The organism is Streptomyces sp. NPDC097129 (genome assembly GCF_055668065.1).
In genome coordinates this window covers 1-55,800 of record NZ_JBVOQE010000017.1, presented here as the reverse complement: position 1 = coordinate 55,800, position 55,800 = coordinate 1, and the positions used below count along the sequence as shown (strand labels likewise).

The 55,800-nt window shown below is 73.1% G+C and carries 53 protein-coding genes and 1 riboswitch; of the genes, 18 read left to right on the top strand and 35 right to left on the bottom strand.

Annotated features, from left to right (window positions below; genetic code table 11):
* Positions 1–137: 137 nt before the first annotated feature.
* Positions 138–530 (bottom strand): ankyrin repeat domain-containing protein, encoded by a 393-nt coding sequence (locus tag AC0B9F_RS34470; RefSeq protein WP_363265110.1) that lies wholly within the window; start codon positions 528–530, stop codon positions 138–140.
* Positions 531–872: 342 nt separating this feature from the next.
* Here AC0B9F_RS34470 and AC0B9F_RS34465 point away from each other — a divergent pair, with 342 nt between their 5' ends.
* Entirely contained in the window at positions 873–1,067 is a 195-nt protein-coding gene (locus AC0B9F_RS34465; RefSeq protein ID WP_123759446.1) for a hypothetical protein, read from the top strand.
* Positions 1,068–1,107: 40 nt separating this feature from the next.
* The gene (locus AC0B9F_RS34460; RefSeq protein ID WP_472009251.1) at positions 1,108–2,703 is read left to right on the top strand and encodes a P-loop NTPase family protein; all 1,596 of its coding nucleotides are present in this window, start codon (positions 1,108–1,110) and stop codon (positions 2,701–2,703) included.
* 145 nt (positions 2,704–2,848) lie between these two features.
* Here AC0B9F_RS34460 and AC0B9F_RS34455 read toward each other — a convergent pair whose 3' ends face one another.
* Complete coding sequence (locus AC0B9F_RS34455; RefSeq protein ID WP_472009249.1) at positions 2,849–4,354, bottom strand: SCO1417 family PLP biosynthesis transcription factor; 1,506 nt, start codon at positions 4,352–4,354, stop codon at positions 2,849–2,851.
* Positions 4,355–4,456: 102 nt separating this feature from the next.
* On the opposite strand from AC0B9F_RS34455, the gene yczE reads away from it, so the two are divergent.
* The 4 genes from yczE to AC0B9F_RS34435 all read left to right on the top strand — a co-directional run bounded on the left by yczE (position 4,457) and on the right by AC0B9F_RS34435 (position 7,935).
* Complete coding sequence (gene yczE / locus AC0B9F_RS34450; protein WP_472009248.1) at positions 4,457–5,113, top strand: membrane protein YczE; 657 nt, start codon at positions 4,457–4,459, stop codon at positions 5,111–5,113.
* Positions 5,110–5,877, top strand: a complete 768-nt coding sequence (locus AC0B9F_RS34445; protein ID WP_472009246.1) for a glycerophosphodiester phosphodiesterase — start codon at positions 5,110–5,112, stop codon at positions 5,875–5,877. The genes yczE and AC0B9F_RS34445 overlap by 4 nt, the downstream gene beginning before the upstream one ends.
* Before the next feature lie 58 nt (positions 5,878–5,935).
* A complete protein-coding gene (locus AC0B9F_RS34440; RefSeq protein WP_472009245.1) occupies positions 5,936–7,282 on the top strand; it encodes an MFS transporter in 1,347 nt (448 codons plus the stop codon).
* 278 nt (positions 7,283–7,560) lie between these two features.
* A complete protein-coding gene (locus AC0B9F_RS34435; protein ID WP_010357981.1) occupies positions 7,561–7,935 on the top strand; it encodes an RNA polymerase-binding protein RbpA in 375 nt (124 codons plus the stop codon).
* Between the two features lie 850 nt (positions 7,936–8,785).
* On the opposite strand, the gene fxsA is transcribed toward AC0B9F_RS34435, so the two are convergent.
* The 4 genes from fxsA to AC0B9F_RS34415 form a co-directional block, all read right to left on the bottom strand.
* Positions 8,786–9,352, bottom strand: coding sequence for an FxsA family membrane protein (fxsA, locus tag AC0B9F_RS34430; protein ID WP_472009244.1), 567 nt, complete (start codon positions 9,350–9,352; stop codon positions 8,786–8,788).
* A gap of 46 nt (positions 9,353–9,398) precedes the next feature.
* Complete coding sequence (locus AC0B9F_RS34425; RefSeq protein ID WP_472009243.1) at positions 9,399–10,322, bottom strand: polyprenol monophosphomannose synthase; 924 nt, start codon at positions 10,320–10,322, stop codon at positions 9,399–9,401.
* Between the two features lie 538 nt (positions 10,323–10,860).
* Positions 10,861–12,462 carry an amidohydrolase gene (locus AC0B9F_RS34420; RefSeq protein ID WP_472009242.1) on the bottom strand — a complete coding sequence of 534 codons (1,602 nt, stop codon included), beginning with the start codon at positions 12,460–12,462 and terminating at the stop codon, positions 10,861–10,863.
* A 48-nt stretch (positions 12,463–12,510) separates the two neighbouring features.
* Complete coding sequence (locus AC0B9F_RS34415) at positions 12,511–12,951, bottom strand: Lrp/AsnC family transcriptional regulator (protein ID WP_472009293.1); 441 nt, start codon at positions 12,949–12,951, stop codon at positions 12,511–12,513.
* A gap of 270 nt (positions 12,952–13,221) precedes the next feature.
* Between AC0B9F_RS34415 and AC0B9F_RS34410 the strand changes: the two genes are divergently transcribed.
* Both AC0B9F_RS34410 and AC0B9F_RS34405 read left to right on the top strand, forming a co-directional pair.
* Positions 13,222–13,662, top strand: coding sequence for a hypothetical protein (locus AC0B9F_RS34410; protein ID WP_472009240.1), 441 nt, complete (start codon positions 13,222–13,224; stop codon positions 13,660–13,662).
* A 237-nt stretch (positions 13,663–13,899) separates the two neighbouring features.
* A complete protein-coding gene (locus AC0B9F_RS34405; RefSeq protein WP_472009239.1) occupies positions 13,900–14,145 on the top strand; it encodes a hypothetical protein in 246 nt (81 codons plus the stop codon).
* A 326-nt stretch (positions 14,146–14,471) separates the two neighbouring features.
* Here the strand turns inward: AC0B9F_RS34405 and AC0B9F_RS34400 are convergent, their stop codons facing one another.
* From AC0B9F_RS34400 to AC0B9F_RS34385, 4 genes are all read right to left on the bottom strand, one after another.
* A complete protein-coding gene (locus AC0B9F_RS34400) occupies positions 14,472–15,644 on the bottom strand; it encodes an acyl-CoA dehydrogenase family protein (RefSeq protein WP_472009238.1) in 1,173 nt (390 codons plus the stop codon).
* A 244-nt stretch (positions 15,645–15,888) separates the two neighbouring features.
* The gene (locus tag AC0B9F_RS34395) at positions 15,889–16,551 is read right to left on the bottom strand and encodes a TetR/AcrR family transcriptional regulator (protein WP_472009237.1); all 663 of its coding nucleotides are present in this window, start codon (positions 16,549–16,551) and stop codon (positions 15,889–15,891) included.
* Positions 16,552–16,660: 109 nt separating this feature from the next.
* Complete coding sequence (locus AC0B9F_RS34390; protein WP_363265095.1) at positions 16,661–16,801, bottom strand: SCO1431 family membrane protein; 141 nt, start codon at positions 16,799–16,801, stop codon at positions 16,661–16,663.
* A gap of 151 nt (positions 16,802–16,952) precedes the next feature.
* A complete protein-coding gene (locus AC0B9F_RS34385) occupies positions 16,953–18,311 on the bottom strand; it encodes a peptidase C39 family protein (RefSeq protein ID WP_472009236.1) in 1,359 nt (452 codons plus the stop codon).
* Positions 18,312–18,521: 210 nt separating this feature from the next.
* Here AC0B9F_RS34385 and AC0B9F_RS34380 point away from each other — a divergent pair, with 210 nt between their 5' ends.
* Together AC0B9F_RS34380 and AC0B9F_RS34375 are read left to right on the top strand one after the other, a co-directional pair.
* A complete protein-coding gene (locus AC0B9F_RS34380) occupies positions 18,522–19,154 on the top strand; it encodes a uridine kinase family protein (RefSeq protein ID WP_472009234.1) in 633 nt (210 codons plus the stop codon).
* A 394-nt stretch (positions 19,155–19,548) separates the two neighbouring features.
* Entirely contained in the window at positions 19,549–21,411 is a 1,863-nt protein-coding gene (locus AC0B9F_RS34375) for an AAA family ATPase (protein ID WP_472009232.1), read from the top strand.
* Between the two features lie 434 nt (positions 21,412–21,845).
* Here the strand turns inward: AC0B9F_RS34375 and AC0B9F_RS34370 are convergent, their stop codons facing one another.
* From AC0B9F_RS34370 to AC0B9F_RS34330, 9 genes are all read right to left on the bottom strand, one after another.
* Positions 21,846–22,898 carry a hemolysin family protein gene (locus tag AC0B9F_RS34370; protein ID WP_472009230.1) on the bottom strand — a complete coding sequence of 351 codons (1,053 nt, stop codon included), beginning with the start codon at positions 22,896–22,898 and terminating at the stop codon, positions 21,846–21,848.
* Positions 22,895–24,229, bottom strand: coding sequence for a hemolysin family protein (locus tag AC0B9F_RS34365; RefSeq protein WP_472009228.1), 1,335 nt, complete (start codon positions 24,227–24,229; stop codon positions 22,895–22,897). Before AC0B9F_RS34365 ends, AC0B9F_RS34370 begins: the two co-directional genes overlap by 4 nt.
* Before the next feature lie 263 nt (positions 24,230–24,492).
* Complete coding sequence (locus AC0B9F_RS34360) at positions 24,493–24,954, bottom strand: PH domain-containing protein (RefSeq protein WP_472009226.1); 462 nt, start codon at positions 24,952–24,954, stop codon at positions 24,493–24,495.
* A gap of 38 nt (positions 24,955–24,992) precedes the next feature.
* Complete coding sequence (hisG, locus tag AC0B9F_RS34355; RefSeq protein WP_472009224.1) at positions 24,993–25,841, bottom strand: ATP phosphoribosyltransferase; 849 nt, start codon at positions 25,839–25,841, stop codon at positions 24,993–24,995.
* A gap of 74 nt (positions 25,842–25,915) precedes the next feature.
* Entirely contained in the window at positions 25,916–26,188 is a 273-nt protein-coding gene (locus AC0B9F_RS34350; RefSeq protein ID WP_361634963.1) for a phosphoribosyl-ATP diphosphatase, read from the bottom strand.
* A gap of 34 nt (positions 26,189–26,222) precedes the next feature.
* Entirely contained in the window at positions 26,223–26,708 is a 486-nt protein-coding gene (gene ribH / locus AC0B9F_RS34345) for a 6,7-dimethyl-8-ribityllumazine synthase (protein ID WP_472009223.1), read from the bottom strand.
* Between the two features lie 21 nt (positions 26,709–26,729).
* Positions 26,730–28,019 (bottom strand): bifunctional 3,4-dihydroxy-2-butanone-4-phosphate synthase/GTP cyclohydrolase II, encoded by a 1,290-nt coding sequence (locus AC0B9F_RS34340; protein WP_472009221.1) that lies wholly within the window; start codon positions 28,017–28,019, stop codon positions 26,730–26,732.
* Positions 28,016–28,657, bottom strand: a complete 642-nt coding sequence (locus AC0B9F_RS34335; RefSeq protein ID WP_472009219.1) for a nicotinamide mononucleotide transporter family protein — start codon at positions 28,655–28,657, stop codon at positions 28,016–28,018. Before AC0B9F_RS34335 ends, AC0B9F_RS34340 begins: the two co-directional genes overlap by 4 nt.
* Positions 28,654–29,262, bottom strand: coding sequence for a riboflavin synthase (locus AC0B9F_RS34330; protein WP_472009217.1), 609 nt, complete (start codon positions 29,260–29,262; stop codon positions 28,654–28,656). The genes AC0B9F_RS34335 and AC0B9F_RS34330 overlap by 4 nt, the downstream gene beginning before the upstream one ends.
* 146 nt (positions 29,263–29,408) lie before the next feature.
* Positions 29,409–29,539: riboswitch (FMN riboswitch) on the bottom strand.
* Between the two features lie 310 nt (positions 29,540–29,849).
* On the opposite strand from AC0B9F_RS34330, the gene AC0B9F_RS34325 reads away from it, so the two are divergent.
* Both AC0B9F_RS34325 and AC0B9F_RS34320 read left to right on the top strand, forming a co-directional pair.
* On the top strand, positions 29,850–30,770 hold the full coding sequence (locus AC0B9F_RS34325; protein WP_472009215.1) for an RNA polymerase sigma-70 factor: 921 nt from the start codon (positions 29,850–29,852) through the stop codon (positions 30,768–30,770).
* A 91-nt stretch (positions 30,771–30,861) separates the two neighbouring features.
* Positions 30,862–31,614, top strand: a complete 753-nt coding sequence (locus AC0B9F_RS34320) for an SDR family oxidoreductase (RefSeq protein ID WP_472009213.1) — start codon at positions 30,862–30,864, stop codon at positions 31,612–31,614.
* A 112-nt stretch (positions 31,615–31,726) separates the two neighbouring features.
* Here the strand turns inward: AC0B9F_RS34320 and AC0B9F_RS34315 are convergent, their stop codons facing one another.
* A complete protein-coding gene (locus tag AC0B9F_RS34315) occupies positions 31,727–32,929 on the bottom strand; it encodes an ROK family transcriptional regulator (RefSeq protein ID WP_472009210.1) in 1,203 nt (400 codons plus the stop codon).
* Positions 32,930–33,040: 111 nt separating this feature from the next.
* On the opposite strand from AC0B9F_RS34315, the gene AC0B9F_RS34310 reads away from it, so the two are divergent.
* Positions 33,041–34,255 carry an MFS transporter gene (locus tag AC0B9F_RS34310; RefSeq protein ID WP_472009208.1) on the top strand — a complete coding sequence of 405 codons (1,215 nt, stop codon included), beginning with the start codon at positions 33,041–33,043 and terminating at the stop codon, positions 34,253–34,255.
* On the opposite strand, the gene AC0B9F_RS34305 is transcribed toward AC0B9F_RS34310, so the two are convergent.
* Complete coding sequence (locus tag AC0B9F_RS34305; RefSeq protein ID WP_472009206.1) at positions 34,212–34,673, bottom strand: acyl-CoA thioesterase; 462 nt, start codon at positions 34,671–34,673, stop codon at positions 34,212–34,214. The genes AC0B9F_RS34310 and AC0B9F_RS34305 overlap by 44 nt on opposite strands.
* 117 nt (positions 34,674–34,790) lie before the next feature.
* Between AC0B9F_RS34305 and AC0B9F_RS34300 the strand changes: the two genes are divergently transcribed.
* The 3 genes from AC0B9F_RS34300 to AC0B9F_RS34290 all read left to right on the top strand — a co-directional run bounded on the left by AC0B9F_RS34300 (position 34,791) and on the right by AC0B9F_RS34290 (position 38,009).
* Entirely contained in the window at positions 34,791–36,194 is a 1,404-nt protein-coding gene (locus tag AC0B9F_RS34300; RefSeq protein ID WP_472009204.1) for a uracil-xanthine permease family protein, read from the top strand.
* A gap of 90 nt (positions 36,195–36,284) precedes the next feature.
* Positions 36,285–37,010: a DUF5995 family protein gene (locus AC0B9F_RS34295; RefSeq protein ID WP_472009202.1), complete on the top strand. Its 726-nt coding sequence runs from the start codon at positions 36,285–36,287 to the stop codon at positions 37,008–37,010.
* A gap of 69 nt (positions 37,011–37,079) precedes the next feature.
* Positions 37,080–38,009: an LLM class F420-dependent oxidoreductase gene (locus AC0B9F_RS34290; RefSeq protein ID WP_472009200.1), complete on the top strand. Its 930-nt coding sequence runs from the start codon at positions 37,080–37,082 to the stop codon at positions 38,007–38,009.
* A gap of 58 nt (positions 38,010–38,067) precedes the next feature.
* Here the strand turns inward: AC0B9F_RS34290 and AC0B9F_RS34285 are convergent, their stop codons facing one another.
* The 3 genes from AC0B9F_RS34285 to AC0B9F_RS34275 all read right to left on the bottom strand — a co-directional run bounded on the left by AC0B9F_RS34285 (position 38,068) and on the right by AC0B9F_RS34275 (position 42,305).
* The gene (locus AC0B9F_RS34285) at positions 38,068–39,765 is read right to left on the bottom strand and encodes a flavin monoamine oxidase family protein (protein WP_472009198.1); all 1,698 of its coding nucleotides are present in this window, start codon (positions 39,763–39,765) and stop codon (positions 38,068–38,070) included.
* Positions 39,766–39,813: 48 nt separating this feature from the next.
* Positions 39,814–40,602: a carbon-nitrogen hydrolase family protein gene (locus tag AC0B9F_RS34280; protein ID WP_472009196.1), complete on the bottom strand. Its 789-nt coding sequence runs from the start codon at positions 40,600–40,602 to the stop codon at positions 39,814–39,816.
* Between the two features lie 500 nt (positions 40,603–41,102).
* Positions 41,103–42,305: an MFS transporter gene (locus AC0B9F_RS34275; RefSeq protein ID WP_472009194.1), complete on the bottom strand. Its 1,203-nt coding sequence runs from the start codon at positions 42,303–42,305 to the stop codon at positions 41,103–41,105.
* Positions 42,306–42,571: 266 nt separating this feature from the next.
* On the opposite strand from AC0B9F_RS34275, the gene AC0B9F_RS34270 reads away from it, so the two are divergent.
* Positions 42,572–43,060, top strand: coding sequence for a hypothetical protein (locus AC0B9F_RS34270; protein ID WP_472009192.1), 489 nt, complete (start codon positions 42,572–42,574; stop codon positions 43,058–43,060).
* Between the two features lie 31 nt (positions 43,061–43,091).
* Here the strand turns inward: AC0B9F_RS34270 and AC0B9F_RS34265 are convergent, their stop codons facing one another.
* From AC0B9F_RS34265 to fmt, 10 genes are all read right to left on the bottom strand, one after another.
* Positions 43,092–43,544, bottom strand: a complete 453-nt coding sequence (locus AC0B9F_RS34265) for an Lrp/AsnC family transcriptional regulator (protein ID WP_472009190.1) — start codon at positions 43,542–43,544, stop codon at positions 43,092–43,094.
* 15 nt (positions 43,545–43,559) lie between these two features.
* Positions 43,560–45,026, bottom strand: a complete 1,467-nt coding sequence (locus tag AC0B9F_RS34260) for an amino acid permease (protein ID WP_472009188.1) — start codon at positions 45,024–45,026, stop codon at positions 43,560–43,562.
* A gap of 231 nt (positions 45,027–45,257) precedes the next feature.
* Positions 45,258–45,761, bottom strand: coding sequence for a GNAT family N-acetyltransferase (locus AC0B9F_RS34255; RefSeq protein WP_472009187.1), 504 nt, complete (start codon positions 45,759–45,761; stop codon positions 45,258–45,260).
* A gap of 75 nt (positions 45,762–45,836) precedes the next feature.
* The gene (locus AC0B9F_RS34250) at positions 45,837–47,279 is read right to left on the bottom strand and encodes a GuaB1 family IMP dehydrogenase-related protein (RefSeq protein ID WP_472009185.1); all 1,443 of its coding nucleotides are present in this window, start codon (positions 47,277–47,279) and stop codon (positions 45,837–45,839) included.
* Between the two features lie 139 nt (positions 47,280–47,418).
* Positions 47,419–47,703 (bottom strand): barstar family protein, encoded by a 285-nt coding sequence (locus AC0B9F_RS34245; RefSeq protein ID WP_472009183.1) that lies wholly within the window; start codon positions 47,701–47,703, stop codon positions 47,419–47,421.
* Positions 47,700–48,080, bottom strand: a complete 381-nt coding sequence (locus AC0B9F_RS34240; RefSeq protein ID WP_472009181.1) for a guanyl-specific ribonuclease — start codon at positions 48,078–48,080, stop codon at positions 47,700–47,702. Before AC0B9F_RS34240 ends, AC0B9F_RS34245 begins: the two co-directional genes overlap by 4 nt.
* A gap of 41 nt (positions 48,081–48,121) precedes the next feature.
* Positions 48,122–49,165: a sugar-binding transcriptional regulator gene (locus AC0B9F_RS34235; RefSeq protein ID WP_472009179.1), complete on the bottom strand. Its 1,044-nt coding sequence runs from the start codon at positions 49,163–49,165 to the stop codon at positions 48,122–48,124.
* Between the two features lie 78 nt (positions 49,166–49,243).
* On the bottom strand, positions 49,244–49,930 hold the full coding sequence (gene rpe, locus AC0B9F_RS34230) for a ribulose-phosphate 3-epimerase (protein ID WP_472009177.1): 687 nt from the start codon (positions 49,928–49,930) through the stop codon (positions 49,244–49,246).
* 60 nt (positions 49,931–49,990) lie between these two features.
* Complete coding sequence (locus tag AC0B9F_RS34225) at positions 49,991–51,418, bottom strand: RsmB/NOP family class I SAM-dependent RNA methyltransferase (RefSeq protein ID WP_472009175.1); 1,428 nt, start codon at positions 51,416–51,418, stop codon at positions 49,991–49,993.
* A gap of 63 nt (positions 51,419–51,481) precedes the next feature.
* The gene (fmt, locus tag AC0B9F_RS34220) at positions 51,482–52,414 is read right to left on the bottom strand and encodes a methionyl-tRNA formyltransferase (protein ID WP_472009173.1); all 933 of its coding nucleotides are present in this window, start codon (positions 52,412–52,414) and stop codon (positions 51,482–51,484) included.
* A 334-nt stretch (positions 52,415–52,748) separates the two neighbouring features.
* Here fmt and AC0B9F_RS34215 point away from each other — a divergent pair, with 334 nt between their 5' ends.
* A complete protein-coding gene (locus tag AC0B9F_RS34215) occupies positions 52,749–53,291 on the top strand; it encodes a hypothetical protein (protein WP_472009171.1) in 543 nt (180 codons plus the stop codon).
* 88 nt (positions 53,292–53,379) lie between these two features.
* On the opposite strand, the gene AC0B9F_RS34210 is transcribed toward AC0B9F_RS34215, so the two are convergent.
* The gene (locus AC0B9F_RS34210; RefSeq protein WP_472009169.1) at positions 53,380–55,536 is read right to left on the bottom strand and encodes a primosomal protein N'; all 2,157 of its coding nucleotides are present in this window, start codon (positions 55,534–55,536) and stop codon (positions 53,380–53,382) included.
* Between the last annotated feature and the right edge of the window lie 264 nt (positions 55,537–55,800).

Here is a 55,800-nt window from a genome sequence, read left to right as displayed (position 1 = left end):
CGTGAATCCCGACGTCATGATGACCCGGCGGTTCCGCCCACCGCGACCGAAATTTCCGGCGGCCTGCTACCGCCTCCCCCGTGGTCGGTGTCCTATCTGGTCAAAATCCTTGTTGCCGCTGGTCGGAGCGGGTGTGTTCAGGCCGCGCCGAACAGTTCGAGCAGTTCGGCCTTGCCGAACATGCGCGCCGTGTCGACGGCCGACGGGGTCCCCGCGGCCGGATCGGCGCCGCCCTCCAGGAGGGCCCTGATGACGGCTTCCTCGCCCTTGAAGACGGCCCCGGCGAGCGGGGTCTGACCCCGGTCGTTGGCGCGGTCGGCCTCGGCGCCGCGGGTCAGCAGCGCACGGACGGTGTCGGCGTGGCCGTGGTAGGCGGCGAGCATCACCAGGGTGTCGCCGCGGTCGTTGGTGAGGTTGGCCGGTACGCCCGCGTCGACATAGGCCACGAGCGGCTCCGTCTGCCCCTGCCGGGCCAGATCGAAGATCTTGGTCGCCAGCTCCACGACCTCGGGGTCGGGGGCTTCAGTCATCGGCCGGACCGCCTCTCACTGCGTTGTTGGGGACTGCTGGTGTTGCCGGGGCGCTGCCGCCGCGGACGCGCGGAGCAGCGTACGGCCGTGAGCGGTGCGGCCGTACGAGTGAATCGCCAGGGTACTGGCTCGTCGGTCGCCTGTCGGGCGCCGTGAGCGGCAAAGATCGCGGACAGGCTGGTTCAACGCCAATTCTCCTGCTCGGACAGCGCAGCCGACGCTCCACCAAGTGGGGGAAATCGTGGGGATTTCCTCCATTTGCACCTTTAATCGTATAGATACATCCTGTGAGCCTGGAAGTACTCATGGTGACTGTCCCCACCGAACACCAGGAGAGCTCAAATGATCCTGTCCATCTCAGGCGTCGTCCTGCTCGGCATCGTCGTGTTCATCTTCTTCCGCAAGGACGGCCTCAAGGCGTCACACGCGCTGATCTCGGCGCTGTTCGGCTTCTACCTGGCCAGCACGGCGATCGCGCCGAGCATCAAGGCCGGCGGCGAGAGCCTGGCGAGTCTTCTCGGCGGCATCAGGTTCTGAGGCCGCACCCCCCGACCGTACGCACCACAAGGAGGCAGCAGTGGCCCGGCGCCCCCTCCCCCGCATCCTGAGCACAGGCAGCGCGCAGATCGCCCGGAGCCGGGAGCTGGCCCGGACGGCGGCGGACAGCGCCACCGACGTCCTCCATCCGCTGATCACGATCACCCGCGGTCTGCGCCGGCTGGCCTCGGCCGGGCGGCGCAGGTGGGCCGAGACCCCGAAGGACAAGCGCGGCCAGCTGCTGTTCATGGTGGCCGCGGTGATCCTGGCCGTGGTCCTGGTGCCGTACGGCCTGCTGCTCGCCGTCATCACCCTGATGGCGGCGGCAGCCTGGCAGGGCCGTGACCGCACGCCCCCGGAGCCCGAGGGCCCGGACGAGTCGCAGTCGCAACGGCTGAAGGCGCTGTACGAGGCCCTGGTGCCGTACTTCTCCACCGCCGAGGACCCGGCGCCGCTGTACGCGCACGGCGGCGAGTGGGAGAAGGCCTTCCCCGCGCACGAGTTCGACGGCTCGGGCCGGATCGCGCACCTCCAGATCCGCTACCCGGCGTACTTCCCGGACGGCCGGGCCGAGGCACGCGCGCGTGTCGAGCAACTGCTCACCGCCAAGTCGGGCCGCGGCCGCGAGTACCACTTCGCATGGGACGAGGAGGGCAACGAGCTGACGGTGAGCGTGCTGGCCCCGCTGCCCACCGACATCGCCGCGCAGCGATTCGTCACCACCCCCGGCGAGACGGTCCTCGGCTTCACGGACTCCCTCCAGGTCCAGCGGACCCTGCCGCTCTCCTTCGGCGACGAGCAGCGCGACATGCCGCCCGTCGTCTGGCGCACCGGCATCCGCTCCACCGAGCCGCACCTGCTGGTCCTGGGCCAGCCCGGCAGCGGCACCTCCACCCTGCTGCGCTCGATCACACTCCAGGCCCTGCCCTACGGCGACGTCCTGATCGTCGACGGCGGCAGCACCGGCGAGTACGCCTGCCTGACCGGCCGGGACGGCGTCCTGGCCGTCGAGTGCGGGCTGAGCGGGGCGCTGGCCAGCCTGGAGTGGGCGGCCACCGAGACCGAACGCCGGCTGATCGCCGCCAACCGGGCCCGCCAGGAGGGCCACCCGCCGCCGGACGACACCCGGCGCCCGCTGTGGATCCTGCTCGACCGGCCGACCGCGTTCGCGCCGCTGGCCGCCGCCGACGGCCGCAAGGACCCGCAGGCCCTGCTCCAGGTACCGCTGCGGCACGGCCGCGCGGCGAACGTCACCGTCGTGATCGCCGAGCAGTTCGACAGCCTGGACGCGCTCACCGATCCGGTACGGCAGCACACACGCGCGCGTGTCGCCCTGGGCCCGGCGACGCCGGCCCAGCTGGAGGACGTCCTGGGCGCACCGCCCTGCACCACTCCCCTCGCCCACGTCCCGCCCGGCCGCGGCTACGCCCGCCTGGGCAGCGGCGCGGTGCACCGGCTGCAGGTGCCGGCGACCCCCGACCCGTACGACGACGCGACCACGGACGCGCACCGGCAGGCGGTCCTGGACCTGCTGCCGCCGCGCACGACCCCCGCGGACGGCGAGAAGGTTCCCATGGACAAGGACGACCCGGAGGAGCCGCTCACCACGGAGGCCGCGGTGGTGGAACAGGCCTAGGCCCGGTCCGTACGCCTGCCGGAGGCGCCGCACGCCACGCACGCGTGCGGCGCCTCCGGCGTGAGGGAGGAGACCCCGGACCCCTCCGCCACGGCAAGGGGACCGCAGGCCGCGTACGCCCCCCATCCGGGAAGAACCGGCCGGCTCACGCCACGAACGTGCGCGGCGCCTCCGCGCCCCCCGCCCCGCCGCTGGCCACCAGCCGCGCGGCGGCCGCCAGCCGTGCCGCCGCCTCCTCGGCGAGCGCGCCGCCGACGGTGAACGGCAGACGGACGAAGCCCTCGAAGGCCCCGTCGACGCCGAAACGCGGTCCTGACGGCACCCGGACGCCGACGCGCTCGCCCGCCTCGGCGAGCCGCGACCCGGACAGTCCCCCGGCGCGCACCCACAGCGTGAGCCCGCCGCGGGGCACCTCGAACTCCCAGTCGGGCAGCTCCCGCCGCACCGCGGCGACCAGGGCGTCCCGGTTCTCCCGGGCCTGGGCGCGCCGCAGCCTTACGGCCTCCTCCCAGCCGCCGGTGCTGAACAGCCAGTTCACCGCCAGCTGCTCCAGCACGGGGGTGCCCAGGTCGGCGTACGCGCGTGCGGCGACCAGGGAGCGGATCACGTCGGGGGCGGCGCGCACCCAGCCGATGCGCATCCCCGCCCAGAAGGCCTTGCTGGCCGAGCCGACGGTGATGACGGTCGAGCCGGCGGGATCGAAGCCGCACACCGGCCGCGGCATGGCGCCCTCCAGGCCGTCCTCCAGCCACAGCTCGGTCATCGTCTCGTCGGCCACCAGCACGGTCCCCGCCGAGCGGGCCGCCTCCACCAGCCGCCGCCGCTGCTCCTCGTCGGCGAGCGCCCCGGTGGGGTTGTGGAAGTCGGCGACGACGTAGGCCACGCGGGGCGCGGCGTCGCGCAGCACCTGCCGCCAGCGGTCCAGGTCCCAGCCGGACAGCCCCTCGGCCATCGCGACCGGCACCAGCCGGGCGCCCGCCTCCCGCATCAGCTGGAGGATGTTGGCGTACGACGGGGACTCCACGGCGATGCGCTCGCCGCGCCCGCCGAAAAGATGGCAGATCGCGTCGATGGCGCCCATCGCACCGGTCGTCACCATGATCTGCTCGGGCATGGTCGGGATGCCGCGCGCGGTGTACCGCTCGGCGATCATGGCGCGCAGCGCCGGCAGCCCGGCCGGGTAGTCGCCGTGTGTGTGCGCGTACGGCGCCAGCTCCTCCAGGGCGCCCTGCACGGCACGGGTCAGCCACGGTTCGGGCGCGGGCAGCGCGGCGCAGCCGAGGTCGATCATCGAGCCGAGCGCCTCGGGCGGCAGCGGCTCCAGACCACGGGCGGGAAGCGGGTTGCCGGCCGGGACGGCGGTCCAGGAGCCGGCGCCGCGCCGGGACTCCAGGAAGCCCTCGGTGCGCAGCGCCTCGTAGGCCGCCGCCACCGTCGTACGGCTGACGGACAGGGCGAGGGCCAGCTCGCGTTCGGCGGGCAGGCGGGCGGCCACCGGGACGCGCCCCTCCAGGACCAGCAGGCGGATGCCGTCGGCGAGCGCGCGGTAGGCGGGGGGCCGGCGGGTGCCGGGGCCCGCCGGGCGGTCCTGCTGCGACTTGAGCAGCCGGGCGAGCTGCGTCGCACCCACCGCAGAGGTCCACTGCGCCACCTCGATCAGTCCACCTTCCCCGAATTGGCCATGGAGAGCGTGTGCTTCCACGCCACAGGGTGTCATGCAGCAGGCCACTACCACCACCCTGGGGGACCCGACATGCCGACGCCACCGCGCCACCTGCCCCGGCGGCTGATCCAGCTCTACGTCGGACTGGTCCTCTACGGCGCCAGCTCCGCGCTGCTCGTGCGTGCGGGCCTGGGCCTGGAACCGTGGGGCGTGCTCCACCAGGGCCTCGCCGAGCTGACCGGGCTGAGCATGGGCATGGTCTCGATCGTCGTGGGCGCGGCGGTGCTGCTGCTGTGGATCCCGCTGCGCCAGCGCCCGGGCCTCGGCACCGTCTCCAACGTCTTCGTCATCGGCCTCGCCATGGACGGCACGCTCGCGGCCGTCCCCACGGCGCACGCCCTGGCCGTCCGCGTTCCGCTGCTGGCCGCCGCGATCGCGCTGAACGGCGTCGCGACCGGTCTGTACATCGCCGCCCGCTTCGGACCGGGCCCGCGCGACGGGCTGATGACCGGGCTGCACCGGCGCACGGGCCGCTCGATCCGCCTGACGCGCACGGTGGTGGAGGTGGCGGTCGTGGTCACCGGATTCGCGCTGGGCGGTACGGTCGGCGCCGGCACCCTGCTGTACGCGGTGTCCATCGGTCCGCTCGCCCAGTTCTTCCTGCGCGTCTTCGCCGTTCCGCGGGCACCGCAGGGCAGCACGGTCGTTGCCACGGGGTCACCCGTTCGGGCGATACTGCGTCCGTGACGACGTCCATACGCCACCCGTACCTCGACCATCCGGGCCCGCTGGCCTTCGCGCACCGCGGCGGCGCGGCCGACGGCCTGGAGAACACCCTGGCGCAGTTCCGGCGGGCCGTGGAGGCCGGCTACCGGTACATCGAGACCGATGTGCACGCCACCAAGGACGGCCGGCTCGTCGCCTTCCACGACGCCACGCTGGACCGGATGACGGACGGCGCCGGCCGGATCGCCGACCTGCCGTGGACACAGGTGCGGCAGGCACGCGTGCGGGGCAGCGAGCCGGTGCCGCTCTTCGAGGAGTTGCTGGAGGCCTTCCCCCGGGTGCGGTGGAACGTCGATGTGAAGTCCGAGGCGGCGCTGCACCCGTTCCTGAAGATGATCGGCCGGACCAACGCCTGGGACCGGATCTGCTTGGGATCGTTCTCCGAGGCACGCGTGGTGCGCGCCCAGCGCCTGGCGGGCCCGAAGCTCGCCACCTCCTACGGCACCCGGGGCGTGCTCAACCTGCGGCTGCGCTCCTGGGGTGTGCCGGCCGCACTGCGCCGCTCGGCGGTGGCCGCGCAGGTGCCGGAGGTGCAGTCGGGGATCCAGGTGGTGGACCGGCGCTTCGTCCGCTTCGCCCACGCGCACAGGCTGCAGGTGCACGTGTGGACGGTCAACGAACCCGAGCGCATGCACCGGCTCCTGGACCTGGGGGTCGATGGCATCATGACCGATCACATCGACACACTGCGCAAGGTCATGGAGGAACGCGGCGTCTGGGTCTGACCGACCGGCGCCCGCCCGGGCGGCGCGCGGCACCTTAGCGGGGAAGCGAGGGGCGCGGGTGGACATCGGCACCGTGCGCAGGGCGGGGGCGGACGACGCCGCGGACCGCAGGCGCGAACAGCGCGGCTGGTACTTCTACGACTGGGCCTGCTCCGTCTACTCGACGAGCGTGCTCACCGTGTTCCTCGGCCCCTACCTGACCTCGGTCGCGAAGTCGGCCGCCGACGCGGACGGATACGTCCATCCGCTGGGCGTCCCGGTCCGGGCCGGCTCCTTCTTCGCCTACGCGGTGTCCCTGTCGGTGATCGTGGCGGTCCTGGTGATGCCGCTGGTCGGAGCCGCCGCGGACCGCACCGGCCGCAAGAAGCCGCTGCTGGCCGCGGCCGCCTATGTGGGGGCCGCGGCGACGACGGGGATGTTCTTCCTCTCCGGCGACCGCTATCTGCTCGGCGGCGTGCTGCTGATCGTGGCGAACGCGGCCCAGTCGGTCGGGACGATGCTGTACAACTCCTACCTGCCGCAGATCGCCGGGCCCGAGGAACGCGACGCGGTCTCCTCCCGGGGATGGGCCTTCGGGTACGCGGCCGGCTCCCTGGTACTGATCGCCAACCTGGTCCTCTACTCCGCCCACGACAGCTTCGGCGTCTCCCGGACGATGGCCGTGCGGATCTGTCTGGCCTCGGCCGGCCTGTGGTGGGGCGCGTTCACGCTGATCCCGCTCGCGCGGCTGCGCGACCGCCGCTCGGCGCAGCGCGAGGCCGCCCTGCCGGGGATGCGGCAGCTCGCGGCGACGGTCCGCGACATGCGCCGCCACCCACTGACCGTGGCCTTCCTGCTCGCCTACCTCGTCTACAACGACGGCATCCAGACGGTGATCTCCCAGGCGTCGGTGTACGGCTCGGAGGAACTGGGCCTCGGCCAGTCCACGCTGATCACCGCCGTACTGCTGGTGCAGGTGCTGGCGGTCGCGGGCGCGCTGGCGATGGGCCGGCTGGCCCGCACCCACGGAGCGAAACGGACGATCCTCGGCTCGCTGATCGCCTGGACGGTCACCCTCGGCGCGGGGTACTTCCTGCCCGCGAAGGCGCCGGTGTTCTTCTTCGTGCTGGCGGCCGGGATCGGTCTGGTCCTCGGCGGCAGCCAGGCGCTGTCCCGCTCGCTGTTCTCCCACCTGGTGCCGCCGGGCAAGGAGGCCGAGTACTTCTCGGCGTACGAGCTGAGCGACCGCGGAATGAGCTGGCTGGGCCCCCTGCTGTTCGGCGTCACCTACCAGCTGACCGGCAGCTACCGGTCCGCGATCATCTCGCTCGTGGCGTTCTTCGCGATCGGTTTCGTGCTGCTCGCGCGGGTGCCGGTGCGGCGGGCGATCAGCGACGCGGGCAATCCCGTTCCCGAGAAGATTTAGCACTCGGGGTGAAAGGGCGGTAGTGTACGCGTTTGGCCTGCCAGGCGTACCGTTACTGCGCGTCAAAGGCGACGAGGCGCTAGGTGACATCTCCGATCAGGCGTGACAAACCGGGCGTCGGTGGGTACTGCACTGGTTGACAAGGCTGCGGCACGACGGCGACGCATGACCCGGAACGGGACATCGGGACGGGAATCTTTACCGCCGACCGGACGTTGACCGGATGACGACGACAGCGACACCTGTCCTGTGGGCGACAAGCCCGGGAGGCACGATTCATGAGTGAGCGAGCTCTTCGCGGCACGCGCCTCGTGGTGACCAGCTACGAGACGGACCGCGGCATCGACCTGGCCCCGCGCCAGGCCGTGGAGTACGCATGCGAGAAGGGGCATCGATTCGAGATGCCCTTCTCGGTCGAGGCGGAGATCCCGCCGGAGTGGGAGTGCAAGGTCTGTGGAGCCCAGGCACTCCTCGTGGATGGCGACGGCCCTGAGGAGAAGAAGGCCAAGCCCGCGCGTACGCATTGGGACATGCTGATGGAGCGGCGGACCCGAGAGGAACTCGAAGAGGTCCTCGAGGAGCGGCTCGCCGTTCTGCGTTCCGGTGCGATGAACCTCGCGGTTCATCCCCGGGACAGCCGCAAGTCCGCGTAGTCCCTGCGGGGCTCAGCCGGAACACAGCGCGCGTTACTGACCGCGGGCGCCGTACGTCTCGACGTACGGCGCCCGCGGTCTTTTTGTGTGCGGGGGCGCCGGCCTGCGTCTGCGTGTACTTGCGCGAGAGCGCGGGGCGTCTTGCGCGGACGCGCGGTGCGACTTGCGCGGGGGCGCGCGGCGGGTCCGCGCCAGGGTGCGGGGCGCGGGGCCCTCTTGCGCCAAGGCGCGGTCAGCTTTGTGGGACGGCACAACGTTAAGGGCGCGGTCCGCCAGGCACGGAAGCTGCGCCTGCCGGAGCGCAAGGCGCCCTGCCGCCAGGGGCGAAGGCCGGCCGTCGTACCCAAGGCGCGCCCGCCGGGCGTAAGGCAGTGACCGTCGTACGGCGCGGCGCGTGCGTCGCCAGGGGCGAAGGGCGGCCGTCGTACCCAAGGCGCGCCTGCCAGGCGCAAGGCACTGGCCGTCGTACGGCAAGACGCGCCTGTCGGGGCGTGACACTGGCCGTGACGCGAAAGGGCCGTCGAGCGGCAAAGGCGCCTGCCGGCGCGCAACGCGGCAAAGGACGCCTGCCGGGGCGCAACGCACCGGTCACCGTGCGAAAGGCCGGAGACCGACGTACGGCGCGGCGCGCCTGCCGGGGCGTGAAGCGCTGGCCGCGAGGAGCGGACCTCGGGGCTCTCGGGCGGCGCGGGCCAGCGGCTCCGGGGCCAGGGCTTTCCGGGACTCCGGGGCGCCGGGCTCTCCGGGACTCCAGGTCTCCGGGCTCCAGCGCTCCGGGACTCCGCGTCTCCGGGACTCTGGGACTCCAGGTCTCCGGGGCCCCGGGACTCCAGGTCTCCGGGGCTCCAGGTCAGCGGGTCAGTGGGGGGCGGTGGTTCTGGGGGGTGTCGTTCGGCTCGTCGTGGTGGATGACCTCGCCCTGGACGACCTTGCCGTCGGGGCGGCGGATGCGGGCCTGCTGGAAGACGTCGCCGAAGCCGCCCGTGCCGGCCGCCCGCAGCGTGCGGTCCACCGTGCGCTCGGCGTAGCGGCTGACGGCCTTCTGGATCGGCGGGACCAGCAGGAGCAGGCCCACCGCGTCCGAGAGCAGCCCCGGGATCATCAGCAGCAGGCCCGCCAGCATCAGGAAGCCGTTGCCGCCGCGGCGCGACGGGGAGCCACCCCGCTGCAGCGCCTCGTTGAGGTTCTGGAAGGCCCGCCGCCCCGCCCGCTTCACCACCGCCGCACCGGCCACGACGCCGGCGAGCAGCAGCAGGAAGACCACGAACCCGCTCGACGCGCCGGCGACGACGGTCAGCAGCCAGATCTCCAGCACCAGCCACGCGGCGACCCCCAGCGGCAGCACGGTGCGCAGCCGCGAGCGACGGGTCGGGCCGGAGGGGCGGGAGGAGGAAGGGGTCGGAGAGCCAGTCGTCATATGTCCAGTGTGCCTGGCTCCGGCTCAGCTCCGGATAAGCGCCTGATCAGGCGGTCCCGCCGGCCGACGGGCCGCCCGGCTCACCCGGTTCACCGGCCGAGGGCTTGGCCGGTTCACCCGCCGAGGGCTTGGCCGGCTCGCCCGCCGCCGGCCTGGCCGGCTCGGCCGCCGCCGGCCTGGCCGGCTTCGCCTTACCCGTCAGTTTCTCCACGCGCTCCCCCACGCCCCACGCGGTGACCCGCCACAGCGCCTCGACGAGGATGTCGCGGCTCATCTTGGAGTCGCCCAGCTCCCGCTCGACGAAGGTGATGGGCACCTCGACGACGTGATAGCCGGCCTTGATCGCGCGGCGCGCCAGGTCGACCTGGAAGCAGTAGCCCTGGGAGGCGACCTCGTCCAGGCCCAGGCCCTCCAGGGTCTCGCGGCGGAAGGCGCGGTACCCGCCGGTGATGTCCCGCAGCGGCAGGTCGAGCGCGAGCCGCGAGTACAGGCTGCCGCCGCGGGAGATGATCTCGCGGGACTTCGGCCAGTTGACCACGCGGCCGCCCGGCACCCAGCGCGAGCCGAGGACCAGGTCGGCGCCCTTGAGCGCGGTGAGCAGGCGGGGCAGTTCCTCGGGCTGGTGCGAGCCGTCGGCGTCCATCTCGACCAGCACGCCGTAGCCGTGCTCCAGCCCCCAGCGGAAGCCCGCCAGGTAGGCCGCGCCGAGGCCTTCCTTGCCCTTGCGGTGCAGCACGCGCACGTGGTCGTCCCCGGCGGCCAGCTCGTCCGCCAGCTTGCCGGTGCCGTCCGGGCTGTTGTCGTCGGCCACGAGAACGTGCGCCTCGGGAACCGCCTGCCGCACTCGGCCGACGATGCTCTTGATGTTCTCCGCCTCGTTGTAGGTCGGAATGATCACCAAGGCCGTGCCGAGCGGACCGAACTTCCTCCCCTGGGCCTTGGCCTCGAAAGTCCCGTCGCCGTCGTTCACTGCTGCCCCTTCATCTCCGTACGCAGAGGTCCACCATAGTGGCCGCGGCCTGCGATGACGTGACAGGACGTTCGTATGGTGGTGTCCAAAGAGGAAACTCGGGGTAGGGCTGACGGTTTTGGGGCCGTTCGCACGCGCGCGTGCGGCGGATGGGGGCCCGGCGCCCTTCGGGCCGGCCTCGGACCCGCCGGCTGCGGATCGACCGAGAGCCGTTGTCTACTGAGCGCCCGGGCCCCACCCGGGTCACACCTCCCCGGCGCGGCCAAAACGTTCCCTCGCCGGCGCCGCGCTGAGCCTGGCTCCCAGTGGCGCTGCTCCCGATTCCGGGTGCACCGTCCCTGACCCAGCGGCGCTGCGGCGACTGCGTGAACGTTTCCCGCACCGGGCGTCCGGTGGTGGACTCCGCCGAACCTACCGGCCCCGGGGCGCCGCCTGTCAACAGCCGTTCGACCTGCGGTGACGGCGTCAACGCGCAGGTCAGCCCACGGGAGAGCGGCGGCCGGGCGGCGGCCCCGGTCCGCCGCCCGGCCGCCGTAGATCACTCGCCCGGCCGTACGTACACGGTGCGGCCGCCGACCACCGTCCGCAGGCAGACGGGCAGGTCACGGCCCGGGGTGAGGTCGGGCAGGCCGGGGGTGCCCGAGCGCGGGTCGGTGGACCAGCGGGCGACACGGTCGTCGGGGGCCTGGACGACGAGGGCGTCGGTGCGCCACACGGCGTAGTCGGCGGGGGCGCCCGGCACCAGGACGCCCGCGTCGTCGCGTCCGACCGCCCGCCAGCCGCCGCGCGTATGGGCGGTGAAGGCGGCACGGACGGAGACGCGGTGCTCGGGGGTGCGGTGGAAGGCGGCGGCGCGGACCGTGCCCCACGGGTCGAGCGGCGTGACCGGGCTGTCGGAGCCGAAGGCCAGCGGGACGCCGGCGCGCAGCAGCGCGGCGAAGGGGTTCAGCGTCCGGGCCCGCTCGGCGCCCAGACGCTGGACGTACATGCCGTCCTCGCCGCCCCACAGCGCGTCGAAGGCCGGCTGCACGGAGGCGGTCAGGCCCAGCTCGGCGAAGGCGGCGATGGTCTCCGGGCTGAGCATCTCGGCGTGCTCGACGCGGTGGCGCGCGGCCCGTACGCGGGTCAGGCCCACCTTCTCCGCGGCGGCGCGTACGCCCTCGACCACGGCGGTCACGGCGGCGTCGCCGATGGCGTGGAAGCCCGCCTGGAGGCCCGCCTCGGTGCAGGCGACGACATGGGCGGCGACGGCGTCGGTGTCGAGGTAGGCGGTGCCGGTGTGGGGGGCGTCGGCGTACGGCTCGTGCAGGCAGGCGGTGTGCGAGCCGAGGGCGCCGTCGACGAACAGGTCCCCGGCCGCTCCGATCGCGCCCAGCTCCCGCGCCTTGGCGACGTCGGCTTCCGCCCAGTAGCCGACGACCCGCGGGCCCGGCTCCTCGGCGGCGAGCCGGAGCAGGCCGGTGAAGTCGTCCTCGGAGGAGATCTCGGGGCCGCCGCACTCGTGAAGTGAGCCGATGCCGAGGGACGCGGCGTGCGCGAGGGCCGCGCGCTGGGCCTCGGTGCGCTGCGCGGCAGTGATCGCGCCGAGGGCGGTGGCGCGCACCGCGTGGTGGGCGTCGCCGGTCAGCGGGCCGTCCACGGCGCCGGGAGCGGGGGTCAGCTCCAGCAGGGCGGTGGTGACGACGGCGGAGTGGACGTCGATGCGCGACAGGTACAGCGGGCGCCCGCCGGTCGCCTCGTCCAGCTCCGCGCGCGTGGGCGGGCGGCCGTCCCTCCAGCGGGCGGCGTCCCAGCCGTGCCCGAGCAGCACCCGGTCGTTCGGGCGGGCGGCGGCGAACTCCCGTACGGCGGTCAGGGCCGCTTCGAGCGAGGGCGCGCCGGACAGGTCCAGGCCGGTGAGCGCCAGGCCGGTGGCGGTGGTGTGCACGTGCGCGTCGGTGAACGCGGGGGCGACCAGGGCGCCGTCGAGGTCGATCACCTCGTCGACGCCGTCCGCGAAGGCGTCGGCCGCGCCCTCGGAGCCGACCCAGGCGACCTGGCCGCGTTCGACGACCATGGCGGTGGCGAAGGGGTCGGCGGGGCTGTGGACCTCGCCACGGCGGAGCAGGACGGTCTGCGGCTCGGGGGTGCGCTCACTCATGGGGAACAGTCTCGCGCCTGTGCCGGACCGCTCCGCACCCAGGTCGGGTCAGATGCGTGGCGGACGGGCCTCGTACGGCGTGGACAGCACCACTGTGGTGCGGGTGGACACGCCGGCCAGCGAGCGGACGCGGGCGAGCAGCTCCTCCAGTTCGTGCGGGGTGGCCACCCGCACCTTGAGGATGTAGTTCTCGTCGCCGGCGACGCTGTGACAGGCCTCGATCTCGGGGACCCCGGCCAGCCGGTCGGCGATGTCGTCGGGCGCGCTGGGGTCGAACGGTTTGACCGAGATGAACGCGGTCATCGGCAGCCCGACCGATTCCGGGTCGACGACGGCCGCGTACCCGCGGATGACGCCACGCTGTTCCAGCCGTCGCACCCGCTGGTGCACGGCTGACGTGGACAGGCCCGTGGCCTTGCCCAGGTCGGTGTAGCTCATCCGCCCGTCCTTGACGAGCAGCTGCACGATCTGACGGTCCAGCTCCTCCATGACGCAGAAACCTACAGGGCGGCTGATCTCCTCGGATACCTCCCAAGCCCAGGTCATGCCCGGTTCGTGACCTCGCGGCCGGCCGCCGTCTGCGCCATCCGGGCGGCGCACGGCCCGCGCCCGACCGCCGGCACACGCTGTGTGACGAACGCCACACGCTTCGAACGGTCTCCGTGATGGTGGCGTGATTACCCCCCGGAGCGGACGGGAAGTGCTTGCTGTGGTCGAGGCCGCAGCGCCGTCACGGCCCAGCCCGAGGGGGAGAATCCCATGCAGAGTCTTAAGCGCCCTGGTCGTTCCGTGCCCAAGCGGCAGCAGCCGGCCGTCGAGCCCGAGCCGGAGGGCGTCGAACCCGACGCCTTCGACGACGGCGAGGAGTTCGACGCCTACGACACCTTCGAGATGTACCGGGTGATCTGCCCGGACTGCGCGCAGCCCATCGCTCTGCTGGCGGACGAGGAGGTCCTGCCGGAGCACGCGCTGTGCGCCTCGCCGTGGAACCCGTTCGGGCTCACGGTGTGTGCCGGTACGGGCCGCCGGGCGTCCGACGCCCGGCCCGCGGACGAGTCGTTCGCACCGCAGGAGCAGGACACGGCGCTGCTGTTGACGCTCCCTCAGGGGCTCGACTGGCGGACGCAGCCCTTCTCGCACGTCGGAGGCCCGGGCTCACGCCCGCTGCGCGTGCCGACGATGCGCCGCCACGCCGCCTGACCCACAGGCCGGCGCGGCGCGCCACGCCCGACGCACCATGACCGCCCTGCACCACGGCCCTTGGGGTGCCGTGGTGCGGGTTCGGCGTGCGGCGCCCGAGCGGTTCCGGGTGCGGCCGATTTTTGACGCTCCGTCAGGTACGGGCGGGCGGCTCGGAACCGAACGGCCGCCCCGCGCGAACTCACGCCCGATTCTGCGGGCCGGTGACCTGGTGGACCGCCGCCGCGTTGCCCGGGTATGACCCGCACGTATGCGACGACCGGGAATGAGCGGCGCCTCTTCGTGCCGCCGTCCGCAGAATCGGTTCCTCTGGCGCCGCCGCAGCACCCGGACCCGCCCATCTACCGCGCGGTGCTGCGCATGTGGGCGGAGGGCGGCCGCACCCTGCCGGGCCGCCACGACCCGGAGTGGACCCGGCTGGCGGCCCCGCTGGTACGTCCAGGGCAGTTCGGCGGCTTCCGCGGCGTGGGCGACCCGGGCTGAGCGGGCCGCGGGAGCTCAAGAAGCCGGGGCTCAGCGGACCTCGAGGCCCGCCGGACCGGGACTCACCGGACCCTCGCGGCATCGCCGGGGCAGGGGCGCAGCAGTCCTCGCGGCATCGCCGGGGCAGGGGCGCAGCAGTCCTCACAGTTCCGCCCACCCGAGCCCTGCAGGCCACCCAGCCCCACCGAACCCGAGCCCAGCAAGCCACCCAGCCCCACCGAACCCGGGCCGGCGGACCGAACCGCGGCGCCGGCGCCCGGACCGGCGGACGGAACCACCCCGCCAACCCTGGCCGGCGGGGCCGCGTCCCCTCTCCGGGCCGGGATTCAGCGGGTCTCGGGGCCCGCGAGGTGGCGGGCGATGACCATGCGCTGGATCTGGTTCGTGCCCTCGACGATCTGCAGCACCTTCGCCTCGCGCATGAACCGCTCCGCCGGGAAGTCGGCGGTGTAGCCGTAGCCGCCGAGGATCTGGACGGCGTCGGTGGTCACCTTCATCGCCGCGTCGGTGCAGTGCAGCTTGGCCATGGCCGCCTGCTTGGCAAACGGGCGGCCGGCGTCCTTCAGCCGGGCCGCGGTCAGGTACAGCGCCCGGCCCGCCTCGATCTGGGTCGCCATGTCGGCCAGCATGAAGCGCAGGCCCTGGAAGTCGGCGATCGGCCTGCCGAACTGCCGCCGCTGCGTCGCATAGGTCACCGCCTCGTCGAGCGCCGCCTGGGCCACGCCGATCGCGCAGGCCGCGATGCCGAGCCGCCCGGAGTCCAGCGCCGACAGGGCGATGGTGAAGCCCTGGCCCTCCTCGCCGATGCGGCGGTCGTCGCCGACGCGTACGCCGTCGAAGTGGACCTGGGCGGTGGGCGAGCCCTTCATGCCCATCTTCTTCTCGGGCGCCGCGGCGCTCAGCCCCTCGGCGTCCCCCGGCACCAGGAAGGCCGTGATCCCGCGCGGGCCCTCCTCACCGGTGCGGGCCATGACCGTGTAGAAGTCGGCGACCCCGCCGTGCGTGATCCAGGCCTTGGTGCCGGTGATCACCCAGTGGTCGCCGTCCCGGACGGCCTTGGTGCGCAAGGAGGCCGCGTCGGACCCGGAGGCGGGCTCGGACAGGCAGTAGGCGCCGAGCAGGCCGCCGCCGAGCATCGCGGGCAGGTGCTCGACCTGCTGCTGCTTGCCGCCGAAGGTCGCCAGGGCGTGGCAGGCCAGGGTGTGCACGCTGACGCCGAGGCCGACGGTGAGGCGGGCCGCGGCCAGCTCCTCCAGCACCTGGAGGTAGACCTCGTACGGCTGGTCTCCGCCGCCGTACTCGGAGTCGTAGGGCAGGCCGAGCAGTCCGGACTCGGAGAGCAGGGAGAAGATCTCGCGCGGGAAGCGCCCGGCGTCCTCCTCCTCGGCCGCCTTCGGGGCGATCTCACGCTGCGCTATGTCGCGGACGAGCGAGATCAGATCCCGGGCCTCCTCCGTGGGCAGCAGACGGTCCACCGGCTGCGGGGCGCGGTCGGGCATGGCGACGCTCTCCTCCCTGTCGGGCACATCGGCGGACGTGCGCCCGGGGTTGGGGGCGGCTCCGCCGGGTCTTCCTGGTGCCGGCCGGGGCGGGCGTTTCCGGGTCTCGGAACACTGCTGACCAGCGGCTGTGCGCTGTGAGTATGCCCGATTCGAAGGGTCGCGTCACCAGTTAACGACCGCTTACTTCAAGAAAAATCCGCGGCCTTTCCGAGAAGGCCGGAATCGGTCCGCGCCGCGGGTGTCAGCCGTCGCGGCGGGCGGGTCCGGGAGCCGGGCGGGCCGGGTCGATCTCCTCGATGGCGCGCAGGGCGCCACCCAGCGTCTTCACCAGCAGGTCGCGCATCACGTCCCGGGACAGCTCGGGGCGGCCGACCCAGTCGAGGGTGGCGCCCTCGACCCCGCACACCCAGGACAGCAGGCCCATGCGGGCGGCCGGGCTGAGGTCGCCGCGGCCGTAGGCGCCCTCGGCGATGGTGAGGATGATCGCCTCGCGGACCGAGTCCCGTATGGCGTGCACCTCGGCGTCGAAGCCGACGCCGCCGCTGACGATGGTGCGGTAGGCGGCCTGGTTCTGCTCGGCGTAGCGCAGATAGCCGTCGATGGTGCGGTGCACGCGGTCGACGGCGGGCAGGTCCGCGCCGCTCGCGGCGAAGGCGACCAGGTCGGCGACCGCGTCCTGGACGATGGCCAGGTAGTAGCCGCGCTTGGACCGGAAGTAGTAGTAGATCAGCCCCTTGGCGACATGGGCCTGACGGGCGATGTCGTCCATCGACAGGGCGTCGTAGGAGGTGTCGGCGAACAGACGGCGCCCGATGGCGATGAGTTCGGTACGACGCGCCAGCGAGCGCTCCGTGCCGCGGGGTCCGGGAACGGCGACGGCAGCGGGCTGGTTGCTGAGGTTCAAGGTCGACCCCGGGTTCCTGCGGGCGGCGGACATGCCGCAGTATGGCAGGCCGGGTCTGCCTCAGATCACAGCTGTCCGCGCTGCGGGAACCCTTCGGGCGACGGCCGGTTCAGAGCAGTCCGAGCTGGGTGACGAGCATCGCGAGCACGACGACGAGCACCCAGCCCATCGCGTGCTCGAGGATCGTCGGGCCGTCGTCGCGGGGGCCGCCGGTGCGGGCGCGGGGGGCGGTGGCCGTGTGTGCGGTCATGGCGTCGTCTCACTGTGGTCGTCCGTGCGGGGTCGTCCCCCGCCGATCGTCCACCATGCCACCAACGGGCCGTCTTGCGGCGGAGAGGTTGGTCACAGCCCGCTCCGGCACGGCGGCCCCCGGGCGCTCCCCTGGGGCCGCCGGGAGCGGTTCAGCGCACGCCCACCGCCGCGAGCGCGGCCCGCTGGCGCGGGGTCGGGCGGGCCGGGAAGTACAGGTAGCAGACGCCTCCGGTACCGGAGGCGACCTTGCCGGAGGCGTTGTACCGCTTGGTCCGCAGCCAGATGTTTTCAAATTCTCGCCGCAGGTAGACCCGTCGTACCGCCGCGTCGCTGGGCGACGCCGGGTCGTTGGCGATCACGTCGCCGTCGGCGGTGAAGCCGATGACCGTCATCAGGTGCCCGGAGGTGCCGTAACCGGCCCCGGTCAGCTCGGCCTTGAGGAAGGACTGGGACGTCATGGCCGGGATGCCGGCCGCGATCAGCGTCTCCAGCTCGGTGAGCGAGGCGAGCCGGGTGACCACGCCCTGCAGGTCCGGGAAGGTGGCCGCGTAGGCGGCGTTGAAGGGCCAGTTGCCGCAGCCGCCGTACTGGTAGTCGTAGGTGTACCGGGCCGCGTGGCAGACCTGCGGGTCGGCGTACGACGGATCGACCCAGGCCAGCTGCTGCGGGGTCAGCCGGCCGCCCCAGTACTCGACGATCATCTGCGAGGAGGTGGGGCTGCACCAGGCCTCGCCGCCGTTGTCGTACTCGGGGTACTGGCCCTTGTGGATCTCCTGCGAGTAGCGCGGGACGGCCAGCTCGCGGGCGAGGGCAGGGGTGGAGGCGGGGACCGTGAAGCGGTCGGGGATGTCGGAGGCCATGGCGCCGAGCCGCCACACCGTCGGCGTGGCCTTCAGCCCCGGGCGGCGGTACAGGGTCAGCCGGAGCCGGTAGGAGGCCAGCCGCAGGCCGGAGGCGGGGTCGTCGATCGAGAAGGTGTCGGTCCAGATGCTGCTCCTGCCGTCCTTCTGGCCGTCGACGGAGGTGCGCCTGATGTCCTGGTCGCCGGCCGCCCAGCGGCCCATCACGTACCAGGGGGTGGCGGTGCCGTCGGAGTACGTGCCCTGCAGTTCGGTCCCGATCCAGGTGCCGGCGGGGGTGTGGGCGTTCCAGGAGGCGACGGCCTCGGTGGCCGGGACGGCCGGCCGGTGCACCGGGGAGGTCCAGGTGGCGTACTCCCAGCGGGCGGTCGTGCCGGTGTGCGGGTCGGTGTAGTCGGTCGTGCCGGCCGCCTCGCCGATGACGAGGCCGGGGCGGACGCCCGCGACGGCCCGGGCGCCGCGGGAGGTGCCGCCGCGCCAGTCGGTGTACGTGGTCCAGGACCGGTGGTCGATCGGCCGGGCCGGGGTGGGGCGGCCGGCGGCGGACGCGCCGGCGGCGGCCACGACGGGGCCGGCGCCACCGGCCACCGCGGCGGTCACCGCTGCGGCCAGGAGGGTTCTGCGGGAGGGCTGTTCGGCTCTGCTCATGGGCAAAAGACCCCCAGGGATGCGAGTCGGGGCAGGCAGGTCCGTGCGACAGTGGGCCCACTATGACCGCAGCGGGCGGCACTGGCCAGCATCCGACGGGCATGCCGCGCCACCAATATTGGTCCACACCCCTGGCACGACCTGGGCCGCAGCGGCCGTACACTCTCCCCGCCACGGCTACCGCCACCGCCACCGCCACCCCACCGGACGATGCCCGACACCCTGCACCAGCTCGCCGCACAGCTGCACCGGCTCCCGCCGTCCTGCGGCCCGGTGCGCCTGGTCGGCGTCGACGGACACGCCGGCTCGGGCAAGTCGACGTTCGCCGCCCGGCTGGCGCGCGCCCTGGGCGACGTCCCCGTTCTGCACCTGGACGACATCGCCAGCCACGAGGAGCTGTTCGCCTGGACGGACCGGCTGCGCCGCCAGGTGATCGAACCGCTCGGCCGGGGCGAGACGGCGCACTACACGCCCTACGACTGGCGCGCACGCCGCTTCGGCGCGCCGCAGCCGCTCCCGCCGGCCCCGGCCGTCCTGATCGAGGGAGTCGGCGCCGGCCGCCGCGCCCTGCGCCCGCACCTCGCCCGGCTGCTGTGGCTGGACCTGCCGCGCGAGGAGGCGTGGGAGCGGGGCAGGCGACGGGACGGGGCGGAGCAGACGGACTTCTGGACCGGATGGGTCACGGCAGAGCAAAGACACTTCGCCGAGGACCCCTCCCGGCCGCACGCGCACCTTCTGGTACGCCAGTTGGCCACGGGATACGAGGTGTTGCCGGGGCCCGGGTTGACTGCCACCGAGCGCCACAACATCACACACAGTGACGGACCGTCCGCGATGTGGTGAACCCGTGAAGACCCTTGTCCGGCAACTTCCCCGAGCGCCTCAACTCCGCTTGACCGGGGGCCCGTACAGGACTTACGTTCTCAATGTGCGGCAAAAGAAGCCGCCCTTTCACGCGAAGCCCTCGGTTGTTCCCCCGTGACCGGGGGCTTCGTTCTGCCCTCACCGCCCCGCGCGGCCGCTGTGAGGCGCCGAACACTCACGCTCGGTGATCGCCCCGCGTGCGCCCCCTCTGCCCCCACCTCGCCAAACGGCCGGTACCGCACCCTTCGGCCCACCACCGACCCATGGGTACGATGCCTTCGGTGCGACCTTGCTTCGCGCACCTGCAACTCCGGTCCGCGGCACAGCGGTTCGAACCAAGGCATCGGCGGGGGCACGGTTTGTGGGGGACGTGATGGACTTCGGCACGCGGGGCCCCGAGGCCCCGGCCGACCTCGCCTGGCTGCGGGGCGTGGACGCCTACACGATGGGCGCCTACCCGCAGGCGGAGGAGGAGTTCCGCACCGCGGTGCGGATCGATCCCGGCATGGCCGACGGCTGGCTGGGCCTGCACGCGCTGCGCGTGGACACCACCACCGCGCTGCTGCGCATGCACCGCCACCGGGACCGCTTCGGCGAGCAGCGGACCCGGCACCGCCGCACCCTCAACTCCTGGTACTGGCTGGGCTGGTGGGTGCAGCCGGTGCTGGAGTCCCCCCGCGACCTCCTCCTCGCGCACGCCTCGCACTGGCTGGACGGCCGGCACGTGCCGGAGCTCGACCGGGCCCTGGCCGGACTGCCGCCCGTCGACACCGACCCGCAGGTCCGCTTCCTGCACGCCTGCCGCGCCTATCTGGTCAAGGACTGGGAAGAGCTGGTCCGGCACACCGACCCCCTGCTGGACGACCCGCTCCTCGGCATCGAGGCCGGACTGTTCGGCGGCATGGCCAGAGTCCGCCTGGAGATGTACGGCCAGGCCGAGCCGCTGCTGTCCACCGCCCTGATGCGCTGTCGCAGCGAACAGCCGCAGCGCAAGGAGCTGCGCTACTGGCTGGCCCGCGCCCACGAGGGCACCGGCCGCTCCGCCGCCGCGCTCCCCCTGTACCGGGCGGTGCACCGCGTCGACCCGGCCTTCATGGACACCTCGGCCCGGCTCGCGGCGATCGCCGAGGGCGACGGCTACGACGTCACCACCGACCCGTCCGACCTCGCGGCGGTCACCCTCACCGGCACCGGCCAGGACGGCACGGACGGCCCCGACGGCCTGGACCCGCTCTTCGGCACCGAGGGACGCGACCTGAGACTGACCGACCTCGACCTGCCCCCGGTGCCGTCGGCGGTTACCCCGGTGGTGCGCGAGAAGACGACCCTGACCTCCCCTCTGCCGGCCGGCCCGACCGACCCCGCCTTACTCGAGGAGGCGCTCGCCGAGCTGGAGCGCATGGTGGGCCTGGAGCCCGTGAAACGCCAAGTCAAGGCGCTGTCGGCACAGTTGAACATGGCACGGCTGCGCGCCGGCCAGGGCCTGCCGGTCCAGCCGCCCAAGCGGCACTTCGTCTTCTCCGGCCCCTCCGGCACCGGCAAGACCACCGTCGCCCGCATCCTCGGCCGCGTCTTCTACGCCCTGGGCCTGCTCGGCGGCGACCACCTGGTGGAGGCGCAGCGGGCGGACCTGGTCGGCGAATACCTCGGCCAGACCGCCGTAAAGGCCAACGAACTCATCGACTCGGCCCTCGGCGGCGTCCTCTTCGTGGACGAGGCCTACTCCCTCTCGAACTCCGGCTACGGCAAGGGCGACGCGTACGGCGACGAGGCGCTCCAGGTCCTGCTGAAGCGGGCGGAGGACAACCGCGACCATCTCGTCGTCATCCTCGCGGGCTATCCGGAGGGCATGGACCGCCTGCTCACGGCCAACCCCGGCCTGTCCTCCCGCTTCACCACCCGCGTGGACTTCCCCTCCTACCGCCCGCTGGAACTCACCGAGATCGGCAAGGTCCTCGCCGCGGAGAACGGTGACCTGTGGGACGAGGAGGCCCTCGACGAGCTGCGCTCGATCGCCGGGCACGTGGTCGACCAGGGCTGGATCGACGAACTCGGCAACGGCCGCTTTCTGCGCACCCTCTACGAAAAGAGCTGCGCGTACCGGGATCTGCGGCTGTCGGCCTACGCGGGCCCCCTCTCCCGCGACGACCTCGCCACGCTACGCCTCGCGGACCTGATGCAGGCATACGGCGAGGTCCTCTCGGGCCGAGGCCCCCAGGACCCGTCGGCCCGATAGTCACCACCGAGACGGGTTGCACGCCCGGCGTTTCCAGATTCCCGACGCCCGGCGTTCCCTGGCAAGGGAGCTGGCCCCGCGGCGGCGCGGGTAGGTGGCTACCTCCGCGCGGCGCCCCGCTGCTCAGCCGATGGCGGCCCGCACCCGCGTACGGCGGAAAGGGGCCGGGGTGGGGGGTGTCCGCCCGCAGCGGCCGGCACCGGGCAACGGCGCCGTCGTCGGAAACGGGCGGCCGGACCGAGGACGGACACCCCCCACCCCGGCCCCGACTCAGAAACCGGCCGTAGGCGACGCACGCCACGACGCAACCGCAACGGGCCGCCGCAGGCATCAAAGGGGCGCGGGGCTGTGTCGATATGCGGCTCCGCCGCGTGGGCGCGACCAGCTACAACGCACCCGCACCCGAACCACGACCCAGCGCCGCAGGCACCCCCCTACGAAGCCAAAACCTGCTCCGCCGCCGCAGCCCGATGCGCCGGATCCCGCACCTCCCCCACCAACAGCTCCAGCACATCCTCCAGCGCCACCACCCCCAGCACACGCCCCGCGCCATCCGCGACCTGCGCCAGATGCGTGGCCGCCCGCCGCATCACCGTCAGCGCGTCGTCCAGCGGCAGCTCCGCCCGCAGCGTCGTCATCGGCCGCCACACCTGCTGCGGCACCGCCCGATCGGAGTCCTCGAGATCGAGCACGTCCTTGACATGCACGTACCCCATGAACGCCGACCCCCGCTCCGCCGCGACCGGGAACCGCGAGTACCCCGTCCGGGCCGTCAGCTCCACGATCTGCCCCGGCGTCACCGACGGCGGCACCGTCACCAGCGACTCCCGCCTCAGCAGCACATCGGTCACCGGCCGGGACCCCAGCTCCAGCGCGTCCTCCAGCCGCTCCTGTTCCTCCGGATCGAGCAGTCCGGCCTGCCCGGAGTCCTCCACCAGCCGGTTGAGCTGCTCACTGGTGAACACGGCCTCGACCTCGTCCTTGGGCTCCACCCGGAACAACCGCAGGATGCCCTTCGCACAGGCCCCGAGCGCCACGGTGATCGGCTTGCACAGCCGTGCGAACGCCACCAGCCCCGGACTCAGCCACAGCGCGGCCTTCTCCGGCGCGGCCATCGCGAGGTTCTTCGGGACCATCTCCCCGATCACCAGATGGAAGAAGACCACCGCCGCCAGCGCGATCACATAGCCCAGCGGATGGATCACCCCCTCCGGCATCCGCACCCACGCGAACACCGGCTCCAGCAGATGCGCGACCGTCGGCTCGGCCACGGCGCCCAGCGTCAGCGAGCACACCGTGATCCCGAACTGCGCCGCCGCCATCATCTGCGGCAGGTGCTCCAGCCCGTACAGCACCTGCCGCGCCCGGGCGGTCCCGAGCGGCTCGATCTGGCTGCGGCGCACGGAGACCAGCGCGAACTCGGCGCCGACGAAGAACCCGTTGGTCAGCACGAGCAGCGCGGCGAACGCCAGTTGGAGAACGCTCATAGCGCGGCCTCCATCACATTCACGGCCGGCGACGTCCGCACCAGCCGAACCCGCTCGGCCCGGTAGTGCCCCACCTGCCGCACGGACAGCCGCCACCCGGGCAGCTCGGCCTTGTCGCCCGGCGCCGGAATCCGCCCGAGCAGGTCGGCGACCAGCCCGGCGACGGTCTCGTACGGCCCCTCGGGCGCCTCGAAGCCGACCCGCTGCAGCAGATCGACGCGGCAGCTGCCGTCGACGTCCCAGGCGGGCCGCCCGTCCTCCGGCGGCGCGGGCGCCAGCTCCGGCAGGTCGTGCCCGTCGTGCTCGTCGCGCACCTCGCCGACGAGTTCCTCGACGATGTCCTCCAGGGTGACCACCCCGGCCGTACCGCCGTACTCGTCGACGACGACGGCGATCGGCTGCTCGCTGCGCAGCCGGGTCAGCAGCGGCCGCACCGGCAGGGTCTCCGGCACCAGCAGCGCGGGCCGCGCGATCCGGCCCACCGGCGTGCGCAGCCGGTCGTGCACCGGCACGGCCAGCGCGTCCTTCAGATGCGCCATGCCGACGATTTCGTCGATCTTCTCGCGGTAGACGGGGAACCGCGACAGCCCGGTCGCCCGGGTCAGGTTCACGACGTCCTCCGCGGTCGCCGACGCCTGCAGCGCGCTCACCTTCACCCGCGGCGTCATCACGTGCTGCGCGGTCAGCTCGCCCAGGGACAGTGTCCGGACGAACAGGTCGGCGGTGTCCTGTTCCAGCGCACCCGCCTGCGCGGAGTGCCGGGCCAGGGAGACCAGCTCGCCCGGGGTGCGGGCGGAGGCCAGTTCCTGTGCGGGCTCGACGCCCAGCGCCCGTACGAGCCGGTTCGCGACGGTGTTCAGGGCGGCGATCACCGGCCGGAACAGGCGGGAGAACACATGCTGCGGGCCGGCGACGAACCGTGCGACCTGCAGCGGGCGCGAGACGGCCCAGTTCTTGGGCACGAGCTCGCCGATCACCATCTGCACGGCGGAGGCGAGCAGCATGCCGACGACCACGGCGATCCCGGAGACGGCGCCCGCGGGGATGCCGATCGCGGTGAAGGGGCCGTGCAGCAGCCGGGCCAGCGCCGGCTCGGCGAGCATGCCCACGACCAGGGAGGTGATGGTGATGCCGAGCTGGGTGCCGGAGAGCTGGAAGGACAGTTCCCGCAGGGAGGCGACGACCGTGCGGGCGCGCTGGTCGCCCTCGGCGGCGGCCTTCTCGGCCTCCGGACGCTCCACGGTGACCAGGCCGAACTCGGCGGCCACGAAGAATCCGTTGGCGAGGATCAGCAGAAACGCGGCTGCCAGGAGCAGCAGGGGGGTGGTCATGATGCCACCGCCTCCGAGTGTCCGTGGCGCGGTGCCACGGAATGTCGGCAGGGGGCGGCGCAGGTACTACAGGACGATCCGTCCATCGCCGGAGAGGGTCACTCCTCGGTTAGCAGGGGCCCCCGACGCCGGGCGGCGTGCAGGGGCGGGGCGCAGCGAAAAACGCCTCCGCCCCCAGATTAATCAAGATGCCGGGCACTACGGCAGGGTGGACGACCCCGAGTTGGCCCGTGATCTCCCCCGAACGATGTCCCCGGGCCGGCTCAGGGCCGCTCGCCGGAGGCGTCGGGGTCGGTGATGGACTGGGCCTCGACCAGCGCCCGCAGGGTGTTCGCGTCGGCGAGGGCGCGCTGCTTGTTGATGCCGGGCTGGATGCCGAGGGCGGGCAGGCTGGTGCCGTCGCTGAGGTTGAGGAACACCCAGGGGTCGCCGGTGCGCAGATTCACCTTGAGGATCTCCGCCCACTCCAGCCGGCGGGTGCTGGCGAAGTTGACCACGGTGACGCCGGACTCGTCGGCGACGACCTTGGGCCGCGACAGCCAGAGCAGGACGCCGAAGAGCAGCGCCCCGGTGACGACGAAGCTGAGCTTCTCCCCCGGGCTGAGCTGCTCCAGCAGCAGAGCGACCGTGGAGATCACGACGAAGATCACGGCACCGGCGGTGAGCAGGACGACCCGGGTGCGGGCCGGCCGGAAGGTGACGGGAAGCGAAGGCAGATCGGACATGTCAGGAAGATCCCACAGAGGCGACGTACGGCCGCCGCTCAGAGCCGGCAGGCGTGGATGGCCGTGGTCAGGATGGCCCGCGCTCCGATGGCGTACAGGTCGTCCATGATCCGCTGGGCCTCCTTGGTCGGCACCATGGCGCGGACGGCGACCCAGCCCTCGTTGTGCAGCGGCGAGACGGTCGGGCCCTCCAGGCCGGGGGTGACCGCGACGGCCTCCTCGAGGTGCTCGGCGCGGATGTCGTAGTCCATCATCACGTAGGTCCGGGCCACCAGGACGCCCTGGAGGCGGCGCAGGAACTGCTGGACCTTGGGGTCGTCGGTGCCGGCGCCGGTGCGGCGGATGACCACCGCCTCGGACTTCATGATCGGCTCGCCGAACACCTCGAGGCCGGCGTTGCGCAGCGAGGTGCCGGTCTCCACGACATCGGCGATGGCCTCGGCGACGCCCAGCTCGATGGCGGTCTCGACGGCGCCGTCGAGGTGCACGACGGAGGCGTCGACGCCCTGGTCGGCGAGGTGCTGGGAGACGATGCCCTCGTAGGAGGTGGCGACGGTCTTGCCCTTGAGGTCCGCGAGGCTCGCGACCGCGCCGGGCTTGGCGGCGAAGCGGAACGTGGAGCGGGCGAAGCCCAGCGGCAGGATCTCCTCGGCGTCGGCGCCGGAGTCGATCAGCAGGTCACGGCCGGTGATGCCGATGTCGAGCATGCCGGAGGAGACGTAGATCGCGATGTCGCGGGGCCGGAGGTAGAAGAACTCGACGTCGTTGCCCGGGTCGACGATGCGCAGCTCTTTCGACTCGCGGCGCTGCTGGTAGCCGGCCTCATGCAGCATCTCCGCCGCAGGGCCGGACAGTGAACCCTTGTTGGGGACGGCGATGCGCAGCATGAGGTCGGCTTCCTTTGGTGTGAAGGGGTTGGGGGTACGGCAGGTCAGGGCGTGCGGCGTGCGGGTGCCGCGTCCTACAGGTGCGCGTAGACGTCGTCGAGGGAGATCCCCCGGGCGACCATCATCACCTGGAGGTGGTACAGCAGCTGGGAGATCTCCTCGGCCGCCGCCTCCTTGCCCTCGTACTCGGCGGCCATCCAGACCTCGGCGGCCTCTTCGACGACCTTCTTGCCGATGGCATGGACGCCCTTGCTCACCAGCTCGGCGGTGCGGGAGGTGGCGGGATCGCCCTGGGCGGCCTTGTGCTGGAGCTCGGTGAACAGCTCCTCGAACGTCTTCTTGGACATGGTGCCGCCCACTCTACGCGGTGTGCCGGACGGCCTAGTGCCACGGTTCGGATACTGAGCGGAGCGTGGACGCGGTGGCGACCGCCGCCGTCACCGCCTCGTGCCCCTTGTCCTCGCTGGAGCCCTCCAGGCCGGCCCGGTCCAGGGCCTGCTCGTCGTTGTCGCAGGTGAGCACGCCGAATCCGACGGGGACGCCGGTGGCGACCGACACCTGGGTCAGGCCCTGGGTGACGCCCTGGCAGACGTACTCGAAGTGCGGGGTGCCGCCGCGGATGACGACGCCGAGGGCGACGACCGCGTCGTAGCCGCGCTCGGCCATGACCTTGGCCGCCACCGGCAGCTCCCAGCTGCCGGGGACCCGGAGCAGGGTCGGCTCGTCGATGCCCATCTCGTGCAGGGCGCGCAGGGCGCCGTCCACGAGGCCGTCCATCACCTTCTCGTGCCACTGCGCCGCGATGACGGCGACCCGCAGGTCACCCACATTGCGTACGGACAGCTCCGGTGCGCCCTTGCCGCTCACGTGTCTCCTCAGTGCCGTTTCTTACTGGTTGCCGCAGGTGGTGGCGGGGGCCGTGTCCAGCCAGGGCAGGTCGTGCCCCATCCGGTCCCGCTTGGTGCGCAGATAGCGCAGATTGTGCTCGCCGGCCGTCACGGCCATCGGCACCCGGCCGGTGACCTCGATGCCGTGCCGCCGCAGTGCGTCGGTCTTGTCGGGGTTGTTGGTCATCAGGCGGACGCTGCGCACGCCCAGGTCGCTCAGGATCTGCGCGCCGGCGGCGTAGTCGCGGGCGTCGGCGGGCAGCCCGAGCTCCAGGTTGGCGTCGAGGGTGTCGCGGCCGCGTTCCTGCAGTTCGTAGGCGCGCAGCTTGGACATCAGGCCGATGCCGCGGCCCTCGTGTCCGCGCAGGTAGACGACGACGCCCTGCCCCTCGGTGTGGATGCGCTCCAGGGAGGCGTCGAGCTGGGGGCCGCAGTCACAGCGCTGGGAGCCGAAGACGTCGCCGGTCAGGCATTCGGAGTGAACGCGGACCAGGACGTCCTGCCCGTCGCCGATCTCTCCGTGGACGAGGGCGACGTGCTCGACGCCGTCGACGGTGGAGCGGTAGCCGTAGGCGGTGAAGGCGCCGTGCGCGGTCGGCAGGTGGACCTCGGCCTCGCGGCGGACGGTGGGCTCGCTGGAGCGGCGGTAGGCGATCAGGTCCTCGATGGAGATGATCGTCAGGCCGTGCTTGCGGGCGAAGGGGATCAGCTCGGGCAGGCGCAGCATGCGGCCGTCCTCGCCGGCGATCTCGACGATGGCGCCGGCCGGGCGCAGGCCCGCGAGGCGGGCGAGGTCGACGGCGGCCTCGGTGTGGCCGTTGCGGACCAGCACACCGCCGGAGCGGGCGCGCAGCGGGAAGACATGGCCGGGGCGCACCAGGTCGGTGGGCTCGGCGGTGCCGCTCGCCAGCAGTTGCAGCGTGGTGGCGCGGTCGGAGGCCGAGATGCCGGTGGTGACGCCGTGGGCGCCGGAGGCGTCGACGGAGACCGTGAAGGCGGTCTTCATGGACTCGGTGTTGTCCTGGACCATCTGCGGCAGTTCGAGCCGGTCCAGTTCGTCGCCCTCCATGGGGGCGCAGATCAGGCCGCGGCACTCGCTCATCATGAAGGCGACGATCTCCTCGGTCGCCTTCTCGGCGGCGATGACGAGGTCGCCCTCGTTCTCGCGGTCCTCGTCGTCCACGACCACGACCGGGCGGCCCGCGGCGATGTCGGCGATGGCCTGCTCGATGGGGTCGAGGGAGAAGTCCTCGATGCCGTCGGTGGAGTACAGGATCGGTGCGGTGCTCATGCCGGCGCTCCTTCCAGGGCGGGCTGCGCGTTCCGGCGGGAGCGCAGCCACCAGTCGCGCATGCCCCACAGGACGAGCGCGCCGTAGATGACGTAGACGAATCCGGAGAAGGCGTAGCCGTTGGCGAAGTTCAGGGGGACGCCGACGAGGTCGACGAGCAGCCAGGCGAACCAGAACTCGACCATGCCCTTGGCCTGGGCGTACATGGCGACGATCGTGCCGACGAAGATGTAGGCGTCGGGCCACGGGTCCCAGGAGAGCCGGGGGTAGGCCGTGAAGAGCAGGGCGACGGCGAGGGTGCCCGCGGCGGCCACGGCGAGCATCGCGCCGCGTTCGCGCCAGGTGGCGAAGCGGACGGCGATCCGGCCGTCGTCGCCCTTGTCCCGGTCGCGCTGCCACTGCCACCAGCCGTACAGGGCGACGGCCATCACGACGACCTGCTTGCCGGCGCTGCCGGTGAGGTGGCCGTAGAAGGCGCCGAAGAGGACGAGTCCGGACAGGAACTGCACCGGCCAGGTCCACACGTAGCGGCGCCAGCCGAGGGCGAGGGTGATCAGGCCGAGGATGTTGCCGGCCATGTCCGACCAGATGATGTGCTGGCCGAAGAGGGTGAACGCCTCGGAGTTCATCCAGTTCATCGGCCGGCCCCCGGCAGGCGGTCGCCGAGCATCCGCTCGACGTACTTGGCGACGACGTCCACCTCGAGGTTGACCGGGTCGCCGGGCTGCTTGAGGCCCAGCGTGGTCAGGGCGAGGGTGGTCGGGATGAGGCTCACGGTGAAGTGGTCGGGCCCGGCGTCCACCACGGTGAGGCTGATGCCGTCGACGGTGATGGAGCCCTTCTCGACGACGTAGCGGGAGAGGCCGGCGGGCAGGGAGATCTTCACGATCTCCCAGTGCTCCGAGGGCTTGCGGTCGAGGATCTCGGCGGTGCCGTCCACGTGGCCCTGCACGATGTGACCGCCGAGGCGGTCGCCGACGGCCATGGGGCGTTCGAGGTTGACCCGGGAGCCGGTGGTGAGGGCGCCGAGGCTGGAGCGGTTCAGGGTCTCCGCCATGACGTCGGCGGTGAACTCGTCACCCTCGTGCTCGACGACGGTGAGGCAGACGCCGTTGACGGCGATGGAGTCTCCGTGCTTCGCGCCGTCGGTGACGACGGGGCCGCGAAGCCGGAAGCGACAGGCGTCGTCGAGGGTCTCGACGGCGGTGACCTCGCCCAGCTCTTCGACGATTCCGGTGAACACTTCCCGGGTCCTCCTGCCTCATAGGGGCACGGACTCCGGGGCTGTCGATGACGACAGAGATCACGGGCGAAGACACCGGGGGCGACGCCGGACAGACTCGTCCGCGTGGACGAGCGAATACGGCGGCGCGCATGGATGCCCGCCCGCCGCGCACTGCCTCCCATCCGGACTTTAACCGTCGGTCCAGGAATTTCACCTGGTCAACCGGTCACTGGACGTGACCGGGTCGCGGACTGTAACCGCCGGTTCGGACTTTCACCGACCCCGGAGTGCGCTGCTTTAGGTACAGGGCCAGTGTGCCACGGCCGCTAGTCGTCCATAGGGGTGAGGTGTGTGGAGTGGCTCACAGGATGCCTCCGGCCGCCCCTTGGTCCGTACCTATTGACACATTGGTCTAGTCCTCCCTAGGGTCGGCGCAACTTCCCGGCAGACAGGCCCTGTTGCCGTCGGCGGGAGGGGGCCGCCCCCAGGCAGCGGGGCCTGCCGGGCGGCCCGCGCAGACGGGCCCGGCGGCGGTGACGAAGGCCCTTGCCCGCCGCCGGGTCCTCCCATGGCCGGGGCGGCGGGCCGTCTGGCAGGGTGAGGCCATGACGACCGCGCTCGCCGAGGAGTTCGAGCCCCACCGGCCCCGTCTGTTCGGCCTGGCCTACCGCATGCTGGGGTCCGCCGAAGAGGCCGAGGACACCGTCCAGGACGCCTATCTGCGCTTCAGCGGAGCCGACCGGGCCGGGATCACCCACCTCGGGGCCTGGCTCGCCAAGGTCGTCACCAACCTCTGCCTGAACCGCCTGACGTCCGCCCGGGCCCGGCGCGAGAGTTACGTCGGCGCCTGGCTGCCGGAGCCCGTCGCCACCGTGGACGGCGCGCTCGGCCCTCTCCCCGTGTCCGACGGGTGCGGGTGGGGTCCCCAGGAGTCCGCCGAGCAGCGCGAAGCGGTGTCCATGGCCCTGCTCGTCCTGCTGGAGCGGCTGACGCCGACCGAGCGGGCGGTGTACGTGCTGCGCGAGGCGTTCGGCTACGGCCACCGCGAGATCGCGGGCGTCCTGGGCCTGGGCGAGGCCAACTGCCGCCAGCTGCACCGGCGGGCGCTGCGGCGGCTGGAGTCGGCCGAGAGCCGGTTCCGGCCGGCGCCCGACCGGCAGCGCGAGTTGGTCGCCTCCTTCCTCTCCGCCGCCCGGGACGGCGACCTGGCGGGGCTGGAGAAGCTGCTCGCCGACGACGTGACCTGGTGGAGCGACGGGGGCGGCAAGGTCAGGGCGGCCCTGCGGCCCGTCGAGGGCCGGGAGAAGGTCCTGCGCTTCCTGGCGGGCATCTCCCAGAAGTACGGCGCCGGCCTGGACTTCGCGGCCGCGGAGGTCAACGGCGCGGACGCGGTGCTGCTGCGGGCCGACGGCACGCTGTCCGGGGTGGTCGCCTTCGAGTACCGCGACGGCCTGATCACGCAGGCGTGGACCGTGATGAACCCCGACAAGCTGGAGTTCGTACGCCGTCAGCTCGACCGGTCGTAGGCGTCTGTCACATTCTCGGGGGCCGGCCGGTCCTTGCCGGTGAGGGGCGCTCCGGACGGGAGTGCCCGATGCCGCGAAGGAGCTGAACAGCATGACCACGATCCTGGTGACCGGAGGCACCGGCACCCTCGGCCGGCTCGTCGTCCAGCGGCTGCGCGCGGGCGGCCACGAGGTGCGGGTGCTGAGCCGGCACACGCGGCCGTACGCCGCCGATCTGCGCGAGGGCGGTCCCGGACTGGAGGCGGCCGTGCGGGGCGTGGACACGATCGTCCACTGCGCGAGCGGCCCGCGCGGCGACGAGCGGGCGGCCGGGAACCTGATCGCTGCGGCGCGGCGGGCCGGAGTGGGGCACCTGGTGTACATCTCGATCGTCGGCGTGGACCGGGTGCCGTTCGGCTACTACCGCGCCAAGCTCGCGGTGGAGCAGTTGGTGCGGGAGTCGGGCCTCGGCTGGACGATCCTGCGCACGACGCAGTTCCACGACCTGGTGGCCCGGGTGCTCCAGACGCTGGCGACGTCCCCGGTGATGCCGCTGCCGGCCGCGGTGAGCGACCAGCCGATCGAGGTGGCGGAGGTCGCCGACCGGCTGACCGAGCTGGCCCTCGGCGCGCCCGCGGGCCGGGTCGCGGACATGGGCGGCCCCCAGGTGCGCACCCTGGAGTCGCTGGCCCGCGCATGGCTGAGGGCGACGGGCCGCCGGCGGCGGCTGGTTCCGGTACGGCTGTGGGGCGCGGCGTACCGGGGCTTCCGGGCCGGCGGTCATCTGGCGCCGGAACAGGCCGTGGGCGAGGGCACGTTCGAGGAGTACCTGGCGAAGCGCTTCGGCGACCTGCCGGCCCGCTGAGGCGGACCCGCTCCGGCCGGGCGGGCGACCGCCCACTGTGCCCGCGGCCCGGCCGGAACAGCTGTCCCTGCGGCCGGGCGAACGGGCTCCCTCCCCTGGGCCTGGCGGACGGCTACCCCTGGGGCCCGGCGAACAGCTCGTCCTGTGCGCGTTCCCGGGCCGTCAGGAGTGCGCCGCGCAGCACGGCGCCGCCGCCGAGCGTGCTCGACCGGACCTGTGTGGGCAGCGGCGACATGGCATCCAGCCGTTCCTGCACGCGCCGTGCGAGGGCCTCTCCGCCGGCCTGCCCCAGCTCGCCGCCGAGGACCAGGCAGCCGGGGTCGAGGACGGCCACCACGGAGGCGGCGCCGACGGCGATCCGCGCGGCGAGCGCGTCGAGGAAGCGGTCGGCGGCCCCGGGCGCGGGAGCCTGCCGGGTGGCAGCCACAGCGGCCCGCACGACCGCCGCGCCCACCGGCTCGCCTTCCCGCGGGGTGCCGCTCAGCCCGTGCTCCGCCGCGAGGGCGGCGACCGCCGCCGCCCCCGCCAGCGAGTGGAATCCCCCGTCGCAGCCCGTCGCCGACGGCAGTCCCGCCGTGCCGGGCACCGGCAGGAAGCCGATCTCCCCGGTGCCGCCGGAGGCGCCCCGGCGCAGCGCCCCGTCGAGGACCACGGCGGCGCCGGTGCCATGGCCGAGCCAGAGCAGGACGAAGGTGTCGCGGTCACCGGCGGCGCCGTCGCGCTGCTCGGCCAGGGCGGCGAGGTTGGTCTCGTTCTCGACGCTGACGCGGGCGTCGGGCAGGCGCTCCTGGAGGGCGGCGACCAGACGGCGGTGCCACGCGGGCAGGCCGCCGGAGGCGCGCAGTTCGCCGGTGGCGGGGTCGATGAGACCGGGCGCGCCGATGCCGACGGTGTGCAGCCGGTCGGCGCCGGCCTCCTTGGCCGTCCGCTCGACCAGGGCGACCGCCTGCTCCACCGCCGGTCCGGTGCCGCTCTCGCCGCCGATCGGCGCGGACGCCTCGGCGAGGACGCGGCCGACCAGGTCGGAGACGAGGACGGTGACGCCCTCGGTGCGCACGTCGAGCGCGGCGAGGTGGGCGCGGCCGGCGACGATGCCGTACAGCTTGGCGTTGGGGCCGCGGCGTTGCTCCCCGGCCTCGCCGACGACGGTGATCAGGCCGGAGGCGGCCAGGCGCTCGACGAGGTCGGCGACCGAGGGCCGGGACAGACCGGTCAGCTCTTTCAGCCTGGCCGCCGTCAGCGGGCCCTCCTGCTGGAGCAGCCGCAGGGCGAGCCGGTCGTTGATGGCCCGGGCGGTGCGCGGTGATGCGGGCATGGGCGCATCTTATCCGCTATCTATCAGGCAGGGTTCCTGATAGTTTGCTGCGGCGCGGCGGCGACACCGCTGCCGCACAGCGGGCGACGCATGTCCGGGAGGGACGGGAGAATGAAGGCAGTGTCCTACGACCAGCGCGACGTACGGCGGGCCCGCTACGCCGTGGCCGCCGTGTTCGCCGTGCACGGCGCGGTGACCGGCTCGTTCGCGACGCGGGTGCCGTGGATCCAGGAGCACGCCTCGGTCAGCGCGGGCCAGCTCGGCCTGGCGCTCGCCTTCCCGGCGCTCGGCGCGTCCCTGGCGATGCCGCTGGCGGGCCGGATCAGCCACACCTTCGGCGCCCGCAACGCGCTGCGCGGGCTGATGGCGCTGTGGACGCTGTCGCTCACGCTGCCGTCCCTCGCCCCGAACCTGCTCACCCTGTGCCTGGCGCTGTTCGGTTACGGCGCGACCGCGGGCATGGCCGACGTGGCGATGAACGCGCTCGGCGTGGAGGTGGAGAACCGCCTCGGCCGCTCGATCATGTCGGGCCTGCACGGCATGTGGAGCGCGGGCGCGCTGGTCGGCTCGGCCGCGGGGACGCTCGCCGCGCACCTGGGCGCCGACGCGCGGCTGCACCACACGCTGGCCGCCGCCGTGCTGACCGTGCTCGGGGTCGTGGCCTGCGGCTGGGTGCTGGACCTCCAGCCGGCCGAGGACGAGGAGCCCCCGCCGCGGTTCGCGCTGCCCCCGAAGTCCGCGCTGCTGATCGGCGCGGTCGGGTTCTGCGCGGTGTTCGCCGAGGGGGCGAGCCTGGACTGGTCGGCGGTCTATCTGCGGGACCGGCTGGAGACCTCGGCGGGGCTCGCGGCGGCGTGCACGACGGGATTCACGCTGACCATGGCGGTGGCCCGGATCGCCGGCGACAAGGTCGTCGACCGCTACGGCTCGGTGCGCACGGTCCGGGCGGGCGGCCTCCTCGCCGTGCTCGGCGGGCTGCTCATCGTCGTCTCCCGCCAGCCGGCCGCGGCGATGGCCGGGTTCGCCCTGATGGGGCTCGGCATCGCGGTCGTCGTGCCGCTGTGCTTCGCCGCGGCGGGCCGCAGCGGTCCGAACCCGAGCCAGGCGATCGCGGGCGTCGCGACCATCACCTACACCTCGGGGCTGGTCGCGCCGGGCGCCATCGGCGGGCTCGCCCAGGCGACCAGCCTGGTGGTGTCGTTCGGTCTGGTGACCCTGCTGGCCTGTGGTCTCGCGGCGTTCGCCGGTGTGCTGCGGGCGGGCGACCGCAACCGGCCGACGGTCAGCCGTCCGTCGGACGCAGCAGTTCCCGGCCCGCGGCCCTGAACGCCTCGCTCCACGGCGCCGGGCGCAGCGTGTCCGCGTCGAGGCGGACCAGCACCCGGCTGCCGTGCGCGTACGTCGTCACCCCGTCGGCCGAGCAGAAGCGGAAGCCGTAGGTCAGGCCGGTGGTGCCCAGCCGCTCCAGCCAGAGGTGGACGGCGTACGCGCCGGGCCGGGTGACCGGGGCCTCGTAGGTGATGCGCAGTTCCTTGACGGCGTTGCAGGCGTCCCCGGCGGCGGCCCAGTCGCCCTCGAAGCGGAAGCCGTGCTCCTGCCACAGCTGGGCCCAGGCCCGCTCGGCCATCAGCGGGTAGCGGGCGTTGTGCAGCAGTCCGAGCGCGTCCAGGTCGTCGAAGTGGACGGTGACGGGGAGCAGCCGGCCGTACGACAGGGCGGGGGCGATCGGGGCTTCGGCGGTCACGGGTGGATCTCCTGTGGTGGACGGTTCAACCACCCCATCCTAAGCGGACGCTCAGTACCCGTTCGAGCGGGGACAATGGTCGGCGGCCCTCACCCGCACGACGAAAGCGAAACCCCCATGGATCTCGGCGTCCGCTGGAAACTGCACGGCGACGGACGCACCCCGGCCCCCGGAGCCGTGGTCCGGCCCGACGAACGGCTCTCCTGGCCGCGCACGCTCGGACTGGGCGCCCAGCACGTGGTGGCGATGTTCGGCGCGTCCTTCGTGGCGCCCGTGCTGATGGGGCTCGACCCGAACCTGGCGATCATGATGTCCGGCATCGCGACCGTCGTGTTCCTGCTCGCCACCCGCGGCCGGGTGCCCAGCTACCTCGGCTGCTCCCTGTCGTTCGTGGGCGTCGCCGCCGTCATCCGCGCCCAGGGCGGCACCAGCGCCACCGTCACCGGTGCGGTGTTCGTGGTCGGCGCGCTGCTGTTCCTGGTCGGGCTCGCGGTGCAGAAGTTCGGGGCGCGGATCATCCACGCGGCGATGCCGCCGATCGTGACCGGCGCGGTCGTGATGCTGATCGGCTTCAACCTCGCCCCGGTCACCGCCTCGACGTACTGGCCGCAGGACCAGTGGACCGCGCTGCTGGTGATGCTGTTCACCGGACTGGCCGTGGTCGGTCTGCGCGGCTTCTGGTCCCGCATCGCGATCTTCCTCGGCCTGATCTTCGGCTACGGCATCTCCTGGCTCTTCGACCGGGTCTTCGGCAAGATCCACTCCGTGGACGCGAGCGGCAAGCTCACCGACCACTGGCGCCTGGACCTCTCCGGCGTCCACCGGGCCGACTGGGTCGGCCTGCCGTCCTTGCACGGCCCCACCTTCCAGTGGTCGGCGATCCTGGTCGCGCTGCCGGTCGTCATCGCGCTGATCGCGGAGAACGCCGGACACGTCAAGGCGGTCGGTGAGATGACCGGCGACCGGCTCGACGACAAGCTCGGCACCGCCATCTCCGCCGACGGCATCGGCTCGATGCTGTCCACCGCGGTCGGCGGCCCGCCCAACACCACCTACTCCGAGAACATCGGCGTCATGGCCGCGACCCGGGTCTACTCCACGGCCGCGTACTGGGCCGCCGCCGCCTTCGCCCTGCTGTTCGGCGTGTGCCCGAAGTTCGGCGCGATCGTCGCCGCCGTCCCCGGCGGGGTGCTCGGCGGCATCACCGTCATCCTGTACGGCATGATCGGCCTGCTCGGCGCCCAGATCTGGAGCACCGCCGGGGTCGACCTGCGCAACCCGCTCAACCTCGTGCCGGCCGCCGCCGGCATCATCGTCGGCGTCGGCAACGTGACCATGAAGTTCACCGACACGTTCTCGCTCAGCGGCATCGCGCTCGGCACCCTCGTCGTCATCACCGGCTACCACGCCCTGCGCGCCTTCGCCCCCGCCCACCTCAAGACGCAGGAACCGCTGCTGGACGAGGGCACCAGTTCCTACGACACCGAGGGCGACGACGGCTCTCGGCGCGCCGAGTCGTAGGCGCCCCGCACGGCGGGTCCGTTCCCCCGTTCTGGGGAAGCAGCGGGCCCGCCGGCGCCCCGGGAAGCCCAGGACTGGGACGCTTCCTCCATGGCGCAGCTGGAACAGTTCACCACTCCCGTCGACGCGGTGGTCCGCCGCATGCGCGCCCTGGACGCGGCCCTGCCCGCCCGGGACGGCGTCGGCGTGTTCAACCGCGTCTACCTCGCCGTCACGGAGGAGGTGGACCGGCGCATCGACGCCGGAGCCTTCGCGGACCGGCGCGCCGCGATCACCCTGGACGCGCTGTTCGCCGAGCGGTACCTGACGGCGGTCGAGGCGGACGGGCAGGGCCGCCGGGCGCCGGCGTGCTGGCGCCCCCTGCTGCAGTTCCGCCGCCATCCCGGCGTGACGCCGCTGCAGTTCGCCCTCGCGGGCATCAACGCGCACATCGGCCACGACCTGGCGCTCGCGGTGATCGACGCCTGCCGTGGCCTCGGCTGCGCTCCGGCCGAGCTGGAGGACGAGTACGACCGGGTGGGTGATGTCCTCGTGTCGCTGGAGGAGCGCATCCGCGAAGAGCTGATGCCGGGCCCCGATCTGCTGCAGATCGCCGACCCGCTCACCCATCTGCTCGGCTCCTGGAGCCTGGAGCGGGCCCGGGACGCCGCGTGGTCGGCGGCGCGTGCCCTGTGGGCGCTGCGCCTGCTGCCCGAACTGGCCGGGGACTTCGCCGACCGCCTCGACGCGGCGGTGGGCTTCGCGGGCCGCATGCTGCTCACCCCGCTGAGCCTCGGCCCGGCGGGTGCGCGGGCCGCCCGGCCGAGCGTGGCCTGACGGGTGTGCGCCCGTCGGCGGCTGTACGTTGGCCGATGGGGCACTCCGATCGCGAAGGAGCAATCAGCCATGGCCATCCGTCTCGGACTCGGTCTTCCCCAGCACCGGCAGTACGACCTCGCCCAGGACGTCACCGACGTGGCGCGTGCCGCCGAGCAGATCGGATACGACAGCCTGTGGGTGTACGAGCGGGCCCTGGTCCCGGAGAACCCCACGCAGGGCCTGTACGGCATCCCCGGCCTGCCCTGGCCCGACTTCTACCGCGGCATGGCCCACCCGCTGGTCACGCTGACCCTGGCCGCGGCGGTCACCGAACGCGTCCGGCTGGGCTCGGGCATCCTCGTCGCCCCGCTGCACGGGCCGTTCCAGCTCGCCAAGGCGCTCGCGTCGCTGGACGCGGCGAGCGGCGGCCGGGTCATCGCCGGTCTGGGCTCGGGATGGTCGACCGACGAGTTCGCCGCCGCGGGCGTACGCCCCCACGAGGAGCGCGGCCGTGTGCTGGACGAGGTGATCGACGTGTGCCGGGCGGTGTGGGGCCCGGACCCGGTGAGCTACGACGGCCGGATCACGAAGCTCGACGCGGCCGTCGTCGGGCCCAAGCCGGCCCGGCCGATCCCCCTCCTGGTCGGCGCGGCCAACAAGAAGGCGCTGACCCGGGTCGTGGACCGCGCCGACGGCTGGATCCCGGTCGCCATGGGCGTCGACGCCTACGCCAGCGGATGGAACCAGCTCCAGGACATCGCCGCCGAGCGGGGCCGCAGCCAGCCGATCCAGCGGGTGCCGCGGGTCAACGCGACGTACAGCGCCAAGCCGTACGACGGCGACGACCGCCAGCCCTTCCAGGGCAACGCCGACCAGATCGTGACGGACCTCGCGGCGTTCGCCGAGGTCGGCATGGACGAGGTCCTGCTCGACCTGCAGACCACTCCGCGCGACGCCCAGGAGCTCAAGGACGTCGCCGCGGAGGTCTATGGCAAGGCGCGCGCGGCCGGGCTGTGAGTGCGGCCGTGCGTGCCCGCCAGGCCGGGCGGACTGTGAGTCCGGCCGTGAACTGCGCTCAGTCCTCGGGGAGTTCGACGGGCGCGATCTCGTCGTAGACGTCACCCGGGCCGGGGTTCGTCGCGTCCGTCGTGCCGCCGAAGTGGTGCATGACGCCCCAGACCGCGTTCAGCGCGGTCTGGACGGCGCCCTCGGCCCAGCCGGCCGTCCAGGAGATGTCGTCACCGGCGAGGAAGATGCCGCGCTTGTCCTCGGGCAGCCGGTCCTGCATGAAGTGCGTGAACAGGCGCCGCTGGTAGCGGTAGTGGCCGGGCAGGTTCGCCTTGAACGCGCCCATGAAGTAGGGCTCGTTCTCCCAGGACACCGTCACCGGGTTGCCGATGATGTGCTTGCGGATGTCGACCTTCGGGTAGATCTCGCCGAGCGACTTCAGCATGACCTCCATCCGCTCGTTCGCGGACAGCGGCAGCCACTTCAGGCTGTCGTCGCACCAGGTGTAGGAGAGACAGATGACGGCGGGCTGGTCCGGGCCGTTGTCGAGCAGGTAGGTACCGCGGGTCATGCGGTCGGTGAGCGTCATCGACATGACGTCCCGGCCCGTCTCCTCGTCCTTGTCCAGCCAGAACGGCCGGTCCACGGGCACGAAGAGCTTGCTGGACTCCATGTAGTGGGTGCGCTCGATCGCGGTCCAGTGGTCGATCGGGAACAGCGAGTCGTCGCAGGCGATCTTGGACAGCAGCATCCAGGACTGGGCGGTGAAGACGGCCGCCTTGTAGGTGCGGATGTCGCCGTTCGCGTCGGTCACGGTGATCTGGTTGCCCGCGGTGCGGTGCAGCCGGGTCACGGCCGGCCTGGGCTCGCCGTCCACGTGCAGGGACTTCAGCGAGGTGCCGTACGGCCAGTGGACGATCTTCTCCGGCTCGCGCTCCCACAGGCGCAGCGGCAGCTGCTGGGAGCCGCCGACGATGCCGCGGTGGTGGTCGTCGGCCTCGGTGTAGACGACGCGCAGGATCTCCAGGATGGAGTTCGGGAAGTCCGTATCCCAGCCGCCGGTGCCGAAGCCGACCTGGCCGAAGATCTCGCGGTGCCGGAAGGACTTGAAGGCCTCGGAGTCGCAGAGGAAGCCGTAGAAGGTCTGGTTGTCGAGCTTCTCGACGAGCTGGGCCCAGATCTCGCGGATGCGCGGGACGTCCCGCTCGCGCATGGCGCGGTTCATGTCGGAGAAGTCGGCGCCCTCTTCGAGGCACTTGTTCCAGGCCTCGGCGACGTCCCGGTACACCTGGGGCAGGTCGTCGACGGTCTCGGCGTAGTGCGACTCGCCCTTGAGGTCGACCACGGTGGAGGGGGTGGTCTCGGCGAGCGGGTTCGGGAACGGCTTCGTCTCCAGGCCCACCAGGTCGATGTAGTGCTGCAGGGCGGTCGAGGACGGCGGGAAGCGCATCGCGCCCAGCTCGCAGTTCAGCGACTCGTCGCAGCCGTCGAAGCCGACGGTGCGCAGCCGGCCGCCGAGCTGGTCGGCCTCGTAGACGACGGGCTTGAGGCCCATCTTCATCAGCTCGTACGCCGCGACGATGCCGGACAGACCGCCGCCGATGATCGCGACCTCGGTGCCGTGCTCGGTCGCCGGGACCTGGCCGAGGCCCGCCGGGTGGGCCAGGAAGTCGTCGTACGCGTAGGGGAAGTCCGGGCCGAACATGGTGATCGGCGGCTGCTGCTCGTCGGTGTGCTCGACGGCGTTGGGCACCGTGGACGTCATGGGGTACGGACTCCTTGCGCGGGGTGACTCGGTGAGGCGTGAGGGGGGTCAGATCAGGGACCCGTACAGACCGGGGCGGCGGTCCTTCAGGTACGGGTTGTTCTCGCGGGAGGCGGCCAGGAACGCCGGGTCGGCGTCGGCGAACACCAGCTGCTCGGTGCGGCCGGCGCGGGCGCGGGCGACTCCGTCGGGGCCGGCGAGGGTGGAGAGGCCGACGAACTCGAACTCGGCCTCCTGGCCGACCCGGTTGACGTACGCGACGTACATCTGGTTCTCGAAGGCCCGCACCGGGATCATCGACTCGGCTACGAACTGGAACGGGTGCATCTGCGCCGTCGGGACGAGGAGGAGGTCGGTGCCGGCGAGGGCGTGGGCGCGGACGTTCTCCGGGAACTCCACGTCGTAGCAGATGAGCAGGCCGACGGTGAGGCCGTTCAGCTCCACCTGGACGAGCTGCTGGTCGCCGGGGGTGAAGTGGTCGCGCTCGAAGCAGCCGAAGAGGTGGGTCTTGCGGTAGTTCGCTCGGCGGGTGCCGGTGGCGTCGATCAGCTGGGCGGAGTTGTGGACGGTTTCGCCGTCGCGCTCCGGGTAGCCGTAGGCCACGGCCAGCCCGTGCCGGGTGGCGATCTCCGCGATCGCGTCGGCCGCGTCGCCGTCGGCGGGCTCGGCGAGGCGGGCGATGTCGTCGCCGATCGCGTAGCCGGTCAGGAACATCTCCGGCGCGGCCAGCAGCCCGGCTCCCGCGGCGGCGGCGCGGCCCGCGGCGTCGTCGAGCACCTTGAGGTTCTCGGCGACGGATCCGGGGCGGCCGGAGCTCTGGAGCAGGGCTGTGCGCATGCGTGTTCCTCACCGGTGCGGAGGGGGTCGGGGGCCTTCTAGACGGTACGGGGGGCTGCGCGGGCGGGACAAGAAGGAGCTGTTGCGCGGCGGTGAGCGGATTGTTGCGTGGGGTGGGGGGTGGGTGGTGATTCGTTGCGCGGTGCCATCCGGCGGGGGGCGCGTTGTTTGTCTGCGGGTGCGTTGTGGCTGGTCGCCGGTTGCCTGCGGCGCTGGGTCGTGCTTCGTCTGCGGGTGCGTTGTGGCTGGTCGCGCAGTTCCCCGCGCCCCTTTGTGCCTGCGGCGGCCCGTTGCTGTCCGGTGGGTGGTTGCTGTCGCGCCTGCGGTGCGTTGTGGGGCGGGGCCGGGGTGGGGGGTGTCCGTCCTCGGGCCGGCCGCCCGTTTCCGACGACGGCGCCCTGTGCCGGTGCCGGCCGCTGCGGGCGGACACCCCCCATCCCGGCCCCTTCCCGCCGTACGCGGGTGCGGGCCGTCATCGGCTGTCCGCGCGGTGGCGCCCCTCAGCGCCGGGTCGCGCGGGTCTGCCCCGGCCGGTCGTGGGCCCGCAACGGTCGTCGCCAGAGGAGCGCTGATGTGAGGAGGTACGGGACCGTGAGTGCCGTGAACGTCGTCGCGTGGTTCAGGTGGGTGGTCAGGGCCGCGTACGTGGCGTAGACCGCGATCGTCGTCAGGTCCGTGCCCAGGCCCGCGAGGGATGTCACAGTCGCGCGGGTCGTGTCGTCGAGGCGTCGCTGGAGGCGGGCGTCGGCCAGGACCGACGTCAGCTGGAAGGCGCCGAAGGAGAGGGCGACCAGGGCGAGGGCGGCCGGCGTGTGTGCGGCGGCGCCTGCGGCGAGGGACAGCGCGCCCGCTGCCAGTACCGTCGCCAGGCCGCGTGAGCGCAGGCGGGCGCCGGGGCCTGCGAGCAGGCCGCCTGCCGTGGCGCCGGTCCAGATCATCAGGAGGAAGAAGGGGACCGTGTCGTCCGGCACCCCCGTTTCGCGGACCAGCAGCGGCGTGTACTCGTCGAGCGCGCCCCAGATCGCCGTCACCGCCGGGACCAGGAGCAGCGCCGCCCGGATCCGGTGGTCGGCGCGGGCCGTCGCCAGGCCGGAGCGCAGGGTCGCCGTCCAGCCGTCGCGGGGATCGTCGGCCGTGTGCCGGTGTTCCGGGAAGCCCGTGGCGACGGCCGCCGTCAGCAGGCAGGCGAGCACACTGGCCGCGCCGACCGCCGGGTAGCCGCCGGCCCGCAGGACGGGCCCGGCCAGGGCCGTCGCGGTCATCACGCCGAGCAGTCCGGCCGCCCGGGCCCGGCCCATCAGCCGGGGATAGCGGTCGGCCGCGCCGAGCCGGTCGAGTTCGTCGTGCACCAGCGCCTCCAGGGCGCCGGAGGCGAGCGCGCCCCGGGTGCCCCACAGGACGAAGCCGAGGGCGAAGGACCAGTACGCCGGGTACGTCACCCACAGCGTGAAGCCGGCCGCCGTCAGCAGCGGCCCGAGCCACAGCAGCAGGCGGCGGGAGAACGCGTCGGCCCAGGCGCCGGAGGGCACCTCCAGCAGGACGCCGGTCGCCGACCAGAGGGCGAAGAGGGAGGAGATCTGGCCGACCGACAGGCCGGTGTCGGTGAAGAGCAGGGCGTAGACGGGGTAGAGCAGGACGCAGTCGTCCAGGAACGCGTACGCGCAGAGGGTGAGCGCGAGCCGCCGCGCACGTGAGTGAGTCATGAGGCCTTCCCGCAGGGACGGATCGGATGCCGGACGTACGGCGTCCGAGGCGGCCCTCGGGAGGCGTGGCGGGGGGATCAATGTCGCCAGGTCATGACAGCGATGGTAGGCCCGGTGCGCTGCGTCGTACAGGTAGTTCTCAGGGAGGAGGCGCCCGGCCCGGGTCTCCGCCGTACGGGCGGTGAGGTCGGTCCGGGGGCGAAGGTGCCGGGTGGGGGCGGAGCGGGAGACTGCCGGGGAGCCGACCCCCTGGTGAAGGAGCCCTGATGGAGCATTTTGAGATTGCCGCCCTGCCGTTCGTCGACGAGCACACGGTGCTCGTCGCGGCGGAGCCGGACATCGTGTGGCGCGGGCTGTGCGACGCACTGGAGGGTTTCGGGGGCCGGGCGGGGCCCGTGGTGCGGCTGCTCGGGTGCGCCGACCGCACAGCGTCCGGGCCCCGGCCACTGGCCGAGGGGTCGACGCTGCGCGGCTTCCGGGTCGCCGTGGCGGACCCCGGCCGGGAGCTGGCCCTGGTCGGGCGGCACCGGTTCGCGTCGTACGCGCTGGTCTTCCGGCTGGAGGCGGTCGGTGCGGAGCGGACCAGGGTGCGGGCCGTCACCCGGGCGCGGTTCCCCGGTCCGGCGGGCGCCGTCTACCGGCGGATCGTCATCGGTTCGGGCGGACACGTCGTCGTCGTACGGCGCATGCTGTCGGCCGTGCGCACCCGCGCCCCCGAAGGGGCGCGGGGAACTGCGCGACCAGCCACGACGTAGCCGCGGACTACGCGGCCTCACCGGCGGAGCGTTACGTCGGTGAGCCCGACGAGAAGCGGCGCAGCAGCGGGGAGAGGACCAGGACCGACTTGGTGCGTTCCACGAACGGCTCTCCCGCGATGCGTTCCAGGACGCGCTCGAAGTGGCGCATGTCGGAGGCGAAGACCTGGGCGATCGCGTCCGCGTCGCCGGTGACGGTCGACGCGGCCACGACCTCCTGGTAGCGCTCCAGGCCCCGCCTGATGGTGTCCGGCGAGGTGTTGCGCCGGCAGTGGATCTCGACGAACCCCTCGGTCTCCCAGCCGAGGGCCGCCGGGTCGACGCGGACCGTGAAGCCGGTGATGGCTCCGGAGGCGCGCAGCCTGTCCACGCGCCGCTTGACGGCGGGCGCGGACAGTCCCACGAGCTGCCCGATGTCCGCGTAGGAGCGGCGGGCGTCCTCGGCGAGGGCGTGCACGATGCGTTCGTCGAGATCGTTCAGCACGGGCGGTTGTTCACTTCACTTCTGGTGGGGCGCGGCGAGTCGGGAACGGCGGTAGCCGTAACTGAAGTAGAACACGAGCCCGACGGCCATCCAGACACCGAAGACCACCCAGGTGACGGAGGACAGACTGCCCATCATCCAGACGCAGAAGAGGAAGCCCAGGGCCGGCAGCACCGGCGACAGCGGGACGCGGAAGGTGCGGTTCATGTCCGGCTTGGTCCGGCGCAGTACCACGACGGCGATGTTGACCAGCGCGAACGCGAACAGGGTGCCGATGCTGGTGGCGTCGGCGAGCTGGCCGAGCGGGATCGCCGCGGCGAGGACGCCGCAGAACAGGGAGACGATCACCGTGTTGGCGCGCGGCGCGCCGGTCTTCGGGTGGACCTTGGCGAACACCTTGGGCACCAGGCCGTCGCGGGACATGGCGAAGAGGATGCGGGTCTGGCCGTAGAGCACGGTCAGCACGACGCTGGCGATGGCGATGACGGCGCAGAAGGCGAGCAGGGTGCCCCAGAAGCTCTGCCCGGTGACGTCGGTCATGATCTGGGCGAGCGCGGCCTCGGAGTCGTTGAACTTGCGCCACGGCTTCGCGCCGACGGCGACGGCGGCGACCAGCACGTACAGCGCGGTCACGATGACCAGGGACAGGATGATCGCGCGGGGCAGGTCGCGCTGGGCGTTCTTGGCCTCCTCGCCGGCGGTGGAGGCGGCGTCGAAGCCGATGTAGGAGAAGAACAGCGTCGCGCCGGCCGCGCTGACGCCGGCCATGCCGAGCGGCATGAAGTGGGAGTAGTTGCCGGACTTGAAGCCCATGAAGCCGATCGCGCAGAACAGGATCAGCGCGGCGATCTTCACGCACACCATGACGGTGTTGGCCCGCGCGGACTCCTTGGCGCCGCCGAGCAGGAACACCATGGCGAGGACGACGACGATGAGAGCCGGCAGGTTGAAGATGCCGCCGTCGACGCCGGGCGGGTTGGCGAAGGCGGGCGGGATGGTCACGCCGATGGTGCCGTCCAGCAGCTCGTTCAGGTACTCGCCCCAGCCGACGGCCACGGCGGCGACCGAGACGCCGTACTCCAGGAGCAGACACCAGCCGCAGATCCAGGCGATCAGCTCGCCCATGGTGGCGTAGGCGTACGAGTAGGAGGAGCCGGCGACCGGGATGGTGCCCGCCAGCTCGGCGTACGACAGTGCCGAGAAGAGGGCCGTGAGGCCGGCTATGACGAACGACAGGGTGACGGCGGGGCCCGCCTTGGGGACGGCCTCGCCGAGGACGACGAAAATGCCGGTGCCGAGGGTGGCACCGATGCTGATCATGGTCAGCTGCCACAGCCCCAGGGAGCGGCGGAGGCTGCCTCCCTCGCCCTGGCCGCCCTCGGCGACCAGGTGCTCCACGGGCTTGCGGCGCATGAGGCCGCCCAGGGGGGACACGGGGGCGGTCTTGGTGCTGTTCTGCGGGGGTGCGCCTTGGTCGAGCACGCGCGGCTCCTTATCGCTGCCGTTCAGGGGGCGGAGACCAGCGGCACCCCATCCCACGGGAACCACCGAGCGGGGTCCCCGCCACACCACGTTCAGCGCGACACTCTATGAGGCCGGACGTTGCCGCTGTAATGCAGCAACCTTGCGCGCTTCCGCATGATCGTTGCGTTGCTCCGGGTCAGACGGGTTTTCGTTGCGCCAGGGGTTTCGACCATTGCACATGCACCCGTTTCAGCAGGTCGGGAACGTCCTGACGAGGAAGGTGCAGGGGTCGACGCACTCCAGGGCCGACCCGTCGTGGTCGGCGTACATCCAGCGGTCGAGGTAGTCGGTGAGGGGGGAGTAGCCGAGCCGCGCGTACAGCGCCGCGGCGCGGAGGTTGTCGCGGGTGACGCCGATGCCGGTGCGGGTCAGGCCGCGCTGCCGCGCCAGCTCCTCGGCGGCCCGGATGAGCGCGGTGCCGATGCCTCTGGAGCGCAGTTCCTCGGGCCACACGGCGAGGCCGTTGATCTCGGGGCAGCCGGGGGCCGCCCGGCGCACCTCGGGGGCCTCACAGCCGATCCAGCGCAGCTCGGTGTGCCCGACGGGCCGTGCGCCGAGCCAGGCGACGAGATACGTGCTCTGTCCGGCCTGCTGGCGCGCGTAGCGCCGGGCGTGCAGCGACGTCGCTCCCCGGGCGCCCAGGTGCTCGTCGAGGAGGGCCACGTCGGCGGCCCTGCAGACGGTGATCTCCATACGACGACGGTACGGCCCCGGAACGCCGGCGGCCCCCGCTTTTCGGCGGGGGCCGTGGCTGCGCGATTCGGCGGGTCAGCTCCAGCTGGCGTGCAGCGGCTTGCCCTCGGCGTAGCCGGCCGCGCTCTGGATGCCGACGATCGCGCGGTCGGCGAACTCCTCCAGGTTGGAGGCGCCGGCGTAGGTGCACGAGGAGCGGACGCCCGCGATGATCGAGTCGATCAGGTCCTCGACGCCCGGGCGGGCCGGGTCGAGGAACATGCGGGAGGTGGAGATGCCCTCTTCGAACAGCGCCTTGCGGGCGCGGTCGTAGGCGGACTCCTCGGAGGTGCGGTTGCGCACGGCGCGCGCGGAGGCCATGCCGAAGGACTCCTTGTAGGCGCGGCCCTGGGCGTCGTGCTGGAGGTCGCCCGGGGACTCGTAGGTGCCCGCGAACCAGGAGCCGATCATGACGTTGGACGCGCCGGCCGCGAGGGCCATGGCCACGTCGCGCGGGTGACGGACGCCGCCGTCGGCCCACACGTGCTTGCCGTACTTCTTCGCCTCGGCGGCGCACTCCAGGACGGCGGAGAACTGCGGCCGGCCCACGCCGGTCATCATGCGGGTGGTGCACATGGCGCCGGGGCCGACACCGACCTTGATGATGTCCGCGCCGGCGTCGATGAGGTCCTTGACGCCCTCGGCGGCCACGATGTTGCCCGCGACGATCGGCACCTGCGGGTCGAGCCCGCGCACCAGCTTGACGGCGCTGATCATCGACTCCTGGTGGCCGTGCGCGGTGTCGATGACGAGGGTGTCGACGCCCGCGTCCAGCAGCTGCTTGGCCTTGCCCGCGACGTCCCCGTTGATGCCGACGGCGGCGGCGATGCGCAGCTTGCCGTTCGCGTCCACGGCCGGGGTGTACAGGGTGGCGCGCAGGGCGCCCTTGCGGGTGAGGATGCCGGCCAGGCGGCCGTCCTGGTCCACGGCCGGGGCGTAGCGCCGGTTGTGGTGGTCCAGGGTGTTGAAGGCCTCGCGCGGGTCGATGTCCGCGTCGAGCAGCAGCAGGTCCTTGGACATGACGACCTCGAGCTGCGTGAAGCGGTCCACGCCGGACAGGTCGGTGTCGGTGACGACGCCGATCGGCCGCTGCTCCTCGTCGACGACCACACCGGCGTTGTGCGACCGCTTGGGCAGCAGTGCGAGGGCGTCGGCGACGGTCTGGTGCGGGGCCAGCACGATCGGGGTGTCCAGCACGTGGTGGCGGCTCTTGACCCAGGAGACGACCTCGGTGACGACCTCGATCGGGATGTCCTGCGGGATCACCACGATGCCGCCGCGGCGGGCCACCGTCTCGGCCATGCGCCGGCCGGCGATGGCGGTCATGTTGGCGACGACGAGCGGGATGGTGGTGCCCGTGCCGTCCGGGGCGCTGAGGTCCACGCCCTGACGCGAGCCGACCGCGGAGCGGCTCGGCACCATGAAGACGTCGTCGTACGTCAGGTCGTACGGGGGCTGGATGTCGTTGAGGAAACGCACGTGCTACATCCCAGTCGTTCAGAGGTGACCCCCGGACAGGTGTGCCAGGGGGAAAGAGCACGTACTTCATTCTCCCATGCCGACCGCGCCCCTGGGCACAGTCGGTTCGTCCAGGCTGGTCAGGGGCGCCTTTGGAGGATCATCCGAGAAGGAGGGCCACAGTGACGGCGGTGGCCTGGGAGAACACCTCCTGCGCCGTCTCCCACTCACCGGGGCGGGCCGCCGCGTACGGCCGCCAGTTCCGGACCACGACCAGCGGCGCGGCGTCCCCGGGCCACACGCCCGGGTCGCAGAGGACGTCGGCGAGGGCGTCCCAGTTGCGGCCGAAATAGCCGGGCAGCCGCAGGTCGCGGGCGCACCGGTCCATCAGGGCCGCCTTGTCCGTGACCCCGTCCAGGTCCAGGGTGACCACGGCTTTCGTCATCTCAGTACCGCCCTGAACGAGTCGTAGTGGTCGTCGGTGTAGTACGTCTCGCCGCCGCGCCCGGTGACCAGGCGCCGGGCCCCGCGGTCGCGTGAGCCCGGCGTCGGCACGGTGTACTCGTGGTAGTAGCCGCGCGGGTGCCGCGGCAGCCGCCCCTCGAGGTTGCCGAAGACGACTCCGTCCCTGGCGTACGGGAAGGGGCCGCCCCGGTCGACGAGGACGAGCGTGCGCCGGGCCTCGGCCGGCAGATCGGCCTCCTTGACGGTGGCCATGCCCTTCGCCCAGGCGGGGCCGCCCGACGTGCCCTGGGTCGGGGAGCACCCGACGAGCAGGGCGAGGACACAGAGCAGCACCCGGGGGACCCACCGCAGCAGCATGCCTGAGATGCCGCCACGGCCGCCCCCCGTCCCACGCACCGTCAGATCCCGTCCGGGTCCGCCCGGTTGAGGGCCGGCTTCGGCGCCGGGCCCGCGGTCATCAGGTAGTCCGCGGCCGAGGTGTCCGTCACCAGGCTGGTGACGAGCCCGGACCGCAGCACCGCGTCGATCGCCGACGCCTTGCGCTGGCCGCCCGCGATCGCCACGACCTCCGGGATACGGCGCAGCTGGTCGGCCTTGACCGTGATGCACCGCTCCCCCAGGTCCCGGCCCACCCGGCGGCCCTCGGCGTCGAAGAGGTGCGCGGACATCTCCGCGGCCACGCCGAGCGAGGCGTAGTGGGCGCGCTCCTCCTCGGAGAGCATGTCGTGCACCGTGGAGATGCCCGGCTCCCAGGAACCGATGGAGACGCAGGCGACGGTGACCTTGTCGAAGTACTCGAAGGCCCGGGCCAGCCCGGTCTGGTTGCGCAGCGCCACCGCGGTGGCCGCGTCCGGCAGCAGCATCGGCGCGTAGATGGGGTGGGCGTCGCCGCCCGACACCTGCGCGGCTCGGCGCACGGCCTCCACCGAGCCCCGCTCGGCGGTCCCGGCGTCGTACACGCCGGTCAGCTGCACGACCGTGCAGGGCGGCAGCCGGTCCAGGGCGGCCGCCATGTGGATGGTGGACCGGCCCCAGGCCAGGCCCAGCACGTCCCCCTCGTTGACCAGCTCGCCGAGCAGGTCGGCGGCGACCTCGCCCAGGTTCTCCGGGTCGGGGGTCTCCTCCGACTCGGGCGGGGACTCGACCACGACGGCGTGCCTGAGGCCGTAGCGGGCGCGGAGCGCGTCGGAGCGCTCGGCGTCCAGTTCGGCCGGCACGCGGATCTCGATGCGTACGAGGTCCCGTTCGAGGGCCGTCTCCAGGACCCGGGCCACCTTGAAGCGGCTGACGCCGAACTCCTCCGCGATCTGGATCTTGGACTTGCCCTCGAGGTAGAAGCGGCGGGCCATGGCCGCCGCCTGCACCAGCTCAGCGGGTCCCATCCGCATGGCTGACCGGCCCGCCGACATACCCGACACGGCGATCTCCTCACTGCTGTTCACACTCTGGATTCGCCGTTCATCCTTGCAGATCCGGCGCGGTCGATCAGCCCTGATGGCGGGCGTTCACGTTCCTGTTGGTCAGTGGTCGCATGCCCAGCTCGCCTTGGCGGATGCCGACTCCGCCTGCCGGCGCAGGGCACGGACCGCGTCGGCGGGGTCGTTCGCCCCGTAGACCGCGGACCCGGCGACGAAGACGTCGGCGCCCGCGTCCGCGCACTGCTCGATCGTGGACGCGGAGACACCGCCGTCCACCTGGAGCCAGAGCTGGAGGCCGTGCTTGTTGATCAGCTCACGGGTGCGGCGGATCTTCGGCAGCATGATGTCCAGGAAGGACTGCCCGCCGAAGCCCGGCTCCACCGTCATGATCAGCAGCATGTCCAGCTCGGGCAGCAGGTCCTCGTACGGCTCGATCGGCGTCGCCGGCTTCAGCGCCATGGAGGCACGCGCCCCCTTGGCCCGGATCTCCCGGGCGAGCCGTACGGGCGCGGCGGACGCCTCGACGTGGAAGGTCACCGAACCGGCGCCCGCCTCGACGTACTGGGGGGCCCAGCGGTCGGGGTCCTCGATCATCAGATGGCAGTCCAGCGGGGTGTCCGTCGCACGAGCCAGTGACTCCACGATCGGCACGCCGAGCGTGAGGTTGGGGACGAAATGGTTGTCCATGACGTCGACGTGGAGCCAGTCGGCTCCCTCCACCGCCTTCGCCTCGTCCGCGAGGCGGGCGAAGTCGGCGGACAGGATGCTGGGGTTGATCTGCACGGCCATGTGCCTAAGCCTGCCATGCCCGGGCACGGTTGTTCGCCCCCGGCCCGAAGGAGAGCGAGGTCAGCCGGTCCGGCGGATGAGGGCCAGGTACATCGCGTCCGTGCCGTGGACGTGCGGCCAGAGCTGGATGTCGGGGCCGTCGCCGAGGTCGGGGACGTCCGGCAGGAGAGGGCGGGCGTCGAGCAGTTCCGTGCCGGGGACCTGCTTGAGCACGTCGGTCACCACGGCCCTGGTCTCGGCCAGGTGCGGGGAGCACGTGGCGTAGCCGACGACGCCGCCGACGCGTACCGACTCCAGGGCCGTGCGCAGCAGGCCCCGCTGGAGGGGGGCGAAGGCGTCGAGGTCCTCGGGGCGGCGGCGCCAGCGGGCCTCGGGGCGGCGGCGCAGGGCGCCGAGGCCGGTGCAGGGGACGTCCACGAGGACCCGGTCGAAGCTGCCGGGGCGCCAGGCCGGCCGGGTGCCGTCGGCGGCGATCACCTGGTACGGCCCCGGATTGCCGGTCAGCGCCTTGGCGACCAGCCCGGCGCGGTGGGGCTGCTTCTCGGAGGCCAGCAGCAGGGCGCCGCGCCCGGCGGCGAGGGCGCCGAGGAGGGCGGCCTTGCCGCCGGGGCCCGCGCAGCCGTCCAGCCAGAACCGGTCGCGTCCCTCGACGGGCGCGTTCGCCAGCGCCAGCGCGACGAGCTGGCTGCCCTCGTCCTGCACGCCCGCGCGCCCCTCGCGCACGGCCTCCACGGCCCCCGGCTCGCCGCCCTCGGTCAGGCGTACGGCGTACGGCGACCAGCGGCCCGCGACGGCGGCGTCCTCGCGCAGCAGTTCCTCGGTCGTGGCGCGGCCGGGCCGGGCGACCAGGGTGACCTCGGGCCGCTCGTTGTCGGCCGCCAGCAGCCGCTCGATGCCCTCGCGGCCGCCGCCGAGGGAGTCCCACAGCGCGGAGACGACCCACCGCGGGTGCGCGTGCACCACGGCGAGATGGTCCTCGGGGTCGTCGTCGTAGGGCGGCGCGACCTCGGCGACCCAGGCGTCGAGGTCGCGCTGGGCGACCTTGCGCAGGACGGCGTTGACGAACTTGGCCCGTCCGTCGCCGAGCACCACCCGGGCGAGCTCGACCGTCGACGACACGGCGGCGTGGGTGGGGATGCGGGTGCCGAGCAGCTGGTGCGCGCCGAGGGTCAGCACGTCCAGCACCGGCGGGTCCACCTCGCGCAGCGGCCGGTCGACGCAGGCCGCGACGACGGCGTCGTACGTCCCCTGGCGGCGCAGCGTGCCGTAGACGAGCTCGGTCGCCAAGGCCGCGTCCCGCGCGTCGAAGTCGCCCTTCTCGCGGGCCTTGCGCAGCAGCGGGGGCAGCACGAGGTTGGCGTAGGCGTCGCGCTCGTCCACCGCGCGCAGCGCCTCGAAGGCGAGGATGCGCACGGGGTCCTTCTGGGGACGGCGGTAGGGCTTGGCGGGCCTGCGCGGCCTGCGGGAGGTGCCGGGGGTGTCGCTCACGAAGAAGGTGCTCCGGATGTCAGAACGGGCTGTCCACCCAGACTACGTCCGCAGGTGGCCCCGCTATGCCCCGAGGGTCTCCCCGGCGGCGATGCGCACACCGCGCGCCCAGTCGGCGGCCCGCATCGGCTTCTTGCCCTGGGCCTGCACCCACAGCAGCTCCACGGCGTGCGAGCCGGTGCCGACGTGGACGTGGTTCTTGCCGATGTCGAGGGTGCCGGGGGCGAGGTCGGTGCGCTCGGTCAGCAGCGCGACCTGGATCAGCTTCAGGCGCTCGCCGCGGAAGGTCGTCCAGGCGCCGGGGGCGGGGGTGCAGCCGCGCACGACGCGGTCGACGCGCAGCGCGGGGGCGGCCCAGTCGACGCGGGCGTCCTCGACGGTGATCTTCGGGGCGAGGGTGACGCCCTCAGCGGGCTGCGGTACGGCCTTCAGCGTGCCGTCCTCGATACCGTCCATGGTCGCGGCGAGCAGCCCGGCGCCGGCGAAGGCGAGCCGGGTGAGCAGGTCGCCGCTGGTGTCGGTGGGCCGGATCTCCTCGGTGACGGTGCCGTAGACGGGGCCGGAGTCGAGCCCCTCCTCGATGAGGAAGGTGGACGCGCCGGTGATCTGGTCGCCGGCCATGAGGGCGTGCTGCACGGGGGCGGCGCCGCGCCAGGCGGGCAGCAGCGAGAAGTGCAGGTTGACCCAGCCGTGCGCGGGGACGTCCAGCGCCACCTTGGGCAGCAGGGCGCCGTAGGCGACGACGGGGCAGCAGTCGGGGGCGATCTGCCGCAGCCGCTCCAGGAACTCCGGATCGCGCGGCTTGGCGGGCTTGAGCACCTCGATCCCGGCCTCCTCCGCCCGCTCCGCCACGGGCGACGCCACCAGCCTGCGCCCGCGCCCGGCCGGTGCGTCGGGCCGCGTGACGACGGCGGCCACCTCGTGGCGCCCGGAGGCGAGCAGGGCGTCCAGAGCGGGAACGGCGACCTCGGGGGTACCGGCGAAGACGAGCTTCATGGGCGGGTTCGGACCTCTCGGACGACGCGGGCGACGGGCAGCGCACCAGTCTATGACCACGGGCGGAGAGCCGCCGACGGCGAGCGACTTGAGGAGGACGGCCGGCCTCCTGGCCGACTGGAACCCGGTGGGCGGGTGGGAAAACACCCCCCGGCCGCGTCCAGGGTGGAGACGGTAGATGCCCCACAGCGGCGAAGCCGCAGGCGAGCCGAAACCCTCAGGGGCGCAGGCATATGCCCTCACGCCCCCCATGCGTGACCCGCGGAGCGATCCCGCGTTGGTCAAGAAAGAGTTGACCCCCCTTCTCTTCATCGCCGGTTCGAGAGGCTTGTTCATGGCCGACCACGCAACCCACGACGCCCAGGCCCGGGCCAGCCTGCACTTGCTGGTGCGGGACATCGAGCGGGTCCGCCGGCAGGTGGACGCCCTGCGCACGCTCACCGCCCAGCTGGGCAACGTCTACCGCCCGCGCCGCTCCGGCCCCTCCACGGGGTTCGTCGTCTACGGACGCGCTCCCGCCCCGACGGTGCGCCTCGCCCAGGAGCTGCGGGACAGCGTCGAGACCCTGGTGACGGCGGCGGTCGACTTCGACCGCTCGCTCGGTTTCTCGTGGGACGCGGTGGGCTCCGCACTCGGCGTCACCAAGCAGGCGGTCCACCGCCGTTACGGCTCGCGCCGGGCCCCCGTGCCGGCCCCCGCCGAGGCGGAGCACACCCCGGAGCCGGCGGGCGGCCGGACGGTGACCGTGGGCACGGGCATCCCGGTCGTGCCCACGGTCCCGGCCGCCCGTTCCATGCCGACCCAGCCGACGGCGGGCAGCACGACCCTGCGGGACGACGCCAGGCCGACGGCGTTCCCGGCCCCGCGCAACGGCTGACGCCCGCGCGCGGCCGCGTGAGGTGACACCCCGTCAACTGCCCTCCCGGAACAGCCGGGAGGGCAGACGTCTGTCCACGACACGGCGCTCAGCCGATGTCCGGCGGGTCGATCCGCACCCAGACCGGCTCCCCTCCCCCGCGGGCCGTCCGTGCCGCCTGCGCGGCCTTCAGCGCGGCGGCCAGCGCCGCCCCGCTGCCCGGCGGCACCCGGATCAGCGCCCGCTCCCAGTGCTCCCCCGGCGGCGGCGCACCGGGCCGCCGCGGCCGCCCCGGTGCGGTGACCGGAACCGGGACCGGCCCCAGCACCTCCGCCTCCCGCGGCAGGTCCACCGCGCCGAGGAAGTCCGTCAGGGCCGCCGCCGGTCCCGCCACGGCCGCCATCCGCGACACCGGCGGGAAGCCCAGCTCGGCCCGGTCGGCCAGTTCGCGCACCGCGTGCCCGACGGGGTCCCAGCGCACCAGCGCCTGCACGGGACGGGCGGTGGCCTCGGCGACCACGGCGACGGTTCCGCCGGCGCCCTGCGGCCGCACCAGCGCGGCGGCGGCGATCCAGCGCCGCAGAGCGTCCTCCTCGGCCCGCAGATCGGGCCGGCCGAGCATGGCCCAGCCGTCCAGCAGCAGCGCCGCCGCGTACCCGCCCTCGGCGACGGGTTCCGCGCCGGGAGTGCTCACCACCAGCGCCGGCGCGGCCGGCACGGTGTCCAGGACGTGCTCGCGGCCCGAGGTGCGCACCGGGACCGCCGGGAACGCCCGGCCCAGCTCCTCGGCCGTACGCCGCGCCCCGACGACCTGAGCGCGCAGCCGGAACGAACCGCACTCCGGGCAGTGCCAGCGGCTCTCCTCGCGGCCGCACCAGCCGCACCACAGCGCACCGCCGCCGGCGCCGTCCCGGGCCTCCAGCGGGCCCGCGCAGTGCCGGCAGCGCGCGGGCTCTCGGCACTGCGCACAGGCCATGCGGGGCACGTATCCGCGCCGGGGCACCTGCACGAGCACCGGTCCGTGCCGCAGCCCCTCGCGGGCCACCTGCCACGCGAGCGTCGGCAGCCGGGCGGCGCGGGCCGCCTCGTCGCGGGCGAGGTCGCCGTCGCCGACGGTCCGCACCAGCGGCGCGGCGGCCCGTACCTGCTCCCGTACGGCGACGACGGGCCGCGCCCAGCCGCTCTCCACGAGCTGCGCGGCCTCCACCGTGCAGCTCCAGCCGCCGAGCAGGAAGGCGCACTTGTCCTGGGCGGCGCGCAGCAGCAGCACCTCGCGGGCGTGCGGCTGCGGGGCGTGCTGTTCGCTGTGGCTGTCGTCGCCGTCGTCCCAGAGGGCGACCAGGCCCAGGTCCCGCACCGGCGCGAACATGGCGGCGCGGGTGCCGAGCACGGCCCGTACAGAGCCACGGCTCACGGCGAGCCACTCCCGGTACCGCTTCTCCGGCCCGGCGTCGGCGGTGAGGACCGCGTGCCGTCCCTCGCCGAGCAGGGCGGTCAGGGCGGCGTCGACGCGGGCCACGGCCCGGCCGTCCGGCAGCACGACGAGAGCGCCGCGCCCGGACGCCAGGGTGGCGGCGACGGCGCGGGCCAGCTCGTCGCTCCACTGCGGCCCCGGCAGCGCGTTCCACACCGCGCGGGGCGCGTTACCGGCGGCGAGCGCCTCCAGGAAGCCGGCCCCGCGCTCGTAGCGGGCCCAGGAACCCGCCTCGGGGGCCTGTGGCGGGGGCAGCGGGGCGGGCGAGGGCCGCTGCTCGGCCCGCGCGCTGCGCGGCGGTACGGCGAGCTGCAGCACGTCGGCGAGGCTGCCGGCGTAGCGGTCGGCGACGGCCCGGGCGAGGGAGAGCAGCTCGGGGCCGAGCACGGGCTCGGGCGAGACGACCTGGGCGAGCGCGGCGAGCGGCCCGGAGTAGTCGGACTCGGGGAGCCGCTCGATGAGGAACCCGTCGATCAGTCCACCGCCCTCGCGCCGCCCCTCGCGCACCCGGTGCCGGCCGGCCCCGAAGCGGACGCGCACCCGCACGCCGGGCTGCGCGTCGGCGTCCAGCTCGGCCGGTACGGCGTAGTCGAAGTACCGGTCGAGGTGCAGCACGCCCTTGTCGACGAGCACCCGCGCGACCGGCAGCGCCGGCGCGAGCGCGGCGCCCCGCCAGGTGCGCGGTTTGGCCCGCGGCTCCTTGGCCTTGCGCACGCTCTCCCGGATGAGCGCGAGCTGCTCCGGGGGCGCCCCCTCGGCGCCCCCGCCACCCGTCCCGTTCTCGCTGCTCACGCTTGCATTCTTACCAAACGCCACTGACAGCGGCGCCGGCCCGCACCCCGGCCGCCGGGCACACCGGCACACCTGCCCGGGCACACCGGCGCACCTGCCCGGTGACACGCCGAAGGCCCGGCTCCCCTGGAGGGGAGAACCGGGCCCGGGCGGGACCGGACGCCGCTTACAGGCCGGCGGCCTTGCGCAGCGCGTCGACGCGGTCGGTGCGCTCCCAGGTGAAGTCGGACAGCTCGCGGCCGAAGTGACCGTAGGCGGCCGTCT

Bases quoted from the DNA above. Each gene is read 5' to 3' on its own strand.
- AC0B9F_RS34470 (WP_363265110.1), bottom strand. From the start codon at position 530: ATGACTGAAGCCCCCGACCCCGAGGTCGTGGAGCTGGCGACCAAGATC.
- AC0B9F_RS34465 (WP_123759446.1), top strand. From the start codon at position 873: ATGATCCTGTCCATCTCAGGCGTCGTCCTGCTCGGCATCGTCGTGTTC.
- yczE (WP_472009248.1), top strand. From the start codon at position 4,457: ATGCCGACGCCACCGCGCCACCTGCCCCGGCGGCTGATCCAGCTCTAC.
- AC0B9F_RS34435 (WP_010357981.1), top strand. From the start codon at position 7,561: ATGAGTGAGCGAGCTCTTCGCGGCACGCGCCTCGTGGTGACCAGCTAC.
- fxsA (WP_472009244.1), bottom strand. From the start codon at position 9,352: ATGACGACTGGCTCTCCGACCCCTTCCTCCTCCCGCCCCTCCGGCCCG.
- AC0B9F_RS34420 (WP_472009242.1), bottom strand. From the start codon at position 12,462: ATGAGTGAGCGCACCCCCGAGCCGCAGACCGTCCTGCTCCGCCGTGGC.
- AC0B9F_RS34415 (WP_472009293.1), bottom strand. From the start codon at position 12,951: ATGGAGGAGCTGGACCGTCAGATCGTGCAGCTGCTCGTCAAGGACGGG.
- AC0B9F_RS34410 (WP_472009240.1), top strand. From the start codon at position 13,222: ATGCAGAGTCTTAAGCGCCCTGGTCGTTCCGTGCCCAAGCGGCAGCAG.
- AC0B9F_RS34405 (WP_472009239.1), top strand. From the start codon at position 13,900: ATGACCCGCACGTATGCGACGACCGGGAATGAGCGGCGCCTCTTCGTG.
- AC0B9F_RS34400 (WP_472009238.1), bottom strand. From the start codon at position 15,644: ATGCCCGACCGCGCCCCGCAGCCGGTGGACCGTCTGCTGCCCACGGAG.
- AC0B9F_RS34390 (WP_363265095.1), bottom strand. From the start codon at position 16,801: ATGACCGCACACACGGCCACCGCCCCCCGCGCCCGCACCGGCGGCCCC.
- AC0B9F_RS34385 (WP_472009236.1), bottom strand. From the start codon at position 18,311: ATGAGCAGAGCCGAACAGCCCTCCCGCAGAACCCTCCTGGCCGCAGCG.
- AC0B9F_RS34380 (WP_472009234.1), top strand. From the start codon at position 18,522: ATGCCCGACACCCTGCACCAGCTCGCCGCACAGCTGCACCGGCTCCCG.
- AC0B9F_RS34375 (WP_472009232.1), top strand. From the start codon at position 19,549: ATGGACTTCGGCACGCGGGGCCCCGAGGCCCCGGCCGACCTCGCCTGG.
- AC0B9F_RS34370 (WP_472009230.1), bottom strand. From the start codon at position 22,898: ATGAGCGTTCTCCAACTGGCGTTCGCCGCGCTGCTCGTGCTGACCAAC.
- AC0B9F_RS34365 (WP_472009228.1), bottom strand. From the start codon at position 24,229: ATGACCACCCCCCTGCTGCTCCTGGCAGCCGCGTTTCTGCTGATCCTC.
- AC0B9F_RS34360 (WP_472009226.1), bottom strand. From the start codon at position 24,954: ATGTCCGATCTGCCTTCGCTTCCCGTCACCTTCCGGCCGGCCCGCACC.
- hisG (WP_472009224.1), bottom strand. From the start codon at position 25,841: ATGCTGCGCATCGCCGTCCCCAACAAGGGTTCACTGTCCGGCCCTGCG.
- AC0B9F_RS34350 (WP_361634963.1), bottom strand. From the start codon at position 26,188: ATGTCCAAGAAGACGTTCGAGGAGCTGTTCACCGAGCTCCAGCACAAG.
- AC0B9F_RS34340 (WP_472009221.1), bottom strand. From the start codon at position 28,019: ATGAGCACCGCACCGATCCTGTACTCCACCGACGGCATCGAGGACTTC.
- AC0B9F_RS34335 (WP_472009219.1), bottom strand. From the start codon at position 28,657: ATGAACTGGATGAACTCCGAGGCGTTCACCCTCTTCGGCCAGCACATC.
- AC0B9F_RS34325 (WP_472009215.1), top strand. From the start codon at position 29,850: ATGACGACCGCGCTCGCCGAGGAGTTCGAGCCCCACCGGCCCCGTCTG.
- AC0B9F_RS34320 (WP_472009213.1), top strand. From the start codon at position 30,862: ATGACCACGATCCTGGTGACCGGAGGCACCGGCACCCTCGGCCGGCTC.
- AC0B9F_RS34315 (WP_472009210.1), bottom strand. From the start codon at position 32,929: ATGCCCGCATCACCGCGCACCGCCCGGGCCATCAACGACCGGCTCGCC.
- AC0B9F_RS34310 (WP_472009208.1), top strand. From the start codon at position 33,041: ATGAAGGCAGTGTCCTACGACCAGCGCGACGTACGGCGGGCCCGCTAC.
- AC0B9F_RS34300 (WP_472009204.1), top strand. From the start codon at position 34,791: ATGGATCTCGGCGTCCGCTGGAAACTGCACGGCGACGGACGCACCCCG.
- AC0B9F_RS34295 (WP_472009202.1), top strand. From the start codon at position 36,285: ATGGCGCAGCTGGAACAGTTCACCACTCCCGTCGACGCGGTGGTCCGC.
- AC0B9F_RS34290 (WP_472009200.1), top strand. From the start codon at position 37,080: ATGGCCATCCGTCTCGGACTCGGTCTTCCCCAGCACCGGCAGTACGAC.
- AC0B9F_RS34285 (WP_472009198.1), bottom strand. From the start codon at position 39,765: ATGACGTCCACGGTGCCCAACGCCGTCGAGCACACCGACGAGCAGCAG.
- AC0B9F_RS34280 (WP_472009196.1), bottom strand. From the start codon at position 40,602: ATGCGCACAGCCCTGCTCCAGAGCTCCGGCCGCCCCGGATCCGTCGCC.
- AC0B9F_RS34275 (WP_472009194.1), bottom strand. From the start codon at position 42,305: ATGACTCACTCACGTGCGCGGCGGCTCGCGCTCACCCTCTGCGCGTAC.
- AC0B9F_RS34270 (WP_472009192.1), top strand. From the start codon at position 42,572: ATGGAGCATTTTGAGATTGCCGCCCTGCCGTTCGTCGACGAGCACACG.
- AC0B9F_RS34255 (WP_472009187.1), bottom strand. From the start codon at position 45,761: ATGGAGATCACCGTCTGCAGGGCCGCCGACGTGGCCCTCCTCGACGAG.
- AC0B9F_RS34245 (WP_472009183.1), bottom strand. From the start codon at position 47,703: ATGACGAAAGCCGTGGTCACCCTGGACCTGGACGGGGTCACGGACAAG.
- AC0B9F_RS34240 (WP_472009181.1), bottom strand. From the start codon at position 48,080: ATGCTGCTGCGGTGGGTCCCCCGGGTGCTGCTCTGTGTCCTCGCCCTG.
- rpe (WP_472009177.1), bottom strand. From the start codon at position 49,930: ATGGCCGTGCAGATCAACCCCAGCATCCTGTCCGCCGACTTCGCCCGC.
- fmt (WP_472009173.1), bottom strand. From the start codon at position 52,414: ATGAAGCTCGTCTTCGCCGGTACCCCCGAGGTCGCCGTTCCCGCTCTG.
- AC0B9F_RS34215 (WP_472009171.1), top strand. From the start codon at position 52,749: ATGGCCGACCACGCAACCCACGACGCCCAGGCCCGGGCCAGCCTGCAC.